This is a genomic window from Streptomyces sp. NPDC028305 (genome assembly GCF_055569495.1).
Genome location: NZ_JBVHTN010000005.1, coordinates 612,937 through 667,672, shown reverse-complemented (window position 1 = coordinate 667,672; position 54,736 = coordinate 612,937). Strand labels below are relative to the sequence as shown.

Annotated in this window: 52 protein-coding genes and 1 pseudogene (2 of these 53 running past the window's edge); 33 read left to right on the top strand and 20 right to left on the bottom strand. The window is 73.2% G+C overall.

Annotated elements, in window-relative coordinates:
* Positions 1-668, bottom strand: partial view of a bile acid:sodium symporter family protein gene (locus ACZ4WQ_RS23895; protein WP_311728383.1) — the 5' portion only. 397 nt of this gene lie to the left of the window's left edge; 668 of the gene's 1,065 nt are visible here — the first part of the coding sequence; its start codon is at positions 666-668; its stop codon lies off the left edge, out of view.
* 118 nt (positions 669-786) lie between these two features.
* Between ACZ4WQ_RS23895 and ACZ4WQ_RS23890 the strand changes: the two genes are divergently transcribed.
* From ACZ4WQ_RS23890 to ACZ4WQ_RS23870, 5 genes are all read left to right on the top strand, one after another.
* Positions 787-1,644, top strand: a complete 858-nt coding sequence (locus tag ACZ4WQ_RS23890; protein ID WP_311728382.1) for a LysR substrate-binding domain-containing protein — start codon at positions 787-789, stop codon at positions 1,642-1,644.
* A 133-nt stretch (positions 1,645-1,777) separates the two neighbouring features.
* On the top strand, positions 1,778-3,604 hold the full coding sequence (locus ACZ4WQ_RS23885; RefSeq protein ID WP_311728381.1) for an AMP-dependent synthetase/ligase: 1,827 nt from the start codon (positions 1,778-1,780) through the stop codon (positions 3,602-3,604).
* A gap of 20 nt (positions 3,605-3,624) precedes the next feature.
* Complete coding sequence (locus ACZ4WQ_RS23880; protein ID WP_311728380.1) at positions 3,625-4,338, top strand: hypothetical protein; 714 nt, start codon at positions 3,625-3,627, stop codon at positions 4,336-4,338.
* A gap of 309 nt (positions 4,339-4,647) precedes the next feature.
* Positions 4,648-5,481 (top strand): aldo/keto reductase, encoded by an 834-nt coding sequence (locus ACZ4WQ_RS23875; protein ID WP_311728379.1) that lies wholly within the window; start codon positions 4,648-4,650, stop codon positions 5,479-5,481.
* 301 nt (positions 5,482-5,782) lie between these two features.
* Positions 5,783-6,952 (top strand): S1 family peptidase, encoded by a 1,170-nt coding sequence (locus ACZ4WQ_RS23870; RefSeq protein ID WP_398373898.1) that lies wholly within the window; start codon positions 5,783-5,785, stop codon positions 6,950-6,952.
* A 76-nt stretch (positions 6,953-7,028) separates the two neighbouring features.
* Here the strand turns inward: ACZ4WQ_RS23870 and ACZ4WQ_RS23865 are convergent, their stop codons facing one another.
* Together ACZ4WQ_RS23865 and ACZ4WQ_RS23860 are read right to left on the bottom strand one after the other, a co-directional pair.
* Complete coding sequence (locus tag ACZ4WQ_RS23865) at positions 7,029-7,946, bottom strand: class I SAM-dependent methyltransferase (protein ID WP_398373897.1); 918 nt, start codon at positions 7,944-7,946, stop codon at positions 7,029-7,031.
* A gap of 76 nt (positions 7,947-8,022) precedes the next feature.
* Positions 8,023-8,328, bottom strand: coding sequence for a 4a-hydroxytetrahydrobiopterin dehydratase (locus ACZ4WQ_RS23860; protein ID WP_311728376.1), 306 nt, complete (start codon positions 8,326-8,328; stop codon positions 8,023-8,025).
* 94 nt (positions 8,329-8,422) lie between these two features.
* Between ACZ4WQ_RS23860 and ACZ4WQ_RS23855 the strand changes: the two genes are divergently transcribed.
* Entirely contained in the window at positions 8,423-9,226 is an 804-nt protein-coding gene (locus tag ACZ4WQ_RS23855) for a helix-turn-helix domain-containing protein (RefSeq protein WP_385348358.1), read from the top strand.
* On the opposite strand, the gene ACZ4WQ_RS23850 is transcribed toward ACZ4WQ_RS23855, so the two are convergent.
* Together ACZ4WQ_RS23850 and ACZ4WQ_RS23845 are read right to left on the bottom strand one after the other, a co-directional pair.
* Entirely contained in the window at positions 9,216-9,602 is a 387-nt protein-coding gene (locus ACZ4WQ_RS23850) for a nuclear transport factor 2 family protein (protein WP_385348355.1), read from the bottom strand. The genes ACZ4WQ_RS23855 and ACZ4WQ_RS23850 overlap by 11 nt on opposite strands.
* Before the next feature lie 143 nt (positions 9,603-9,745).
* Positions 9,746-10,525: a hypothetical protein gene (locus ACZ4WQ_RS23845; RefSeq protein ID WP_398373896.1), complete on the bottom strand. Its 780-nt coding sequence runs from the start codon at positions 10,523-10,525 to the stop codon at positions 9,746-9,748.
* Positions 10,526-10,641: 116 nt separating this feature from the next.
* Between ACZ4WQ_RS23845 and ACZ4WQ_RS23840 the strand changes: the two genes are divergently transcribed.
* The gene (locus ACZ4WQ_RS23840; RefSeq protein ID WP_398373895.1) at positions 10,642-11,226 is read left to right on the top strand and encodes a TetR/AcrR family transcriptional regulator; all 585 of its coding nucleotides are present in this window, start codon (positions 10,642-10,644) and stop codon (positions 11,224-11,226) included.
* Positions 11,223-12,545 (top strand): annotated as a pseudogene (locus ACZ4WQ_RS23835) (MFS transporter); the annotation flags it as partial. The gene ACZ4WQ_RS23840 and the pseudogene ACZ4WQ_RS23835, both read left to right, overlap by 4 nt.
* Here the strand turns inward: ACZ4WQ_RS23835 and ACZ4WQ_RS23830 are convergent.
* Together ACZ4WQ_RS23830 and ACZ4WQ_RS23825 are read right to left on the bottom strand one after the other, a co-directional pair.
* Entirely contained in the window at positions 12,546-13,946 is a 1,401-nt protein-coding gene (locus ACZ4WQ_RS23830; RefSeq protein ID WP_398373894.1) for an amino acid permease, read from the bottom strand.
* 36 nt (positions 13,947-13,982) lie between these two features.
* Entirely contained in the window at positions 13,983-16,103 is a 2,121-nt protein-coding gene (locus tag ACZ4WQ_RS23825; protein WP_468022374.1) for a phage holin family protein, read from the bottom strand.
* A 215-nt stretch (positions 16,104-16,318) separates the two neighbouring features.
* Here ACZ4WQ_RS23825 and ACZ4WQ_RS23820 point away from each other — a divergent pair, with 215 nt between their 5' ends.
* Genes ACZ4WQ_RS23820 through ACZ4WQ_RS23810 form a run of 3 tightly spaced genes read left to right on the top strand, consistent with a single transcriptional unit; the run spans position 16,319 to position 18,371 of the window.
* Positions 16,319-16,993, top strand: coding sequence for a polysaccharide lyase family protein (locus ACZ4WQ_RS23820; protein ID WP_311728368.1), 675 nt, complete (start codon positions 16,319-16,321; stop codon positions 16,991-16,993).
* A gap of 11 nt (positions 16,994-17,004) precedes the next feature.
* Complete coding sequence (locus ACZ4WQ_RS23815) at positions 17,005-17,613, top strand: hypothetical protein (protein ID WP_311728367.1); 609 nt, start codon at positions 17,005-17,007, stop codon at positions 17,611-17,613.
* Positions 17,610-18,371 (top strand): fibronectin type III domain-containing protein, encoded by a 762-nt coding sequence (locus tag ACZ4WQ_RS23810; protein WP_398373892.1) that lies wholly within the window; start codon positions 17,610-17,612, stop codon positions 18,369-18,371. Before ACZ4WQ_RS23815 ends, ACZ4WQ_RS23810 begins: the two co-directional genes overlap by 4 nt.
* Before the next feature lie 4 nt (positions 18,372-18,375).
* Here the strand turns inward: ACZ4WQ_RS23810 and ACZ4WQ_RS23805 are convergent, their stop codons facing one another.
* Positions 18,376-19,407, bottom strand: coding sequence for a dipeptidase (locus ACZ4WQ_RS23805; protein WP_398373891.1), 1,032 nt, complete (start codon positions 19,405-19,407; stop codon positions 18,376-18,378).
* Positions 19,408-19,606: 199 nt separating this feature from the next.
* Here ACZ4WQ_RS23805 and ACZ4WQ_RS23800 point away from each other — a divergent pair, with 199 nt between their 5' ends.
* Both ACZ4WQ_RS23800 and ACZ4WQ_RS23795 read left to right on the top strand, forming a co-directional pair.
* The gene (locus tag ACZ4WQ_RS23800) at positions 19,607-20,389 is read left to right on the top strand and encodes an MBL fold metallo-hydrolase (RefSeq protein WP_311728363.1); all 783 of its coding nucleotides are present in this window, start codon (positions 19,607-19,609) and stop codon (positions 20,387-20,389) included.
* Positions 20,386-21,048 (top strand): DedA family protein, encoded by a 663-nt coding sequence (locus ACZ4WQ_RS23795; protein ID WP_398373890.1) that lies wholly within the window; start codon positions 20,386-20,388, stop codon positions 21,046-21,048. Before ACZ4WQ_RS23800 ends, ACZ4WQ_RS23795 begins: the two co-directional genes overlap by 4 nt.
* A 181-nt stretch (positions 21,049-21,229) precedes the next feature.
* Here the strand turns inward: ACZ4WQ_RS23795 and ACZ4WQ_RS23790 are convergent, their stop codons facing one another.
* Positions 21,230-22,855 (bottom strand): FAD-dependent oxidoreductase, encoded by a 1,626-nt coding sequence (locus tag ACZ4WQ_RS23790; RefSeq protein ID WP_311728361.1) that lies wholly within the window; start codon positions 22,853-22,855, stop codon positions 21,230-21,232.
* A gap of 158 nt (positions 22,856-23,013) precedes the next feature.
* Between ACZ4WQ_RS23790 and ACZ4WQ_RS23785 the strand changes: the two genes are divergently transcribed.
* The 12 genes from ACZ4WQ_RS23785 to ACZ4WQ_RS23730 all read left to right on the top strand — a co-directional run bounded on the left by ACZ4WQ_RS23785 (position 23,014) and on the right by ACZ4WQ_RS23730 (position 33,836).
* Positions 23,014-24,210, top strand: a complete 1,197-nt coding sequence (locus ACZ4WQ_RS23785) for a SchA/CurD-like domain-containing protein (protein ID WP_361188991.1) — start codon at positions 23,014-23,016, stop codon at positions 24,208-24,210.
* A gap of 117 nt (positions 24,211-24,327) precedes the next feature.
* Complete coding sequence (locus ACZ4WQ_RS23780) at positions 24,328-24,735, top strand: cupin domain-containing protein (RefSeq protein ID WP_398373889.1); 408 nt, start codon at positions 24,328-24,330, stop codon at positions 24,733-24,735.
* Complete coding sequence (locus tag ACZ4WQ_RS23775; protein WP_385348330.1) at positions 24,732-26,006, top strand: beta-ketoacyl-[acyl-carrier-protein] synthase family protein; 1,275 nt, start codon at positions 24,732-24,734, stop codon at positions 26,004-26,006. Before ACZ4WQ_RS23780 ends, ACZ4WQ_RS23775 begins: the two co-directional genes overlap by 4 nt.
* A 136-nt stretch (positions 26,007-26,142) precedes the next feature.
* Positions 26,143-27,435 (top strand): beta-ketoacyl synthase N-terminal-like domain-containing protein, encoded by a 1,293-nt coding sequence (locus tag ACZ4WQ_RS23770; RefSeq protein WP_385348327.1) that lies wholly within the window; start codon positions 26,143-26,145, stop codon positions 27,433-27,435.
* Entirely contained in the window at positions 27,435-27,692 is a 258-nt protein-coding gene (locus tag ACZ4WQ_RS23765) for an acyl carrier protein (RefSeq protein WP_311728356.1), read from the top strand. The genes ACZ4WQ_RS23770 and ACZ4WQ_RS23765 overlap by 1 nt, the downstream gene beginning before the upstream one ends.
* 1 nt (position 27,693) lies before the next feature.
* Positions 27,694-28,158, top strand: a complete 465-nt coding sequence (locus ACZ4WQ_RS23760; protein WP_311728355.1) for an SRPBCC family protein — start codon at positions 27,694-27,696, stop codon at positions 28,156-28,158.
* 2 nt (positions 28,159-28,160) lie between these two features.
* Positions 28,161-28,490, top strand: a complete 330-nt coding sequence (locus ACZ4WQ_RS23755) for a TcmI family type II polyketide cyclase (RefSeq protein ID WP_385348323.1) — start codon at positions 28,161-28,163, stop codon at positions 28,488-28,490.
* Between the two features lie 35 nt (positions 28,491-28,525).
* Positions 28,526-30,301, top strand: coding sequence for an acetyl-CoA carboxylase, carboxyltransferase subunit beta (accD, locus tag ACZ4WQ_RS23750; protein ID WP_398373888.1), 1,776 nt, complete (start codon positions 28,526-28,528; stop codon positions 30,299-30,301).
* Entirely contained in the window at positions 30,298-30,915 is a 618-nt protein-coding gene (locus tag ACZ4WQ_RS23745) for an acetyl-CoA carboxylase biotin carboxyl carrier protein (protein ID WP_398373887.1), read from the top strand. The genes accD and ACZ4WQ_RS23745 overlap by 4 nt, the downstream gene beginning before the upstream one ends.
* A 5-nt stretch (positions 30,916-30,920) precedes the next feature.
* Positions 30,921-32,399: an acetyl-CoA carboxylase biotin carboxylase subunit gene (locus ACZ4WQ_RS23740; RefSeq protein ID WP_311728351.1), complete on the top strand. Its 1,479-nt coding sequence runs from the start codon at positions 30,921-30,923 to the stop codon at positions 32,397-32,399.
* A gap of 69 nt (positions 32,400-32,468) precedes the next feature.
* Positions 32,469-33,053 carry a hypothetical protein gene (locus tag ACZ4WQ_RS23735; protein ID WP_311728350.1) on the top strand — a complete coding sequence of 195 codons (585 nt, stop codon included), beginning with the start codon at positions 32,469-32,471 and terminating at the stop codon, positions 33,051-33,053.
* 105 nt (positions 33,054-33,158) lie between these two features.
* Entirely contained in the window at positions 33,159-33,836 is a 678-nt protein-coding gene (locus tag ACZ4WQ_RS23730; RefSeq protein ID WP_311728349.1) for a class F sortase, read from the top strand.
* 115 nt (positions 33,837-33,951) lie between these two features.
* Here the strand turns inward: ACZ4WQ_RS23730 and ACZ4WQ_RS23725 are convergent, their stop codons facing one another.
* From ACZ4WQ_RS23725 to ACZ4WQ_RS23710, 4 genes are all read right to left on the bottom strand, one after another.
* Positions 33,952-35,019: a methyltransferase gene (locus ACZ4WQ_RS23725; protein WP_358844385.1), complete on the bottom strand. Its 1,068-nt coding sequence runs from the start codon at positions 35,017-35,019 to the stop codon at positions 33,952-33,954.
* Complete coding sequence (locus ACZ4WQ_RS23720; RefSeq protein WP_311728347.1) at positions 35,016-36,089, bottom strand: right-handed parallel beta-helix repeat-containing protein; 1,074 nt, start codon at positions 36,087-36,089, stop codon at positions 35,016-35,018. Before ACZ4WQ_RS23720 ends, ACZ4WQ_RS23725 begins: the two co-directional genes overlap by 4 nt.
* A 115-nt stretch (positions 36,090-36,204) precedes the next feature.
* Positions 36,205-37,290 carry an MBL fold metallo-hydrolase gene (locus ACZ4WQ_RS23715; RefSeq protein WP_398373886.1) on the bottom strand — a complete coding sequence of 362 codons (1,086 nt, stop codon included), beginning with the start codon at positions 37,288-37,290 and terminating at the stop codon, positions 36,205-36,207.
* Positions 37,287-38,534, bottom strand: coding sequence for an aminotransferase class I/II-fold pyridoxal phosphate-dependent enzyme (locus ACZ4WQ_RS23710; RefSeq protein WP_398373885.1), 1,248 nt, complete (start codon positions 38,532-38,534; stop codon positions 37,287-37,289). Before ACZ4WQ_RS23710 ends, ACZ4WQ_RS23715 begins: the two co-directional genes overlap by 4 nt.
* A 175-nt stretch (positions 38,535-38,709) precedes the next feature.
* On the opposite strand from ACZ4WQ_RS23710, the gene ACZ4WQ_RS23705 reads away from it, so the two are divergent.
* Positions 38,710-39,267, top strand: coding sequence for a hemerythrin domain-containing protein (locus ACZ4WQ_RS23705; protein WP_311728344.1), 558 nt, complete (start codon positions 38,710-38,712; stop codon positions 39,265-39,267).
* On the opposite strand, the gene ACZ4WQ_RS23700 is transcribed toward ACZ4WQ_RS23705, so the two are convergent.
* Positions 39,203-39,952 carry an ANTAR domain-containing response regulator gene (locus ACZ4WQ_RS23700; protein ID WP_398373884.1) on the bottom strand — a complete coding sequence of 250 codons (750 nt, stop codon included), beginning with the start codon at positions 39,950-39,952 and terminating at the stop codon, positions 39,203-39,205. The two genes, ACZ4WQ_RS23705 and ACZ4WQ_RS23700, sit on opposite strands and share 65 nt — an antisense overlap.
* 123 nt (positions 39,953-40,075) lie before the next feature.
* On the opposite strand from ACZ4WQ_RS23700, the gene ACZ4WQ_RS23695 reads away from it, so the two are divergent.
* The 4 genes from ACZ4WQ_RS23695 to ACZ4WQ_RS23680 all read left to right on the top strand — a co-directional run bounded on the left by ACZ4WQ_RS23695 (position 40,076) and on the right by ACZ4WQ_RS23680 (position 46,257).
* Entirely contained in the window at positions 40,076-41,215 is a 1,140-nt protein-coding gene (locus tag ACZ4WQ_RS23695; protein WP_398373883.1) for a PAS domain-containing protein, read from the top strand.
* 142 nt (positions 41,216-41,357) lie between these two features.
* Positions 41,358-42,323, top strand: coding sequence for a TIGR03557 family F420-dependent LLM class oxidoreductase (locus tag ACZ4WQ_RS23690; RefSeq protein ID WP_385348300.1), 966 nt, complete (start codon positions 41,358-41,360; stop codon positions 42,321-42,323).
* Positions 42,324-42,346: 23 nt separating this feature from the next.
* Positions 42,347-44,164: a thiamine pyrophosphate-requiring protein gene (locus tag ACZ4WQ_RS23685; protein WP_385348298.1), complete on the top strand. Its 1,818-nt coding sequence runs from the start codon at positions 42,347-42,349 to the stop codon at positions 44,162-44,164.
* The gene (locus tag ACZ4WQ_RS23680; RefSeq protein WP_385348295.1) at positions 44,161-46,257 is read left to right on the top strand and encodes a catalase; all 2,097 of its coding nucleotides are present in this window, start codon (positions 44,161-44,163) and stop codon (positions 46,255-46,257) included. The genes ACZ4WQ_RS23685 and ACZ4WQ_RS23680 overlap by 4 nt, the downstream gene beginning before the upstream one ends.
* A gap of 78 nt (positions 46,258-46,335) precedes the next feature.
* Here ACZ4WQ_RS23680 and ACZ4WQ_RS23675 read toward each other — a convergent pair whose 3' ends face one another.
* Complete coding sequence (locus ACZ4WQ_RS23675; RefSeq protein ID WP_385351930.1) at positions 46,336-46,926, bottom strand: TIGR03086 family metal-binding protein; 591 nt, start codon at positions 46,924-46,926, stop codon at positions 46,336-46,338.
* 225 nt (positions 46,927-47,151) lie between these two features.
* Between ACZ4WQ_RS23675 and ACZ4WQ_RS23670 the strand changes: the two genes are divergently transcribed.
* The 3 genes from ACZ4WQ_RS23670 to ACZ4WQ_RS23660 all read left to right on the top strand — a co-directional run bounded on the left by ACZ4WQ_RS23670 (position 47,152) and on the right by ACZ4WQ_RS23660 (position 48,833).
* Positions 47,152-47,535, top strand: coding sequence for a DUF2795 domain-containing protein (locus tag ACZ4WQ_RS23670; protein WP_311728337.1), 384 nt, complete (start codon positions 47,152-47,154; stop codon positions 47,533-47,535).
* Between the two features lie 98 nt (positions 47,536-47,633).
* Complete coding sequence (locus tag ACZ4WQ_RS23665) at positions 47,634-48,449, top strand: class I SAM-dependent methyltransferase (RefSeq protein WP_311728336.1); 816 nt, start codon at positions 47,634-47,636, stop codon at positions 48,447-48,449.
* A 33-nt stretch (positions 48,450-48,482) separates the two neighbouring features.
* A complete protein-coding gene (locus ACZ4WQ_RS23660) occupies positions 48,483-48,833 on the top strand; it encodes a VOC family protein (RefSeq protein ID WP_311728334.1) in 351 nt (116 codons plus the stop codon).
* A gap of 195 nt (positions 48,834-49,028) precedes the next feature.
* On the opposite strand, the gene ACZ4WQ_RS23655 is transcribed toward ACZ4WQ_RS23660, so the two are convergent.
* From ACZ4WQ_RS23655 to ACZ4WQ_RS23635, 5 genes are all read right to left on the bottom strand, one after another.
* On the bottom strand, positions 49,029-51,053 hold the full coding sequence (locus ACZ4WQ_RS23655) for a DUF5107 domain-containing protein (RefSeq protein ID WP_361189018.1): 2,025 nt from the start codon (positions 51,051-51,053) through the stop codon (positions 49,029-49,031).
* A gap of 124 nt (positions 51,054-51,177) precedes the next feature.
* A complete protein-coding gene (locus ACZ4WQ_RS23650; RefSeq protein ID WP_398373882.1) occupies positions 51,178-51,723 on the bottom strand; it encodes a GNAT family N-acetyltransferase in 546 nt (181 codons plus the stop codon).
* A gap of 44 nt (positions 51,724-51,767) precedes the next feature.
* Positions 51,768-52,520, bottom strand: a complete 753-nt coding sequence (locus tag ACZ4WQ_RS23645; RefSeq protein ID WP_468022373.1) for a 4'-phosphopantetheinyl transferase family protein — start codon at positions 52,518-52,520, stop codon at positions 51,768-51,770.
* A 57-nt stretch (positions 52,521-52,577) separates the two neighbouring features.
* Positions 52,578-54,608, bottom strand: a complete 2,031-nt coding sequence (locus tag ACZ4WQ_RS23640; protein ID WP_468022423.1) for a prolyl oligopeptidase family serine peptidase — start codon at positions 54,606-54,608, stop codon at positions 52,578-52,580.
* Between the two features lie 127 nt (positions 54,609-54,735).
* A protein-coding gene (locus ACZ4WQ_RS23635; protein WP_398373880.1) for a M20/M25/M40 family metallo-hydrolase crosses the window boundary here: on the bottom strand, position 54,736 shows a 1-nt sliver of it. It continues 1,340 nt past the right edge of the window; only 1 of the gene's 1,341 nt is visible here; the start codon falls outside the window, past its right edge; only part of the stop codon is in view: it crosses the right edge, with 1 base visible at position 54,736.

The following is a 54,736-nucleotide window of genomic DNA, read 5'->3' as shown; positions in this document are numbered from 1 at the left end:
ATGCCCTCGCTGAAGGCGGCGTAGACGACCAGCAGGACCGAGGCGCGGTCGAAGTAGCCGAGGACCTTGCGGTGGCGGACGATGAAGCCGCCGACCCAGGGGCGGAGCAGCTGCCCGGCGAGGAAGGGCGCCAGCAGCTGGAGGGCGATCTTCACGATCGAGTCCGCCGAGATTCCGCCGCCCGCGCTGCCCAGCAGCAGCGCGGCCAGCAGCGGGGTGAGGACGATGCCGACCAGGCTGGAGAAGGAGCCGGCGCAGATGGCGGCCGGGACATTGCCGCGGGCGATCGAGGTGAAGGCGATCGAGGACTGGACGGTGGAGGGCACCAGGCACAGGAAGAGCAGCCCGGTGTAGAGCGGATGCGTCAGCACATACGGCACCAGTCCGCGGGCGGCGATACCGAGCACCGGGAAGATGACGAAGGTGCAGGCCAGCACGGTCAGATGGAGCCGCCAGTGGCGCATTCCGTCCAGCGCCTCGCGGGTGGAGAGCCGCGCGCCGTACAGGAAGAAGAGAAAGGCGATGGCGACGGTGGTCGCCCCGTCCGCGACGGTCGCGGCCCGCCCGCTCGCGGGCAGCAGCGCGGCGAGGCCGACGGTGCCGATCAGAGTGAGGATGAACCAGTCCAGAGGGAGCCAGGACGGAAGCGTGATCTTACGGCGGCGCATGTGCTCTCTTTCTGGACGGTGCCCTCCCCAGCATCCTCTTGATCACGACTATCGGGAATCCCACTGACCGCTCTGACTGTCATCGCCTTCCGTGATGACCGCCGCTTACACTTGCGGTGTGTACGACCCGTCCCTGCTGCGCACCTTCCTCACGGTGGCCCAGACGCTGAGCTTCACCCAGGCCGGCCACCGCCTCGGCCTGCGCCAGTCCACCGTGAGCCAGCATGTGCGCAAGCTCGAGGACGCGGTCGGCCGGCCGCTGTTCGCGCGGGACACCCATGGGGTGGAGCTGACCGAGGACGGCGAGGCGATGCTGGGCTTCGCCCGGACGATCCTGGAGGCGAACGAGCGGGCGGCGAACTGGTTCCGCGGCACCCGGCTGCGCGGGCGGCTGCGCTTCGGCGCGTCGGAGGACTTCGTCCTGACCCGGCTGCCCCAGATCCTGGAAGGCTTCCGCCGCGACCACCCCGAGGTGGACCTGGAGCTGACCGTCGAGCTGTCGGGCACCCTGCACCAGCGGCTGGCGGCGGGGAAGCTGGATCTGGTGCTGGCCAAGCGGTCCGAGGAGCGGCCGGGGGGCCGGCTGGTGTGGCGGGACAAGCTGGTGTGGATCGGCGCGGAGCGGCTGCGGCTCGACCCCGACCGCCCGCTGCCGCTGATCGTCTTCCCGCCGCCGGGCCTCACCCGCGCCCGTGCGCTGGAGGTGCTGGAGCGGCACGGCAGGCCCTGGCGGATCGTATGCACGAGCGGCAGTCTCAACGGGCTGGTCGCCGCGGCACGCGCGGGCCTGGGGGTCATGGCGCACACCCGCGGTCTGATCCCGCCGGGGCTGGCGCGGATCCCGGACCGGGCCGGGCTGCCCGATCTGGGGCCGGTGGAGTTCGTGCTGCTGGACGGGGAGCGGCAGCGGGACGCCGCGGCCCATGCCGCGGCCGACCGGCTGGCCGCCGCGATCCTGGCGGGGCCGGTGCCCTGACGGCCCTCCCATCTGTGCCCCGATGGGAGAGATTCGGTGGAGATAGCCGTCACACATGAGCCGCACAACGGGCTCATAGCCCCAGATCAGATACGGTCGCGGCGCTGTGCGGAGAGCTTCAAGGAGCCAGTCATTGCGCGAGTTCACCGTCCCCCCGTTGACGAGCCCTCCGCAGGCCGGAGGACTGGCGGATGCTGTCTTCGAGCATGCCGAGACGGATCCGGACCGGGTGGCTCTGGGGCGCAGAACCGCCGACGGCCAGTGGCTCGATGTATCCGCGGGCGAGTTCCGTGACCAGGTGCTGGGGCTCGCCAAGGGGCTGCTGGCCCAGGGCGTGCGCTTCGGCGACCGCGTCGCCATCATGTCCCGCACCCGCTACGAGTGGACGCTGTTCGACTTCGCGCTGTGGTCCCTGGGGGCGCAGAGCGTGCCGATGTACCCCACCTCCTCCGCCGAGCAGGTCTTCTGGATGCTGTACGACGCGGAGGTCTCCGCCTGTGTCGTGGAGCACGAGGACCACGCCATGACGGTCGGCTCGGTGATCGGGCGGCTGCCGATGCTGACCCGGCTGTGGCAGCTGGACGCGGGCGCGGTGGACCAGCTGACCGCGGCCGGGGCGTCGATGGACGACGAGGTGGTGCACCGCCACCGCAAGGCGCTCCAGCCCGAGAATCCGGCGACCATCGTCTACACCTCGGGCACCACGGGCCGTCCCAAGGGCTGTGTCATCACCCACGCCAATCTGATGGCCGAGTGCGACACCGTGGTCGCCCGCTACGAGGAGGTCTTCCACTCCAAGCGGGGCGACGAGGCCGCGACGCTGCTGTTTCTGCCGCTCGCGCATGTCTTCGGCCGGATGGTCGGGGTCGCCGCGATCCGCGGCCGGGTGAAACTGGCCCACCAGCCGAGCCTCACCGCGGCCGCGCTGCTGCCCGATCTCCAGTCGTTCCGGCCGACGTTCTTCCTGGCCGTGCCGTACATCTTCGAGAAGGTCTTCGCGGCGGCGCGCAGAAAGGCCGAGCTGGAGGGGAGGCTCGGCCCCTTCGACAAGGCCGTGGACGTCGCGGTGCGGTACGCGGAGGCGCAGGAGGCCCGGGCGTTCGGCATCGGTCCGGGGCCGAGCGCCTCGCTGCGCATGCAGCACCAGTTCTTCGACAAGGTGGTCTACAGCAAGGTGCGGGCGGCGATGGGCGGCCGGGTCCGGCACGCCTTCTCGGGCGGCTCGGCGATGGAGCGGCGGCTCGGGCTGTTCTTCGCGGGCGCGGGCGTCATGATCTTCGAGGGGTACGGGCTGACCGAGACCACCGCGGCGGCCGTGGCCAATCCGCCGGACCGGCCCCGCTTCGGCACGGTGGGCGTGCCGCTGCCGGGCACCACCGTGCATATCGCGGACGACGGCGAGGTGCTGCTCTCCGGCGACCAGGTCTTCGAGGGCTATCTCACCGACCGCAAGGCGACCGACGCCGTGCTGCGGGACGGCTGGCTCGCCACCGGCGACCTGGGCACCCTGGACGACGACGGCTATCTGACCATCACCGGGCGGAAAAAGGAGGTCCTGGTGACCTCCAGTGGCAAGACCGTCTCGCCGGTGGTGCTGGAGGAGCGGGTCAGGGCGCATCCGCTGGTCGCGCAGTGCATCGTCGTGGGCAATGACCGGCCGTATGTGGCGGCGCTGGTGACGCTGGACGCCGAGGCGGTGGCGCACTGGCTGGCGATGCGGGGCCGGCCGGAGCTGCCCGCGAAGGAGCTGGTCCGCGAGCCGGATCTGGAGTTGGAGATCCGGCGGGCCGTGATCACCGCCAACACGCTGGTTTCGCAGGCCGAGTCGATTCGTACGTTCCGGATACTTGCCGCTCAGTTCTCGGAGGAGCATGGTCTCCTGACGCCTTCACTGAAATTGAAGCGGAAGGCGATCGAGCAGGCGTATGCCGTAGAAATCGAGGCGCTCTACCATTCCTGAGCCGCAAAGGGGGCACGGAAATGATCGACATCATTCTCCCCGAACTTCCCGAGCGCGAGCTGGCACTGGTATCCGAGGAATTCTCCCGGCCTTCGGGCCATGTCCCGCCCCGGGCCGCCGCGGCCCCCGCCCTGACGGGGCGGGTCGCGCTGGGCGGGCCACTGTCCGTACCGGTGACGGCGGAACTCGTCGGCCGGGTGCCGGAGCTGAAAGCCTATGTGGAATCGGAGGCCAACAAGACCGACAAGGCAGACAGCGCGGCCTACCACTTAGTGCATTTTTCGGTCAGCTGCGCACAAGAAACAGCCAATCCTCAACTTCATACGGTCAATCTCGATCTGACACTCACGGCCGATCCGGCCGGAAACCGCCGGGCCGCCTTTCAGCCGGTGGCCTGGTCCATGACACCGCTCCAGCTCAGCGCGGCGGTCCGGGCCGGCGGACCGGCCCACCTCGGGCCGCGGCTGGGGTTCGTGCGACAGGACCGGACCGCGCCGGGCGCCCGGGTCTGGCTGGAGGCGCGGCGCGAGCTGCGGTCCGACCCGGGCTGGGAGATCCGCCGCACCCCCACGGCCGGAATCGGCGGCACCTACCGGCTGGCCATGGTGGTGCGGGCGCCGCGCGCCACGGTCAGCCGGGCGGCGGTCGAGGTGGGCGCGACCGTCCGCGAAGGGCATGTGCTGCGGCGGTTCCGGGCGGAGCTCCCGGAGCCGCTGCTGCTGAGCGCGATGTGACGGAGCCGGGCCCGATGTGACGCGCGAGCCGGATGGCCGACGGCCGGCTGCGGGTGCCGGCCGCGGCTTACGCGCCGTGCAGCGCGCCGCGCGCGGCGCGCTGCACGGTGGACCGGTGTCCGGCCTCGGCGGTGGCCTTCGCGGCCGAGCCTGAGCGGGAACACGGGAACACCGGAGGCGGCTGGGAGTGTGGCGCGGGGTCGCGCCGGGAAGCAACGGTCGTAGCGGCCGAGCGGGAATGCGACTCGGCCGTCGCTCGTTCACTCTGAAGACGTACCCACCCGTATTCGACGTAAGGATCGACCGCTCGTGAGCCAGGTCCCCTTCATCACCCTCAGCAACGGCGTCCGGATGCCCCAGCTCGGCTTCGGCGTCTGGCAGGTCCCGGACGACGAGGCGGCCGTTGCCGTCAGCACGGCCCTCGAGGCCGGGTATCGCAGCATCGACACCGCCGCGATCTACGGCAACGAGGAGGGCACGGGAAGGGCCATCGCGGAGTCGGGCATCGCGCGCGACGAGCTGTTCGTGACCACCAAGCTCTGGAACGCCGACCAGGGCTACGACTCCACCCTGCGCGCCTTCGACGCCTCGCTGTCCAAGCTCGGCCTCGACCATGTCGACCTGTATCTGATCCACTGGCCGCTGCCGGCGGTCGACAAGTACGTGGACAGCTGGAAGGCGATCGAGAAGATCCACGCCGAGGGCCGCGCCAGGGCCATCGGGCTCTCCAACTTCCACCCGTCCCACATCCAGCGGCTGCTCTCGGAGACCGAGGTCGCCCCGGTGATCGACCAGGTCGAGCTGCACCCGCAGCTCCAGCAGTCGGAGCTGCGGGCCTTCAACGCCCGGCACAACATCGCCACCGAGGCGTGGTCCCCGCTCGGCCAGGGCAAGGGCCTGCTGGAGGACGCCCGGCTCGCGGCCATCGCCGAGAAGCACGGCAAGTCCCCGGCGCAGGTGGTGCTCCGCTGGCATCTGGACCTGGGCAATGTGGTGATCCCCAAGTCGGTCACGCCGTCCCGCATACAGGAGAACATCGACGTGTTCGACTTCGAGCTGGACGCCCAGGACCTCGCCGCGATCAACGGGATGGACTCCGGCAACCGCCTCGGCCCCGACCCGGAGACCTTCAACCTGGTGTGACGCCCCGCCCCCGCGCCACCCCGAGCGCCCCCGCCCCCGTCCTCTCCGAGTGAGGACGGGGGCGTTCGCGCAACCTCCCGTTGGCGGCGGCTGTTCGGGTGGGATCCGCGCCCGCCGCCCGCCGCCGTGGCCTGCGGGGCCGGGCCCCGGGCCCCTCCGACGGCGGGCCCGGGAGCGGGCCCGGGGGTGGTCGTGCCGGGTGTTTCCGCGCGGCGCAACCGGGGAGACCGGACGGGCGCGCAGCCCGTGTCGTACCGGCTTACGTTGACGCAAGCCCCCCACGACACGAGGAGACACCCCGATGCTCCGCAGTCACAGACCTGCCCTGACCGCCGGTTGTGCCATCGCCATCGCCGCTCTCTCCCTGACCGCCATACCCGCCGCCGCGGCCCCCGGCCCCACGGCCGAGACCACCGCCGGAGTCCCCGCCGAAGTCCCCGCCGAAATGCTCGACTCGATGCGGCGCGACCTCGGCCTCACGGCCGACGAGGCGAGGGCCCGGATCACCAACGAGTACCGGGCCGGCACGGCCACCCCGGCCCTCCGCCAGAGCCTCGGGAGCGCGTTCGGCGGCGCGTGGGTGACCGGCAAGACCGCCGAGCTCACGGTCGCCACCACCGATCAGGGCCGGCACGGCGTCATCACCGCCGCCGGCGCCAAGGCCGTGACGGTCAGCCACAGCCTGGACGACCTGACCGCCGCGAAGGACGCCCTGGACCGCACGGCCGAGCGGCGCGCCTCGACGGCCGCCTCCGTCTGGTACGTCGATGTGAAGACCAACAGCGTCGTGGTCCAGTCGACCGACCCCGCCAGGGCCTCCGACTTCGTCGCCGCCAGCGGAGTGTCCCCCGGCGTCGTACGGATCGTGGAGTCCGACGAGCAGCCGCAGCCGCTGGACGATGTGCGCGGCGGCGAGGCGTACTACATCAACGGCACCGCGCGCTGCTCGATCGGGTTCTCGGTGACGAAGGGCTCCCAGGGCGGCTTTGTCACCGCGGGCCACTGCGGCGAGGCGGGCGCCACCACCACCGGCGTCAACCGCACCGCCCAGGGCACCTTCCAGGCCTCCCGCTTCCCCGGCAACGACTACGCCTGGGTGTCGGTCAACAGCGACTGGAAGCCCACCCCCGCGGTGCTCGGCCCCGCCGGCGCGATCGTCACGGTCGCCGGCTCCCAGCAGGCGCCGGTGGGCTCCTCCGTCTGCCGCTCCGGCTCGACGACCGGCTGGCACTGCGGCACGATCGAGCAGCTCGACACCAGCGTGCGCTACGCCGAGGGCCTGGTCAGCGGGTTGTCCCGGACCACGGTGTGCGCCGAGCCCGGCGACTCCGGCGGCTCGTACATCTCCGGCAGCCAGGCCCAGGGCGTCACCTCCGGCGGCTCCGGCGACTGCACGGCCGGCGGCACCACGTACTTCCAGCCGGTGAACCCGATCCTCACGACGTACGGCCTCGCCCTCACCACGGGCTGAGGCCCCGCCCCCGTCCGGCGGTCCGCCCGGGTCCGTGTCCGCTCGTATGCGGCCACGGACCCGGGCGGGGCCGCCGTCACCGGGGCTTGACGGCCGCGTGGACGGTGAACGCGCTCAGCCAGAACACATCCGGCCGGCGCAGCACGCCCGCCTCGTCGTCGGGGTCGATGAGCCGCCCGAGCGTGGCGCGGTCGGTCGCGTCGAGGCGGTCGGCCAGCCGCTCGTGCAGGCGGGCCAGCTCGATGTGCAGCATCTCGCGGGCCGGGGCGTCGAGCGGGGCGGGGTGGTCGACCAGGAAGGTGCGGCTGCGGGCCCCGGTCAGCCCGGCCGCCCCGAGCATGGCGGGCCAGTCCTCGACGATCTCCTTGGCGCCGGGCAGCTCCGCCCGCATCTCGGTGAACCCCTCGTCCTGCACGGCGTCGATCCGAGCCAGCAGGCCGGGGCGGCCGATGCCGATGTCGCGGGGCAGCGCGCGCAGCGGCAGCCCGCCCTCGGACACGGCCAGCACCCCGCCGGGGCGCAGCGCGGCGGCGAGCCCGTCGAGGGCTCCCTGCTGGTCCCCCAGGTGGTGCACCGCCTTGCTGGACCAGATCAGATCCGCCTCGCCCACGTCGGCCAGCCCGTCGGGCAGCTCGGCCAGGTGGGTCCGTACGCGGTCGGCGACCCCGAGCCGCTCGGCGCGGGCGTGGGCGCGCTCCAGCAGCTCCGGGGTGCCGTCGACGGCCACGACCTCGGCGTCGGGGAAGGCGCGGGCGAACAGGCAGGTGGCGCCACCGGGCCCGCTGCCCACGTCGAGCGCGCGGCGCACGGGCACGGCGAGGAGCCCGCGCAGCCATTCGGCGGTCTGCTCGAGGGCGGGGGTGCTGAGCTCCGCGTTCTTTTCGAGGAGCGTTCCGAAGACGGCCCAGTCGACGGCGTGCGAGGCGTCGCCGTGGGCGTGGCCGCCGTGCGGGTGATGGGTGTGGTCGTCGTGGGTGTGCGGGTGTCGGGTCATGCGAGGAGCCTGCCCCCGCCCCGCGCCACCGGCAAACTTCCTTGCCGTTCCGGCAACTCGACCTGTTGGGCAGCGGCTAGGCGACGCCCTGTGCGCGGGCGATGTCCTCGATGCGGTGGGCGAGCCGGAGGTCGAGTTCGGTCACCTTGCCGCCGACGCTGTGGGTGTTCACCGAGACGCCGACCTTGTTGTAGCCGAGGGTCAGATCGGAATGGTGTCCCAGCTCCTCCTGCGCCTCGGCGACCTCGGCCACCAGGCGGGCCGCGGCCGGGTGGCCCGGGAAGGAGTAGCCGCGCACCAGCAGATCGTCCCGCAGCGACCAGCCGGGGAGGTCCGCGAGGCCCCGCTCGATCTCCTCGTTCGACAGCGGCTCGACGGCCATGGCGCCTCCCTTTCGTCGCGACTGGTCCCACCCTCCCACGCACCCCTCCGACCACCCGCGAGGCGGGCGGCACGTGTTCGGTTACGGTCGGGGTATGACGACTGCCGTGACTGCCCCGGGGGTGGGCTCGCTGCTGCGCGAATGGCGGGACCGGCGGCGCATCAGCCAGCTCGAACTCGCGCTGCGCGCCGACTCCTCCGCCCGCCACATCAGCTTCATCGAGACCGGGCGGGCCAGGCCCAGCCAGGAGATGGTGCTGCGCCTCGCCGAACACCTGGACGTGCCCGTACGCGAGCGCAACGCCCTGCTGATCGCGGCGGGTTACGCACCGCACTACCCGGAGACCTCGTTGGACGACCCCTTGATGGGCCCGCTGCGCGAGGGGATGGAGCGGCTGCTGACGGCCTACGACCCGTACCCCGCGATCGTCGTGGACGGCACGTATCACGTGGTGGCGGCGAACCGGGCCATGGCCGCGGTGCTTGAGGGGGTCGCGGAGCACCTTCTCCGGCCGCCGATGAACGCGATGCGCATCACCCTGCACCCGGACGGGCTGGCCCCGCGGATCCGCAATCTGCGCGAGTGGCGCGGCCATCTGCTGGAGCAGATGGAGCGGCAGCTGGCCCTGCTGCGCTCCTCGCCGCTGCGGGAGCTGTACGAGGAGGTCAGCGCCTATCCGGTGGACGCGGGGGGCCGGGAGGAGGCGGCCGTGGGCGGGGACCACGCGCCGTTCGCGCTGCCGATGGTGATCGAGCACGCGGGAGAGGTGCTGTCGTTCGTGTCCACGATCACGACCTTCAACACCCCCATGGACGTCACCGTCTCCGAGCTGGCCATCGAGACCCTGCTCCCGGCCGACCCGGAGACGGCGCAGGCCCTGCGGCGGCTCATGCCGTAGGGGCCGCCGGGACCCGGTCCAGGAAGCCGAGGACGGAGCGGATCCGGCCGTCCTCGGCCAGGGTGATCACATCGGACCCGGCGACGGGCGCGGAGCCGTCGGCCGTGGAGACCAGCTCCCAGGTGAAGCGGGCGGTGTCGTGGTGTCCGTCGACGGTCCCGGTGTGCTGGAAGACAAAGCCGGGGAACTGCTCCTGGGCCCCGGCGATGACCGCCGCGAGCTGGTCGTGGCCGCTGACCGCCGCGAGGGGGTCGGTGTAGCCGCCGTTCTCGGTCCAGGCGGCGGCGACGGCCTTGGCGCGGGCCTCGGCGTCGGTCGCGTTCCACGCCTCGAAGTAGCGGGCGACGGCGGTCTCGTACTGCGACTGGGCGGTCATGGCAGGGCTCTCCTCATGGCATGAAATCCACTGGTGGGACCGGGTCCCGAGCCGGAGTGCGCCGGCCCGGAACCCGATGCCTCCACCCTGCCGCCGACGGCTCGCCCGGTCGATTACCCGCCAGGTAATGACGACGGCCCGGCTCAGGACAGCGCCGACCAGGCCTCCTCGACCAGGTCCGCGACCTTGTCGGGCCGGTTGGACACGCCGCTGCCGGCCGTACGGACCTGGACGGTCAGCCCGGCGCCGGTGCGCTGGCAGTAGGTGACGTGCACGGAGTCCGCGGTGGGTTCGGATCCCTCCATGGTGGGCTGGTTGTAGAGCACGCACGAGACATCGCCGATGGTCTTGAGCTCGTCCGGCGCCTTGGCCAGCGCGAGCCGCTTCGGGTCCACGTAGAGGACGTACGGCTCGGGGGCGCGGCTGCGGACCGCGATCAGCGTCGCGGTCGTCTGGAAGTCCTTGTCGACATACTGCTTCACCACGGCGGCGGCACCGCCGTACGCCTTGGACACCCGCTCGCCGCTCAGGCGCGCCTCCTCGGCGAGCTGTTCGGCCGTCTTCTCGCCCTTGGCGCCGTTGGACTCGCGCTGGGCGTCCACGAGCGGTCTGAGCCCGTCGAGCTTCGCGGGGGCGCTGAGCTCGCCTCCGCCGCCCCCGCCGCCGAAGCCCCCGCCGTCGTCGTCCGAGAGCAGCGCGGGTATGCCGGCCGCGGCCAGCCCGACCACGAGGCCGATGGCCGCGGTGACCAGCGGATTGCGCAGCGAGAACCGGCCCTGTCGCGGGGCCGGGGCCGCGGCGGGGGCGAGGGCCGGGAACTGTCCCGGCTGCGGCGGGATGCCCGCGGGCTGCGGGGGAAGCCCTTGCGGCTGCGGGGGAAGTCCCTGGGGCTGAGGGGGTGTCGGCGGCTGCTGCTCAGTCATGTCGGCCTCAAGGTTTCTCACGAGTCGTCACCTATGTGTCGGTCCATCATTCTGGCCCAACCGGCCGGATCCCGGCCCTGGTAGACACTGTCTACCCTTCCTGGTAGACAGTGTCTATGAGCGAACACGACACGGGGCTGCGATCCCGTCTGATCGAGGTCGGCGTCGATCTGGTGACCAGGGAGGGGATGGCGTCCCTGACGCTGCGGGAGATCGCCCGCAGGGCCGGGGTGTCCCACGGCGCCCCGCGCCGCTACTTCCCCACCCACCTGGCGCTGTTGTCCGCGATCGCCCGGCAGGGCTTCGGCGCGCTCGCCGCGCAGGTCGCCGAGGCGGTCGGGGACGGCAAGGCCGCGCCGCGCGCCCAACTCATGGCGCTGAGCCGGGTCTACCTCGACTTCGCGCTCACCAACCGCGGCATGTTCGAGCTGATGTTCCGCCATGACCTGCTGGAGAGCGACCACCTCGGCCTGCGCGACACCAGCCTGCCGCTCTTCGAGGTGCTGGTCGACCTGGTCGCCCGGGCGCGGCCGGCGGCCGACGCGGCGCCCCGGGTCGTCGCGGGCGCGCTGTGGGCCAATCTGCACGGCATCGTCCAGCTGTGGGGCTGGGGCAGCCTCCAGCTCGGCACGGGCGCCGACGACGTCGAGCCGCTGCTGCGCGCCGCGCTGGACGCGCACCTGGGGCCTGAGCGGTCGTGAGCGCCTCGCGGCACCGCCGCTTCACGCTCGTCGGCAGCGTCGCCGGGGCCGCGATCGTGGCCCTGGACGGCACCGTGCTGACCGTCGCGCAGCCCGCCATGCGGCGGGATCTGCACGCCTCGTTCACCGCGGTGCAGTGGACCAGCACCGGCTATCTCATCGCGGTGGCGGGCCTGCTCGTCTTCGCCGGGCGCCTCGGCGACCGCTACGGCCACCAGCGGCTGTTCGCGGTCGGCACGCTGGGCTTCGCCGCCACGTCGGCGGGCATCGGCCTGGCGCCCGGGGTCGGCTGGGTGATCGGCCTGCGGGTCGCCCAGGGGGTGTTCGGCGCGCTGCTGCAACCGGCCACGCTCGGGATGCTGCGGGCCGCGTATCCGCCGGACCGGATCGGCATGCCCATCGCTCTGCGCACCAGCGCCATCGGGGTGGCGGCCGCGGCCGGCCCGCTGGTCGGCGGGGCGCTGACGGATCAACTGGGCTGGCGCTCGGTCTTCTTCCTGACCGTGGCACCGGCGCTGCTGATCGGTGTCCTGGCGCTCGTCGTGCGGATCCCGGAGCCGAAGCGGGCCGCCGACCTCCCGCTCGATGTGCCCGGCGCCCTCCTCCTCGCGCTGGCCCTGGCATCCCTGGTGCATACGCTCGTCGCGCTGCCGGAGGCCGGCCGGACGGCGGCGACCGCGCTCGGGGCCCTCGCCACGGTGGCGGCCGGAGCCGCGTTCATCCGGCACGGGCGGCGCGCCGCGCACCCCCTGCTGCCGCCCGGCGTGCTGCGGGCGGCGGCCGTCGCCCCGGCGCTCGGGATCCTGGTGGCGGCGTCGGCCGCGGTGTTCGGGACCCTGTTCGTCGCCACGTACTTCCTCCAGGACGTGCTCGCGCTGGACCCGCTGGCCAGCGGAGTCAGGGCGCTGCCGCTGCCCGCCATGATGGTGCTTGGCGCGCCGGTCTGTGCCCTGCTGCTGCGCCGGTACGGGCCCCGCCCGACGGCCGTGGCGGGGATGGCGCTGCTCGCCCTCGGCGTGCTGCTGTTCTCCCGGCTCGGCCCGGAGCCCACGGCCCTGGAGATCGGCGGCTGCTTTCTCGCGATCGGCGCCGGATTCGCCGCGGCGATGGTCACCGCGACGGCCGTGGTCGTCCGCCAGGCTCCGGCAGATCACGCCGGGGTGGCGGGCGGGCTTCAGCAGACCGCGATGAACATCGGCCCGGCGCTGGGCGTCGCCGCGGCCACCATGCTCATGGCGCTCACGACGATGGGCGCCGCGCTGTCGGTCCTGGCCGCCGTCGCGGCGGCCGGGGCGCTCCTCGCGGCCCGGCTGCCCCGGTCAGGCGGCCGACCCGGCGGCGCTCCCGCCGGCCGGGGGCGCGCCGTCCGCGCGGGCGGTCTCCGCGGGGGCCGCGGGTCCGGTCCGGCCGGCGGCGCGGCGGGCGGCCATCAGCACGTGGACCAGCACACCGGCGAAAAGGAAGAGCGTGCCCTGGTAGACGGCGGCGTATCCGGCGCCCGCGACCAGCCAGAAGGAGAAGCCGAAGCCGAGCAGCGCGAGTAGCAGGTCCCGGGCGAAGCGGCCGGGGCGCACCTCGTCCCGGCGCCCGGTCAGCAGGAAGTGGACCTGGGCGCCGGCGGCCAGCAGATACGGGACGGTGGCCGAGAAGGTGGTGATCAGGACGAGGGTCTCGAAGACCCCGTCCGAGCCCGAGGTGTAGTTGACCACGGTGAGCAGCGAGGCGAGGGCGGTGCCGACGAGCACCCCGAAGGTCGGCACCCCGCGCCGCTTGGCAGCGAACGCGGCGGGGAAGAGCCCGTCGCGGGCGGCGGCGTACGGGGCCTGGGCGCTCATCAGGATCCAGCCGTTGAGCGCGCCGACGATGGACACCACGGCGGCCAGCGCGATCAGGGTGCCGCCCCAGGCGCCGCCGAACATGGCGTCGACGGCATCGGAGAAGGGGGCGGTCGAGTTCACCAGGTCCCGGTGGGCCACGGTGCCGAAGACCGACAGCGTGCCGACGAGGTAGACCACGGCGGCGCCCACGGTGCCCAGCACGCTGGCCCGCCCGACGTTGCGCTCAGGGTCGCGCACCTCGCCCGCGCTCATCGACGCCGACTCGACGCCCACATAGCTGTAGAGCAGGATCGCGGCCGCCGCCGAGAGCCCGCCGACCGCGCTGCCGCCGCCCGCGTTGAACGGGCCGAGGTTGTGCGGGTCGAAGAAGAACAGCCCGGCGACGGCGACGAAGAGCAGCGGCACGAACTTCAGCACCGTCGAGACGATCTGCACCGCGCCGACCCAGCGGGTGCCCGCCAGGTTCGCGAGCGCCGGGAGCCACAGCGCCAGCAGCGCCACGGCCAGGTCGACGCCCTTGGACTGGTGCCCGGGGGCCAGCACATGGACGTAGCCCACGGCCGCCACCGCGAGCGCCGCGTTGCTCACCCAGGTCATGGTCCAGTACGACCAGGCGGACAGAAACCCCGCGAAGTCGCCGAACGCCGCGCGCGCGTAGACATACGGCCCGCCGGTGCGCGGATCGCGCTCCGCCAGCCGGCCGAAGACGAGCGCGAGCGCGACCGCGCCGACGGTCAGGACGGCGAAGGCGAGCAGGCTGACGGTGCCGTACGGGGCGACGGAGGCGGGCAGCAGAAAGATGCCGCCACCGATGATGTTGCCCATGACGAGCGCGGTCGCCGTGGGCAGGCCGAAGCGGCGGGCGGGGTGCGGGTCATGCATCCCGCCATGGTCGGGGAATGCGCACGATGCGCAAAATCACCGGGTTTTGTCCGGCATGGGCGGCGGGGCCGCCGGAGATGCTGCGGTGACACCCCCGGACCGCCGCGATTCCTCGCCCGTCTGGCGCGGGATCTGCGGCCCGTCCGCCTCCCGCAGCCAGCGCCGCAGCACGGTGTGCACCCGCTCGGCGCCCACCAGCTCCTCCCCCGGCCGGGTGGGCGGGCTGAGCTCGATGGGCCACAGCAGAAAGGGGTGGCTCTGCGCCCCGCCGAGCCCGCCGTGCGAGCCGATCTGTCCCTCGAAGGCGTGCACCTCGCCGGTGGCCGGGTCGTACGCGGAGTTGACCATGATGTCGGGGGCGTTCGGGAAGCGCGCGGTGCGCCGCACGGCGGCCGCGGCGCCGTCCCCGAAGGCCGCGAGCGGGCTGCGCCCCACGACGCGGCCGGTGTCGAGATGGTGCTCGGCGCCGTCCGCGCCCAGCACCACCGCGCCGTGCCGCTCGGATCGTACGAGCAGAAAGCCCACCCCGGGGTGGTCGGCGAGGGTGCGCAGCAGCGCGGGGTGGCGGCGGTCGATCTCCTCGCGGCTCATCCGGCCCGGTACGTCGGGGAAGGACACCAGGCCCAGGTTGCCGGAGGCCAGCACCACCGGGTCGGAGGGGCCGTGGCCGTCGCCGTCCGGCTCGGGCCGGCGCAGCGCGGCGCGCGCCGCCTCGCGCGCCTCCGCACCGGTGGGTGTACGCCCGGCCTGCCGGGGCACGGTCAGCCCGCAGCCGGCCCGCACCAGGTCCTCCAGGGTGAGGCCGTAGGCGCCGGCGAAGGTCGCGCCGGGGCTCTGCCCGTGGTCGGAGAGCAGCACGATGCGGTAGTCGCGCGGCGCGTGCTCGACGACCTTGGCGATCAGCGCGACACAGCGGTCGAGGCGGCGCAGCACCTGGTGGGTGTCGCGGCTGCGTGGCCCGGAGTGGTGGGCCACCTCGTCATAGGCCACCAGGTCGGCGTAGATGGCGGTGCGCCCGGACAGGATGTCGCCCATCACCGCGGCGACCACCACATCCCGTTCCACGACGGTGGCGAAGGCGCGGATCAAGGGGTACAGCCCGCCGCGCCCCACGCGCGGCGCCGAGCGCCTCAGCCTGGCGCGCGCCGCCTGGCCGAGCTCGCGGAAGACCTCGGCGAGGAAGGAGCCGGCGGTGCGGGTCGCGTTCGCGGGGTCCCTGAAGTACGCGAAGTAGCCGCTCCGGGAGCGGTTGTGCCTGCCGCGCCGGGCCGCCACCGAGAGCACCAGCGCCAGCTCCTCGGCGCCGCCGGTGAACAGGTTGCCGCGGCTGGCCCCGTCGACGGTGAGCAGCCCCCCGTCGCCGGTGCGGGCCGCGGCCCGGCGCTGCAACTCGGCCGCGCTGGTCGGCCGGTTGCTGACCATCACCTGGCGGGTCTGCTTCTCGTACCAGCGGAAGGCGGGCACGTCCTCGTTGGAGCCGTGCAGGATGCCGAGCTGGCTGGCGCCGGTCTGGCTGGACCAGTCGGTGCGCCAGGGGGTGAGCGTATGGGTGGTGTCCACCCAGCTCGCGAGGGTCGGCATGAGCGGCGGCCGGTTTCCGCGGTCGCACACCGCGTCCCGCAGCACATCGTGTCCCACGCCGTCTATCTGGAGGAACACCGTCCCGGGCGGCTGCGGCCCCCCGCCCGGACCGCCCAGGCGGCGCCGTCGGCGGTCCGCGAGCCGCGCGAGCCGGCGGCGGTAGGCGCCGTCGTCCCGTACGGCCAGGAAGGTGCTGGTCGCCGAGGACGCGGCGGACATCACCGCCGCGACCACAACGGCGGTCTCGGGCTCGGCCGCGCCGCGCCCGTCCGGGATCAGGCTCAGCGCGATCAGCAGCAGTGAGCCGTTGAGCACGAACACCAGCAGGCCGAGCACGAAGGCGGGCACCAGCAGCAGGGCCCGCACAAGCAGCGGCCACACCAGCGCGCTGAGCAGGCCGAAGGCCCCCGCCCCGCTCGCGGCGGTGATCGCGACACGGGTCGCGCTGTCGCCGTCGGCGGACTGGAGCCGGAAGTCGGGCAGGATCGCCGCGAGCGCCAGCATGGTGAGCGTGGACACCGCCCATACCGCGATCACTCGCAGCAGGGCCGCGCCCACGGTTTTCCATCGGGGCATCTGCACGCCGCACCAACCTCGTGTTCCTGGCCCGCTCGACACGCGCGGGCCGTCCCCCACCCTGTCACAGCGGATTTCGGGCCCGGCCGGTGCCGTTTCCCCTCGTCGCCGTCTCTCTATAAGAATTTCGTTCATTGATATGGACACGCCATGCAGGCGGGCCTACCGTGACTCTTGGTCTAGACCATGATCCATTGACTGGAGGTGACGATCACATGCCCGCGTTACGCATCAGAACGCTCCTCGCCGTCGCCGCGCTCGCGGCGGCGCTGACGGGCGTGGCTCCGGGGACACCCGCGCCCGCCGTACAGTCGCCGACGGACGGCTGGCAGCAGAAGTCCTTCACCTACGCCATGCACAAGCCGTGGAACCTGGACCTGAGCGAGCGCTACACGTACGACTCCGGCTCCAAGACACACACCATGTGGGTGTACTCCACCGACGAGCCCCTGGAAGAGGGCAGCTCGACCGATCCGCGCACCGAGATGCGGTGGAACCAGGAGTACACCTCGGGCAAGCGCATGTGGGACGCCGACGTGTACATCCCGTCCGGCACCAACGGCGCGGACTTCATGCAGATCCTGCGGGTCAAGCACCCGTCCGGCACCCCCGCGACCGACATCATGCTGCGCGTGTCCAGTGAGAACGGCGGCACCGTCAAGCGCTACACGGACCAGGTCGTCAAGACCGGTGTCTACAACAAGTGGTGGAACCTGAAGGTCGCGCACGACGCCGACGCCGGGCGGATCCGGGTCTACGCCGACGACCAGCTGGTTCTGACCGTCGACGACCGCGGCCCGGCGACGCGCCACTTCAAGAACGGCGTGTACCACCACGGCAGTGGCCGGGCCGAGGCCCGGTTCCGCAACATCCACTATTGGGTTCAGTAGAGGAGCGCGAGATGTCGGGAAAGCATCGTGTGATCGCCGCCGCGTCGGCCGCCTGCGGACTGCTCCTGGCGGTACCGACCGCCGCCCACGCCGAGGTCGAGCCCGGCGGCTGGACCTCCGAGTCTCCCTCGTTCAAGGTGCAGGAGCGGGGCTGCGGCCAGGTCGACGGCCTGACCTTCACCCTCACCTGTTCCACGGCCGGCGGCGACCAGCGCGCCGAGCGGCGGTACGACACGTACACCGGCGGCACCCGCCAGTTCGAGGGGTACTTCAAGGTCACCAGCATGGGCGGCACGCGGATCAGCCTGAAGCAGACGTTCAACGACACGGACGGCGCCGCTGGCCCGTACTTCATGCTGGCCGTCGAGCGCGGCGGGCGGCTGTACGCCGTGCACGGCGGGGACACCCTCTCGAACGCCGGGACCGTCGGCGCCACGGTGCGGGTGAACACCGTGCACCAGGTGGGCAAGGAACACCGCACGTACATCAACGGATCGCTGAAGCACACCGTCGACAGCCCCGGCGGCAGCTTCTACGACAAGTTCGGCGCGTACCGCACCAGCAGTGGCAACGGCCCGGCCACGGTGGTGTGGAGCAACGTCAAGTTCTGGCGCAAGTGAGCGGCGCGCTCCGAGCCCTGGCGGCGGCGGTCCTCGTCGCCGCCGGCCTGGCCGGCTGCTCCTCGCCCCGGCCGTCCGCCACCCGCCCCGCCGAATCGGCCACCGGCACCAGGCTGACGGCCACCCTGACCTCGCCGGTGGACATCACCCTGAGATGGACGGGCACGGAGCCGGGAGCCGCCGGCCGGATCGTCGAGTTCGCGACCGAACCCGAGGGGCCGTACACGATCCTCGACTACCTCCCGCTCGGCCGGACCTCGTACCGGCACCCCGAACTGATGCCCGAGACGCCCTTCTACTACCGCGTGCGCCCCTACTACGGGCCCGCCTCGCGGCCGGTCGACGTACGGCTGCCGAAGGGGGAGTTCACGGAGAAGGACCAGAAGGACGACCACGAGTGGGCGCCGCCCCGGACGCAGCGCCAGACCGCCGTCCGTACCGGCTCCGTCACACCCGGAGCGGCCGGGGCGGCCGGGGCGGCGGCCCCCACGGGGCTGCGGGCGACCGTCATGCACGCCAACGGCATCAGGTTCACCTGGACCGACCACGCCTCCGACGAGCAGGGCTATCTGCTGGAGGACCGGCCGCGGGGCGGCGACCGCTTCCGGCCGGTCGCCGTCCTGGACCCGGACATCAACTCCTTCGGCCTGATCACCCTGGAGAACGAGAAGCGGGCGACGTACCGGGTGCGGGCCTTCCGCTACGGCGAGCGGTCCAACGTCGTGCACCTCAAGACGGGGGCCTCGCCCCAGCGGTAACGGCTCACGCGGGGCGGCCGAGCTCCTTGCGGAACAGCTCCAGGACGTTCCCGCCGAGGACCTTGAGGATGTCGCCCTCGGGCAGGCCCCTGCGGACCAGCGCCTCGGTGACCAGGGGCAGCCCCCGGGGGCCCTCAAGCCCGGGCACCACCAGCTCGGCGTACTCGAGGTCCTCGCAGCACGGCGGGCTGACGTCCGCGCTGACCTCCTTGATGAAGTCGGGCCCCAGGCCCACCCGGTCCACGCCCGCGACCTCGATGACATGCAGGATGTGGTCGGCCAGCCGGTCCACCGTGCGCTCGGCGGGGTCGGTGGCCAGGAACTCGCCGAGGAAGTTCACGCACACCATGCCGCCGGTCGCGGTGATGCCGCGGATCTGTTCGTCGGTGAGGTTGCGGTGGTGGTCCAGCAGGGCACGGGCGGAGGAGTGGGTGGCCAGCACGGGCCGGGTGGCCAACTCCAGCACATGGGCGACGCCCGAGGCGCCCAGATGGGAGACGTCGAAGAGCATCCCCAGTCGCTCCATCTCCGCCAGCGCCGCCACCCCCGCCTCGGTGAGCCGGCTGCCGGTGGCGTCCTCGCCACTGCCGTCGGCCAGGGCGGTACGTCCCCAGTGGGCGATGGAGGCCATGCGCACCCCGAGCCGGTACAGGGTCGGGATCAGCTCCACGTTCGCGTCCAGTCCTGGGGCGCTCTCCAGCGCCAGAACCAGCGCGATCCTGCCCTCGTCCAGGGCGCGGTCGATGTCGTCCCCGTCCAGGCACAGCCGTACCTCGTCCGCGTTGCCCTCGGCGAGGGTGTGCGCGCACTCGATCATCCGCAGCGTCTCGCGCAGCGCGCCCTCGGGGCGGAACCAGTCCTCGATGAAGACCGGCAGCACCTGGAGGTCCACCCCGCCCTCGCGCAGCTGGGGCAGCCACTGGTCGCGGAAGAAGGAGGCCCAGCGGCGCGGCGGGCGGGCGGTGACGGCGACCAGCAGGTCGTTGTGGGCGTCGGCGACCACCGCGCGGCGGTGGAGTTCCAGGTACGAGGACACGTACGGGCATTCCTTTGCGGTCAGGCGGTCGATCGGAGCGTCCGGGGGCAGGGTGCCCCACGGGCCGGGTTCCGCGCCATGGAATATCGAGGGGGCAGGGGCTGTCGGCCGCCGCCGGGCGCGGTGAGAGGATCGAGGGGCACATAACCGTCCGCGCCGCCGTCCACTGGTCCGGGCGGAGCCACGAGGGAGGGTCCGAGTGTCGGTGGAGATCACCTGGTGGGGGCATGCCACCACCACCGTGCGGGACTCCGGTGTGCGCGTGCTGACCGACCCGCTGTTCGTACAGCGGCTGGCGCATCTGCGGCGGCGCCGCGGGCCCGTGCCGCCGCCCGCCGCCGCGGTCGCCGATGTCGCGCTGGTCTCCCATCTGCACGCCGACCACCTCCACCTCGGCTCGCTGATGCGGCTGCGCCCCGGCACCCGGCTGGTGGTGCCGCGCGGCGCGGGGCGGGCCGTGCCGGGGCTGCGGCGGGTGGCGCGGGCGCGGGAGCTGCGGGTCACGGAGGTGCGGCCGGGCGAGGAGATCGCGGTGGGCGAGGTCCGGATCCGGGCCGTGCCGGCCGCGCACGACGGCAGACGGCTGCCGTACGGGCCGAGCGGGGTGCCCGCGCTCGGCTATGTCCTGCGGGGCGAGGCAACGACGTACTTCGCGGGCGACACCGGGCTGTTCGACGGCATGCCGCGGGCGGTGGGCGACTGCGATGTGGCGCTGCTGCCGGTCGGCGGCTGGGGCCCCTACCTCGGCCACGGCCACCTCGACGCCCACCGGGCCGCCGAGGCCCTGGCCCGGCTGGGCGCGCGCACCGCGATCCCCGTGCACTACGGCACGTTCTGGCCGATCGGCATGGACTGGGTCCGCCCGCACGAATTCCACGCGCCCGGCGACGACTTCGTCCGGCACGCCGGACAGCTGGCCCCCGACGCGGTGGTGCACCCGCTGCGGCACGGCGAGTGCGTACGCCTGGAGACCGCCAGATGACCGGCCGCATACTGGAAGGCATCGGCGATCTCGCGCGGAGCGTGCCGCCCGAGTCGACCCAGCAGGCAGTGGGCTATCCCTCGCTGTTCCTGCTGGTGGTGCTGGGCTCGCTGGTGCCGGTGGTGCCGACCGGGGCGGTGGTGAGCTCGGCGGCCGTGGTGGCGGTCCATCAGAGCGTGCCGCCCCTGTCGCTGCTGGTCGTCTTCGCCGTGGCGTCCTTCGCGGCCTTCCTCGGCGACATCGCCCTCTACTGGCTCGGCCGCCGCGGCCTCCGCTCGAAGAACGGCTCCCGCTGGCTCGCCCAAATCCAGGGCCGCGCCGCCCCCGAACGCCTGGCCCAGGCCCGGACCCGGCTCGACGAGCACGGGGTGGCGGTGCTGGTCCTGTCCCGGCTGCTCCCGGCCGGACGCATCCCGGTGATGCTGGCCTGCCTGCTCTCCCGCATGCCCATGCGGCGCTTCGCCCGCGGGGACGCCCCGGCGGCGCTGGCCTGGGCCGCGACCTACGCGCTCATCGGCATCCTCGGCGGCACGCTCTTCGCCAGGCCCTGGGAGGGCGTGGCCGCCGCGATCGCCCTCACCGTCCTCGTCGGCGCCGCCCCCGCCCTCCGCCGCCGCACCCGGGCCCGCCGCGAGGCACACAGCGAGGCGACGGGCTGACCGCCGGGCCGGCCGGCGAGCCGGCTGCGGCTCAGCCTCGGGCTGCGCAAGGAGCGGGGCCGTTGGGTCGTGGCGCGCGAGCATCATTCGTTCCCGGACACCTCCGGCCCCGACGCCGCGTAAGTGGCCGTGCGGGGCCCGGCCGACGAGGGGGCGGCCGGGCCCGGGCGGGGCGGCGGGGTCAGCGGCAGAGGACGGATCGGAGGGCTTCGGCCAGGGTGCGCTCCGGTTCGCGCGCGGCGTCCGGTGCGCGCCAGGCGATGAAGCCGTCGGGGCGGATGAGGACCGCGCCCCGGGGGGTGGTGCCGTGGAGTTCGGTCCAGTCGACGCCGGGGTCGGGGGTCAGGTCGTGGGTGGGGTCGGGGCCGATGCGGTAGGCGGCCAGCGGCATGTCGAGGCGGTCGGCGACGCGCAGGGCGGCGCCGTGCCAGGCGGCGCCTTCGGGGCCGGTGAGCAGGACACAGGTGCGCTCGTAGAGGTCGAGGGTGGACAGCCGGGTGCCGTCGCGGTCGATCCACAGGTGCGGGGCGCGGCCGCCGGGTTCGCCGACGGCGGTGAAGCGCTCGGGGACGACGGGGACGGCGGGGTCGGCGCCGAGGATCGCGTCGGAGGCGTAGCGGTAGCCCATGGCCACCGCGAGCACATCGCTCTGCCGGCCGGTGGACGGTGGCGCGGTGTAGCCGGGGTGGCTGTGTTCGGCGGAGCGCGCGGCGGCGCGGGCGCTGGTGGCCACGGCGACCGGCTGGCGTTCGGCGCCGTAGGTGTCCAGCAGGCCGGGTCCGGCCCAGCCGCCGAGGACGGCGGCGAGTTTCCAGGCAAGGTTGTGAGCGTCCTGGATGCCGGTGTTGGAGCCGAAGGCGCCGGTGGGGGACATCTCGTGGGCGGAGTCCCCGGCGAGGAAGATCCGGCCTTCGCGGTAGCGCTCGGCCACCCGTTCGGCCGCGTGCCAGGGGGCCTTGCCGGTGATCTCGACCTCCATGTCGCGGACGCCGGTGGCCCTGCGGATGTGTTCGGCGCACCGCTCGTCGGTGAAGTCCTCCAGGGTCTCCCCGGTCTCGGGGTGCCAGGGGGCGTGGAAGACCCACTGTTCGACGTTGTCCACCGGGAGCAGCGCCCCGTCGGCCTCCGGGTTGGTGAGGTAGCAGGCGATGAAGCGGCGGTCGCCCACCACATCGGCGAGGCGCTTGGCGCGGAAGGTGATGCTGACGTTGTGGAACAGCTCGCCGTGGCCGGTCTGGCCGATGCCCAGCCGGCGCCGTACGGAGCTGCGGGGGCCGTCGGCGGCGATGAGGTAGTCGGCGCGCACCACGGAGGTACGGCCCGACTCGCGGTGCTGGACGACCGCGGTCACCCCTTCGGCGTCCTGCTCGAAGGAGATCAGTTCGGTGGAGAACCGCAGCTCGCCGCCCAGCTCCTGGGCGGTCCGCAGCAGGACGGGTTCGAGGTCGTTCTGGCTGCACAGACACCAGCCTGAGGGGCTGAGCCCGCGCATGGTGCCACCCGGGTCGATCTCCCGGAACAGCCAGTTGTGGTCCATTCCGGTGAGGGATTCGGCCTGGAGGATGCCATGGTTGCCGTCCAGGACGGACGCGGCCTCGCGGATCGCCTGTTCCACCCCCGCGGTGCGGAACAGCTCCATGGTCCGGAGGTTGTTGCCGCGCCCTCGGGGGTGTGTGGAGGTGCTCGCGTGTTTCTCCACGAGCAGGTGTCCGACGCCCAGACGGCCCAGGAAGAGTGAGGCGGACAGTCCCACCAGGGAGCCGCCCACGACGAGTACTGGCACACGCTCATCGACATGGGGATTCATCTCGCTGCTATTCCCGGGGTTTCATGCCTGGTCAGGCGTCTGGTAGGCCCCTTCGCCCGGATGGCTCACATATCTCGCGGCATCCGTGGGAGCGCTCCACGATCGACTCACGGGCGCCGCGTCCGGCGAAGGACGCCCCCGGAGGAGGAGTAGAGCCTATGAGCACCCTGCCCAAGACTTCGCGGCCCGCGAAGTCCACGACGACGACCGAGCCCCCGCCCCGGCAGTCCATGCTCACCGACGCCCGGCTGCGCGTGGTGCTGCTGGTGTCGGTCCACGCGGGCGCCGAAGAGCGTTTTCTGCATGCCTACGAGCAGTTGTCCCAACAGGTGGCCGCGGTCCCGGGGCACATCAGCGACCAGCTGTGCCAGTCGATCGAGAACCCCTCGCAGTGGCTGATCACCAGCGAGTGGGAGAGCGCCCCGCCGTTTCTGAGCTGGGTGGAGAGCCCCGCGCACCGGGAGATGGTCAAGCCCCTCCACGGGTGTGTCGAGGACACCCGGTCGCTGCGGTTCAGCGTGTTGCGGGAGACCTTCTCGGGCAAGGGCGCCTCCGGCCGCCGCGCCGCGCCCCCCGTGCAGCTGGCCCCGAGGATCGGCGACGGCCTGGTGCGGCACGCGCTGACCTTCACCGTCAAGCCGGGCAGCGAGGGGAGCGTGGCCAAGATCCTGGCCGACTACGCCGCGCCCGAGGCCCGGGTGGACGAGCACACGCGGCTGTGCCGCACCTCGCTGTTCATGAGCGGCAACCGTGTCGTACGGGCGGTCGAGGTCAAGGGCGACCTGGTGGCGGCGTTGCGCCATGTGGCCAGACAGCCGGAGGTCCGGGCGGTCGAGGAGGCCATCAACCCGCATCTGGAGGAGGACCGCGACCTGGACGACCCGGAGGCCGCGCGGGCGTTCTTCATGCGGGCCGCGCTGCCCGTGGTGCACCATCTGACCGCTGACCCCAGCCGCCCGCCGAATCTGCACCGCCACATGCTGCTGTACCCGGTGAAGACCGGCTGCGGGCCGGCGGTGGCCAGCCTGCTGGCCCGTCAGGACGACCTCGCGGTGAGCAAGGCGAAGTCGGCGATGGCCTCGGGCAAGGGGCGGCACACGATCGTCAGCAGCACGGTCTTCCAGCGCGACGACATCGTCGTACGGATGGTGGACATGGGCGTGCCGCTCGACAGCGAGCCCGCGGTGGCGGCCGGGGTCAGCGGGCCGCGCGCGGCCGCCGTGCTGACCCGGCTCCTCGACGCGGGCGGCGCTGGGAAGAAGAAGATCGACCTGGTCGGCGAGGCCGGGCTGCGGCGCTTCCTCGACGACTGCGACATGGCTCAGGTCACCGACCGCCGCGCGGCGGACTACTGACGCTCCCGCTCCCTCTCCCCCCCGGGTCCCCTGCCCGTAGCCCCGCTACCCCCCGGCCCTTCCCGTACCCACCGACACGTCGTGCGCGGCGGCCGCGCCGTCTTCTTGGAGGCCAGAATGACCACGCAGTCCCACCTCATCGTCGACCATTCCGCGGTCGCCCCCAACCGCCGCCGCGGCGGCGATGTGCGCGCCATGCTCACCCCCACCACGGTGGGCGCCACGAGCGGCTTCATGGGCATGGCCGTCGTACAGCCCGGCGAGCGCGTCACCGAGCACTACCACCCGTACTCCGAGGAGTTCGTGTACGTGGTGTCCGGTGAGCTGGAAGTGGACCTGGACGATATGGCGCATCCGCTCCGTGCCGACCAGGGGCTGCTGATCCCCATCAACATGCGCCACCGGTTCCGCAACGTGGGCGACACCGAGGCCCGGATGGTGTTCCACCTCGGCCCGCTGGCCCCGCGGCCGGAGCTGGGCCATGTGGACACCGAGACCGCCGAGCCCGCCGAGGCCGCGTCGTGACCCGACGGGTGGTGGTCACCGGGCTCGGTGTCGTCGCCCCCGGGGGCGTGGGTGTCCCGGCCTTCTGGGACATGCTCACCGCGGGCCGCACGGCGACCCGCGGCATCACCCTGTTCGACGCCGCCCGGTTCCGTTCGCGGATCGCCGCCGAGTGCGACTTCGACCCCGTGGCCTGCGGGCTGTCGGAGGAGCAGATCGAACGCTCGGACCGGTATGTGCAGTTCGGGCTGGTGGCCGCCACCGAGGCGATGAGCGACGCCGGGCTCGCGCCCGGGGGGCCCGGTGTCAAGGACCCATGGCGGATAGGCGTGTCGATGGGCTCGGCGGTGGCCGCCTCCACCCGGCTGGAGCAGGACTACGTCAAGGTCAGCGAGTCCGGCGCGCGCTGGGATGTGGACCACCGGCGGGCCGGTGCTTATCTGCACCACGCGTTCTCGCCGAGCGCGCTCGCCTCCGGTGTGGCGGAGCTGGCGGGAGCGCACGGGCCGGTGCAGACCGTGTCGACGGGCTGTACGTCGGGTCTCGACGCGATCGGGTACGCCTTCCAGACGATCGAGGAGGACCGGGCCGATGTGTGCGTGGCGGGGGCGGCGGACACCCCGGTCACCCCGCTCACGGTGGCCTGCTTCGACTCCATCAAGGCGACCTCGACGAACAACGACGACCCGGCCCACGCGTCCCGGCCGTTCGACGCCCACCGCGACGGCTTCGTCCTCGGCGAGGGCGCGGCCGTGCTGGTCCTGGAGGAGCTGGAGCACGCGCGGGCCCGGGGGGCCGACGCGTACTGCGAGTTCAAGGGGTTCGCCACCTACGGCAACGCCTACCACATGACCGGTCTGACCCAGGAGGGCCTGGAGATGTCCGAGGCGATCAACCATGCGCTCGGCCACGCCCGCATCGACAGCACCGAGATCGACTACGTCAACGCGCACGGCTCCGGCACCAAGCAGAACGACCGGCATGAGACCGCGGCGGTGAAGCGGTCGCTGGGCGACCACGCGTACAAGACGCCGATGAGCTCGATCAAGTCGATGGTGGGGCATTCGCTCGGGGCGATCGGGGCGATCGAGCTCGCCGCCTGCGCCCTGGCGCTGGCCCACGGCGTGGTCCCGCCCACCGCGAACTACGAGACCCCGGACCCCGAGTGCGACCTGGACTATGTCCCGCGCACCGCGCGCGCCCTGCCGCTGCGCAATGTGCTGTCGGTCGGCAGCGGGTTCGGCGGCTTCCAGTCCGCGGTGGTGCTGGGCCGGGCGGGAGGTTCGGCATGAGCGTGTCTTGGCGCGCTGCGCGGGCTGGACTGAGGAGCCGCGCAGCGACGGAGGAGCGAGCAGCGACGGAGGAGCGAGCAGCGACGAGGGAAGCCCGCGCGTTGGAGCGCGCCAAGACCGAGCGGGAGGGTGCCGCATGAGAACCCGGACCCCCGAAACCCCGGCCCAGGGAACCCGGCCCCGCGAGCGGGCCTTCACCCGCGCCCGCGGGGCGGTGGTGACCGGGCTCGGTGTCATCGCGCCGAACGGCGTGGGCACCGACGCCTTCTGGAAGGCGACCCGGGAGGGGATCAGCTTCCTGGACCGGCTGACCCGCCCCGGCAGCGAACACTTCCCGGTGCGGGTCGCCGGCCAGATCCGCGGCTTCGACCCGGCCACGATGATCGAGGAGCGGCTGCTGGTCCAGACCGACCGCTTCACCCATGTCGCGCTGGCCGCCGCCGACCTCGCGCTCGAGGACTCGCGGCTGCCGGTGGACGACCTCTCGCCGTTCGCCATCGGCGTGGTGACCGCGGCCGGTTCCGGGGGCGGCGAGTTCGGCCAGCGCGAGCTCCAGCAGCTGTACAGCCAGGGGCCGCGCCATGTGGGCCCGTTCCAGTCCATCGCCTGGTTCTACGCGGCCAGCACCGGCCAGGTCTCCATCCGCGGCGGCTTCAAGGGCCCCTGCGGGGTGCTGGCCAACGACGAGGCCGGCGGTCTGGACGCGCTGGCGCACGCACGGCGGTCGATCCGGCACGGGGCGGACGCGGTCGTCGTGGGCGCCACCGAGGCGGGGCTCGCCCCGTACTCGATGGTGTGCCAGCTGGGGTGGCGGGAGCTCAGCCGGGCCCGTGAGGCGGGCCGGGCCTATCTGCCGTTCACCGCCGACGCGTGCGGCTTCGCGCCCGGCGAGGGCGGGGCGATGTTCGTCGTGGAGGAGGAGGGGGCGGCCCGCCGCCGCGGGGTGCCGATCCGCGGGTTCATCAGCGGCCACGGGGCGACCTTCACCGGGGCGTCCCGATGGGAGCGGTCCCGGGAGGGGCTCGCCCGCGCGATCCGGGTGGCGCTGGAGGACGCGGACTGCGCGCCCGAGGAGATCGACGTGGTGTTCGCGGACGCGCTCGGTGTGCCGGAGGCGGACCGGGCCGAGGCGCTGGCCATCGCGGACGCCCTCGGCGAGCACGGCTCCCGGGTCCCGGTCACCGCGCCGAAGACCGGCTTCGGCCGGGCGCACTGCGCGGCTCCCGTGCTGGATGTGGCGGCCGCGGTGCTCGCGATGGAACACCGCATGGTGCCGCCCACACCGTATGTCACCGATGTCTGCCATGACCTCGACCTGGTCACCCGCAGTCCCCGCCCCGCCGAGCTGCGGACGGCGCTGGTGCTCAGCCGGGGGCTCATGGGTTACAACGCGGCGCTCGTGCTCCGCGGCCCGGAAGGAGATATCTGATGTCCCGTCAATTCAGCCACCCCGAGTTGGCCGCGCTCATGAAGAAGTGCGCCGGCCTGACCGTCGACCCGGCCGCTCTCGCCGGGTCGCCCGAGATGACCTTCACCGAGTTCGGCCTCGACTCGCTCGGCCTGCTCGCCATCGTCGGCGAGCTGGAGAACCACTACGGCATGCCCATCGAGCCGGGCGCCGAGAGCTGCAAGACCCCCAATGACTTCATCGACGTCATCAACGTCTCGATCACCGCAGGAGCATGAGATGCCCGGGCACACCGACAACGAGATCACAATCGCGGCACCGATGGACCTCGTCTGGGACATGACCAACGACATCGAGCGCTGGCCCGACCTGTTCAGCGAGTACGCCTCGGTCGAGGTGCTGCGGCGGGAGGGGGACACCACCACCTTCCGGCTGACCATGCACCCCGACGAGAACGGCAAGGTCTGGAGCTGGGTGTCCGAGCGGGAGACCGCCCGCGATGTGCACACCGTGTGGGCGCGCCGGGTCGAGACCGGCCCGTTCGCCTTCATGAACATCCGGTGGGAGTACGAAGAGACGCCCAAGGGCACCCGGATGCGCTGGACCCAGGACTTCGAGATGAGGCCCGACGCGCCGGTCGACGACGCCGGGATGACGGACCTCATCAACCGCAACTCCAAGGTCCAGATGGAGCTCATCCGGGACAAGATCGAGCAGCGCGCCCGCGCGACGGTGGAGGCCTGACGATGTATCGCACCATGATCGTCGCCAAGATGAACCGGGACGCGGGGCCCGGCATCGCCAAGGTCTTCGCCCACTCCGACCAGGGCGAACTGCCGAAGCTGATCGGGGTCACCGGCCGCAGTCTGTTCCAGTTCGGCGATGTGTATCTGCATCTGATCGAGGCCGACCGGCCGCCGGCGGAGCAGGTCGCCCGGTACGTCAAGCACCCGGAGTTCCGTGACGTCAGCGAGCGGCTCCAGCCGTTCGTCCAGGCGTACGACCCGGAGACCTGGCGGGAGCCGAAGGACGCCATGGCCCACGAGTTCTACCGCTGGGAGCGCGACCGCGCCTGACCAGGGCCGGAAAGGAGCCGGAAGGGAGCACCACTGTGGTCGCGGAATGGGTGCGCTGCGAGCGCTGCGCCGACCTGATCTACGGCAAGAGGTTCGCGCGCACCCTGCGCGTATGCCCGGACTGCGGCTGGCACAGCCCGCTGACCGCGCGGCAGCGGCTGGACCAACTGCTCGACGCCGGCTCCGCGGCGCCGGTCGGTGAGGTCCAGCCGCTGCACGATCCGCTGGAGTTCGCCGACACCCGGCCGTACGCGGAGCGGCTGGCGGACGCGCGGGCGAAGACGGGGCTGCGGGAGGCGGTGATCTGTGCCCTGGGCCGGATCGAGGAACAGCCGGTGGTCGTGGCGGCGATGGACTTCCGGTTTCTCGGCGGCAGCCTGGGCTGCGGGGTGGGCGCGCTGATCTGCGAGGCGGCACGGACCGCCCTCGCGCGGCGCGTCCCGCTGCTGCTGGTCACCGCCTCCGGCGGGGCCCGGATGCAGGAGGGCGCGCTGGCCCTGATGCAGATGGCCAAGACCGCGCAGGCGATGGCCGAGCTGGACGAGGCCGGGATTCTGACGGTCACGCTGATCACCGATCCGACGTACGGGGGCGTGGCGGCCTCCTACGCCACCCTCGCCGATGTGCTCGTCGCCGAGCCGGGCGCGCGGCTGGGCTTCGCCGGGCCCAGGGTCATCGAGCAGACGACCGGGGAGCGGCTGCCGGAGGGCTTCCAGACGGCGGAGTTCCTGATGGAGCACGGCATGATCGACAACATCGTGCCGCGCTCCGCCCTCCGGCCCACCCTGGCCCGTCTGCTGGCGCTGGGCCGCCCGGCCCCGTCCGAGGCCGGGGCAGGGGCAGGGGCCGGGGCCGAGCCGGCCGAGGCGCCGCACACCGCCCCCGGGGAGCAGCGCCCGGCCGCCGCCGAGGGCCGGGCGGCGCGGGGCACGGTCGTACGGCGGCTCGAGGAGGTGGCGGAGCGGGACGCCTGGGAGGCGGTGCGGACGGCCCGGCAGTCCGAACGCCCCACCGTGATGGACTACTTCGGCCAGATCCTCGACGACTTCCACGAGCTGCACGGCGACCGGCTCCTGGAGGACTGCCCCGCCGTGGTCGGCGGCCCGGGAAGGCTGGGCGGGCGGCCGGTGATGGTGATCGGGCAGCACAAGGGCGGGGCGAGCCTGGCGGAGCGGCAGGCGCACCGGTTCGGGATGCCCGCGCCCAGCGGCTACCGCAAGTCCGCGCGGCTGATGCGGATGGCGGCCAAGCTGGGGCTGCCCGTGATCACCCTGATCGACACGCCGGGCGCCCACCCGGGCCCGGACGCGGAGCGCGGCGGCCAGGCGCTGGCCATCGCGGACAATCTGCGGCTGATGTCGCGGCTGCCGGTGCCCGTGGTGGCGGCGGTGGTCGGCGAGGGGGGCAGCGGTGGCGCGCTCGCGCTGGCCGTCGCCGACCGGGTGCTGATCAGCGCGGGCGGCATCTACTCGGTCATCAGCCCCGAGGGCTGCGCCGCCATCTTGTGGAAGAACCCCGAGGCGGCCAGGGCCGCCGCGGCGGCCCTGCATCTCGACCCCAGGGAGCTGCTGCGGCTCGGGGTGGTCGACGGGGTCGTACCGGAGCCGCCGGACGGCGCCCACCGCGACCCCGCCAAGGCCGCCGCCCTGCTCGGCGACGCGCTCGCCGAGACCCTCGGCGAGCTGGTGCCGTGGGACCCGGGCCGGCTGCTGCGGGCGCGGGCAGAGCGCTTCGGCCACTTCGGGCTGGACACGGGGGTGACCGCCGGGTACGCCGGCGGCCGGCTACACACCGATAGAGGTGCATCGTGACAGCGGACAGCCACACCACGGACCATCGCGAGAACGGACACCGGCCGGGCGCGGTCGTGCTGCCCCCGCACACCACGCTGGATTCGCTGTGCCGCAGCGTGACGGAGCTGGCGAAGGCCGCGGCGAAACAGCCGCGGCGCATCACCCTGCGGCACGGACAGACGACGGTGGAAATGGAGTGGCCCGATCCGGCCGGTTCTGACCACGCGTCCTCCGGTGTCCCCATGCCCCCGGCCCCCGCCGCTCCGCCGGCCCCCGCCCCGCCACCGCATCCGGAGACACACACGGCCGGACCGGACCCCGCGGTGACCGACGGGGCGCGGCCGGAGCCCGGGACCCGGCAGACGGGGGCCGGGCTCCGGTTCGTGTGCGCGTCGACGGTCGGCACGTTCTACCACGCGCCCGAGCCGGGGTCCCCGCCGCTCATCTCGGTCGGGGACACGGTCAAGCCGGGGCAGCCGATCGGTGTGCTCGAGGTCATGAAGATGATGAGCACCATCGAGTCGGACGTGGCCGGGCGGGTGGTGGAGATCCTGGTGCCCAACGGGCAGCCCGTGGAGTACCAGCAGCCCCTCATCGCGGTGGAGCCCGGGCCCGCCGCCGGGCCGGTGTGATCCGCGTGTTCTCCACCGTACTCGTGGCGAACCGCGGCGAGATCGCGGTGCGTGTGCTGCGCGCCTGCCGGGAGCTCGGCATGCGCACCGTCGCGGTGTACTCCACCGCCGACCGCGACTCGGCCCAGGTCAGGCTCGCGGACGAGGCCGTGCACATCGGCCCGCCGCAGTCGAAGGCCAGCTATCTCAGCGTCCCGGCGATCATCGAGGCGGCGCGCCGCACCGGGGCGCAGGCCATCCACCCCGGATACGGATTCCTGTCCGAGGACCCGGACTTCGCGGAGGTGTGCGAGGACTCCGGGATCACCTTCATCGGCCCCCCGGCCGAGGTGATGCAGCGCCTCGGCGACAAGGCGGCGGCCCGCGCGCTGATGGCGGAGGCGGGCCTGCCGGTGCTGCCGGGCAGTACGGGAGCGGTGGCCACGCCCGCGGAGGCCAGGGACATCGCCGGGCGGATCGGCTATCCGCTGATCCTCAAGGCGGTGGCGGGCGGCGGCGGGCGCGGCATGGCGGTGGTCCGCGAACCGGACGCGCTGGTGCCCGCGTTCAACGAGACGCGAGCCCACGCCCGCGCGGTGTTCGGCGACGAGCGCCTCTACATGGAGCGGTTCGTGGAGGACGCGCGCCATGTGGAGGTGCAGGTGCTCGCGGACCGGCACGGCAAGGTGGTCCACCTCGGCGAGCGCGACTGCTCCGTACAGCGGCGCCACCAGAAGATGGTGGAGGAGGCGCCCGCGCCGAATCTGCCCCAGGAGCGGCGCACCGCGATGTGCGCGGCGGCGGTGCGCGGCGCGGCGGCGGTGGGGTATGTCGGGGCGGGCACCTTCGAGTTCGTGCTCACGCCCGACCACGAGTTCTATCTGATGGAGATCAACTGCCGGCTTCAGGTCGAGCACCCGGTCACCGAGATGGTGACCGGGATCGACATCGTCCGGGAGCAGATTCTCGTCGCCGCCGGGCAGCCCCTGACGTTCGGTCAGGGCGATGTGGTGCGGCGCGGAACGGCGATCGAATGCCGGGTCAACGCCGAGGACCCGGACCGCGGCTTCGCGCCCACACCCGGCACCCTGACGGAGTTCACACCGCCCGGGGGGCCTTTCGTGCGGGTGGACACCCATGCCTTCCCGGGGTGGCGGGTGGGTCCGGACTACGACTCGCTGCTGGCGAAGGCCGTGGTCTGGGCGCCCGACCGCGAGCAGGCGCTCGCCCGCATGGACCGGGCCCTGGGCGAGTTCCGGGTCGGCGGCGGGGGCGTACGGACCACGCTGGGCTTTCTGCGGCGGGTTCTGGCGCGCCCGGAGTTCCGGTCGGCGACGCACACCACGGGGCTGATCGGAACGATGGGCCGAAAAGATGACTCGGCATCAGCCCATTCGCGCGGCGAACGAGTGAAGTCGACGGATATCTCCACCCGGAGGGCTTACAACCGGCCCGAAGGCAGGCCGCGTCAAGTGGCAGCGGGGCCCCCCGTCGCTGACGGTTGATAAGACACCTACACGATCCCTTTATCTGGCAAATGTCAGTAATCGCGCAGGTGCCGGAAGGAATGACTCATGCGATCTACTCGCGCACTCATCGCCGGGGCGGCGCTCGCCGCATCCCTGTCCCTGGGCGCACCCGCCGCCGCGTTCGCCGCTGACGTCTCCGACCCGGGCGGCCAGGGGGGCTACTCCAGCGGTCAGGAGTCCGACGAATACGGCTCCGGCAGCTCCTGGAAGGAGAAGGAGAACAAGGAGGGCAAGGAGGAGGGGGACTGGAGCGGCAAGGGCAAGGAAGAGGACTTCGGCAAGGAAGAGTTCGGCAAGGGCAAGGAAGAGTTCGGCAAGGAGAAGGAAGAGGACTTCCGCAAGGAAGAGTTCGGCAAGGAAGAGTTCGGCAAGGAGAAGGAAGACAGCTGGGGCGGCAAGGGCAAGGAAGAGGAGAAGAAGGAGGAGGGGGGCTGGGGCGGCAGCAGCTCCTGGAAGGAGAAGGAGAAGGAGGGCGAGCACGGCAAGCCCCACGGTGGCGTCCACACCGGTGGCGGTGGCATGGCCACGACCGGTGGCGGCATGGCCGCCGGCTCACTCCTGCTCCTCGGCGGCCTCGGCGCCGGAGCCTACGCCCTGCGTCGCCGCAAGCCCACCGGCACCGCGATCTGAGGGTGAACGAACTCTTTTCATAGCCCCGCTGCCGTGGCCGACACCGCTTGTCGCGGTCGGCCACGGCAGCGCCGCTCTCCGCCGGCGAAGAAAGGCAGTTTCCCCATGGGCAAGCAGGGCGGGGCCGACGGCAACACCCGCGCTCTCCGCTGGGCCGCCGCGTCGGCCCTCATCGGCGTCTTCCTGATCTACAACTCGGTCGACGCGGCCTCCACCCAGCCATCGCCATCGCCGAAGAAACCGGCGGCCAGCGGGCCGGTGCTCACCCCCCGCCCGGAGACGGCCGCCCCCCAGGAGGTCCGGCTCGGGCCGGCGCTGCCGCGCTCGCCCGCCAGACATCTGGACATCCCCTCCATCGGGGTGAGCGCGCCGTTCACCGAGCTGACGCTCGACCGGTCGGGGGTGCTGATCCCGCCGCCCTCCGACAACAACAACCTGGCCGGCTGGTTCAACGGCGGCCCGTCCCCCGGCGAGCGGGGCAACGCCATCGTGGCGGGGCATGTGGACACCAAGACGGGCCCGGCGGTGTTCTATCCGCTCAGCACGCTGAAGAGCGGCGCCCGGGTGACCATCACCCGCGCCGATGGAATCGTCGCGACCTTCGTCGTCGACTCGGTGGAGACGTTCAGCAAGGCGAACTTCCCCGACGACCGGGTGTACGGGCAGACCCCCGACGCGCAGCTGCGCCTGATCACCTGCGGGGGTTCATACGACCGCACCGTCCGCGACTACACCGCCAATGTCGTGGTGTTCGCCCATCTCGAGTCCTTCCGGTGGGCCTGAGCCACCACCTGAGCCACCACCTGAGTCACCGTCCGGAACGCCGTGACAGCCGGGTGCCCGCGTGAACACCGCCACGCGGGCACCCGGCTGTCGTATGTCCTGCCGCCGGCCGCGGTTACCCGGGCACCCGGCTGTCGAACGCGTGCAGATAGGGGTTGACGGGGGCGATGCCGGTGACGCTCAGCCCGGCCTCGGTCATGCGCGTCACCAGGCTGTCCGAGGAGTGTTTCCGGCCCCCCACGTTGAGGAGCAGGAACAGGTCCATGGCGGTGGTGAACCTCATCGAGGGGCTGTTGTCGAGCAGGTTCTCGATCACCAGGACCCGGGCGCCCGGAGGGGCCGCCGCCACCACGTTGGCCAGGGTCCGGCGGGTGGACTCGTCGTCCCACTCCAGTATGTTCTTGATGATGTACAGGTCGGCCCGCACCGGGATCTCCTGCCGGCAGTCGCCGGGCACCAGCCGGGCGCGCGAGGCCAGCGGCCCGCCGTCGCGCAGCCGCGGATCCGCGTTCGCCACCACCTGCGGGAGGTCGAGCAGGGAGCCGCGCAGCGCCGGGTGCTTCTCCAGCAGGGACGCCAGGACGTGCCCCTGGCCGCCGCCGATGTCCGCCACCTCCGCGGCCCCGCCGAGGTCGAGGAAGGCGGCGAGCTCCGCGGCGGACTGCCTGCTGGAGGTGGTCATCGCCTTGTCGAACACACGGGCCGAGTCCGGCGCGTCCTCGTGCAGATAGGTGAAGAAGCCCTTGCCGTGGATCTCGTCGAACACGCAGGTGTCCGAGCGCACGGCCTCGTCGAGCCGCGGCCAGGTGTGCCAGGTCCACGGCTCGGTGCACCACAGGCAGATGTACTTCAGGCTGTCCGGGGCGTCCTCGCGCAGCAGCCGGGACATCTCGGTGTGCGCGATCCGGCCGTCCTCGGTCTCCGCGAAGACTCCACAGCAGGCCAGGGAGCGCAGCAGCCGGCCCAGCCGCTCGGGCTCGGCGCCCACGGCGGTGGCCAGCTCCGCGACGGTGGCGGGCCGCTCCCCCAGGGCGTCGGCGACGCCCAGGGAGGCGGCCGCGCGAACGGCGGCCGCCCGCGCCGCGCCGAAGACGAGTTCCCGCAGCTGCGGGGCGGCCTTGGACGGAACGCCGTCGGCGGGGGCGGTCGCTGTCTTGGGCGGGGTGGTGCGTATGGACGTCATGACGCCTCCTTGGCGCAGTGTCCGACGGGCTCGGAGACGGTGCAGGTGTTGCCCTCGAAGGTGTTGCCGGGCCCGGCGTCCCGGTCGGCGATGTCCGCGGGCTGGTTGTTCGCCATCACGTTGTCCTTGATGGCGTTGCCGCTGTTCTTGGCGCCCACGGCGCTGGGGAACAGCACGATCCCGCCGGACATCGGTGAGGTGCCCGCGTTGTCCCGCACCGTGTTGCCGGTGATCCGGACCTCCTCCACGCCGGTGAGCAGGATTCCGGTGCCCTGGATGAAGTCGAGGCGGGGGTTGGGCGGGCAGTACTTGTTGTTCTCGTAGACCTGGTTGCCGACGATGGACAGGTCCCCGGCGCGGGGCGTCCCCTCGTCGCCCACGACGAACACGCCGCCGCAGTTGCCGGTGAGGGTGTTGGACTCGACGGTGAGCACCCTGACGCGCCGGATGCCGACCCCGACCCGGTTGCCGGTCAGCCGGTTGCCCCGGATGACCGCGCCCCTGGTGTCGATGGCCGCGCCCTCCTCGTCGACGGTGTTGGCGATGAAGATGCCCGACTGGCCGTTGTCCTTGGAGGTGTTGCTGCGGAAGACACCGCGGGTGGACTTCTCCTGGCCGATGCCCTGCTGGCCGTTCTGCACGGCGGTCACCGTGCGTACGTCCATCTGGTCGGTGTGCTTTCCCCAGATGCCGTTCTTGGCGAAGCCGGTGACCTTCAGCGAGCGGATCCGCACACCGGTGACGAGCTGTTCGGCCGTACCGGTGACGCAGATGCCGGTCTGGGCCATGGCGCAGGCGTTGGTGCCCGCCTGCTCCGGGGGCTGGATGACGGTCGTCTCGCCCGCCCCGCGCAGGGTCAGGCCGGAGGTGGTGATCTGCACGTTCTCCCGGTAGGTGCCGGCCTCGACGAGGATGGTGTCACCGGGCTTGGCGGCGTCCACCGCGGCCTGGATGGACTCGCCCGGGTGGACGATGTGCTGGGTGTTGGCGTGGGCGGTCGGCAGCGGACCGAGTTCGATGACGAGGGCGGCCGTGAGGACCGCGAGGTAGCGAAACTGACGAGTGCGCATGAACAGAAAGCTAGGTAGGGTGCGCGCCACCTGCCACTTATGCCCCCTTATGCACTAACCGCCGCGGCTCGCCAGGCCCAAGGAGTGTCTGCCGCATCGCCTGCGGCCCCGCGCGTTACGCGTCGCGGGCGAGCACGCGGGAGGAGCCGACCGGGAGGTCCCACAGCGCCTCGCGCGGCAGCCGCGCCGCCTCCCACGCCGCACGGACCCGCAGCAGCGGCTGCAACGGGGGCTCGGCGGAGAGCAGAAAGGTGGACCAGTGCATGGGCATCATCACCCGCGCCCCCACATCCCCGAACGCCCGTACGGCCTCCTCCGGGTCGGTGTGCACCGTACGCAGCATCCAGCGCGGCTCGTACGCGCCGATGGGCAGCAGCGCCAGGTCGATCCCCGGGTAGCGGCGGCCGATCTCCCGGAACCAGTGCCCATAGCCGGTGTCGCCCGCGAAGTAGCTCCGCCGCCCGCCCGGGGCGGTGATGACCCAGCCGCCCCACAGGGAGCGGCAGGTGTCGGTCAGGGTGCGCTTGCTCCAGTGGTGGGCGGGCACGAAGTCGAACCGCACCGGCCCGTCCGCGCCCGGCAGTTCGGCCGCCTCCCACCAGTCCAGCTCGGTGACGTCGGTGAAGCGGCGCGCCCGGCACCAGGCGGCGAGCCCGGCGGGGACGAACAGCGGGGTGGCGCGCGGCAGCCGCTTGAGGGTGGGCGCGTCGAGGTGGTCGTAGTGGTTGTGGCTGATGACCACCGCGTCGACGGGCGGCAGGTCCTCCCAGCGCACCCCGACCGGGGTGACCCGGGGCGGGGTGCCGAGGATCCGGCGGGACCAGACGGGGTCGGTGAGCACGGTCAGCCCGCCGGTCCGCAGCACACAGCTGGCGTGCCCCGCCCAGGTGACCGCGGTGTCGCCGGGCCCGGCGACCGGCAGCGGGCCCGGCTCGAAGGGGAGTTCGGGGATCTGCCGGAGGGACTCGACGGGCGGGCGCAGCCGGCCCTCGCGGGCCAGCCGGGCGATCGCCCGGACACCGGGCAGCGGGGAGGTGAGGCGGTGGGTGAACGACCGCGGCCAGGTGCGGAGCTCACCGCGGGGGCGCGGGGCGGCGAGCGGCGGGGCCGCCGCCTGGCCGGGGCGCGTCCGCGCGGCGGGGCGTCGCCCGGCCGGCTGCGCCTGATCTGCCGGCTGGGCCTGATCTGCCTGATCGGTCATGGCAGTGGGCTCCCTTCTGTGCCGGTCGGCCTCGGTCCGGCCTGGGCCAGCTCGCGGAAGGCCGTCTCGAAGGCGGACAGCGCCGCGGCCACATGCGGCACCCGCAGCGGGTCCGCGGCGGCGAGCGCGGCCAGCCGCGCCTGGTCCCCGGTGCCGAGCAGCGGCAGGGTCGAAAGCCGCACCCGCAGGGCGTGCGGGGCGTCGCCGAAGCGGTGCCCGCCCGGTACGGGCCGGCCCAGCCGCCGGGTCAGCTCGCGCTCCAGCTCCACCGAGTCGGTGATGCCGCGGGCGGCCAGGTCGCCGCGCAGCTCGTCGAGGTCGGCGTACAGCTGACGGCCGGCCTGCGGGGGGCGGCACAGCGCGCCGACGGCGGTGAGCGCGCGGTAGGCCGCCGCGGCCACCGCCCCATGGGCGCGGGCCGCGGCCGCCGTACGCTCGCGGACCGGCTCGGGCTCGTCGAGGGCATGGGCGGCGGCCGCGGCCACGGGCGGCAGCGGCACGCCCCGCACCGCGTCCAGGGTGGACAGCACCCGGACGCGCAGCTCCACACCGCGCTCGGTGGCGGGGAACCGGGCGACCGCGGCGGGCCAGCCGGGCGGGGTGAAGGCGCCGGCCAGGTCGGTGACCACCACCACGTCCTCGGGGCACATCTCGGCGGGGCTCAGCAGCACCGTGCCATGGGGGTGGTGCACGGTGTCCCGCCAGGTCTCGTCGCTCACGATCAGCAGCCCCTCGGCCACGGCCGCCTCGCACACCTCGTGCAGCAACTCGGGCGGCGCGGTGGTGCCGGTCGGGTCGTCGGCGACGGACAGCAGCAGCACCCGCGGCTCGCCCTCCTCGGCGCGGACCCGGCGGACGGTCTCCAGCAGCGCGAACGCGTCGGGGACGCCGCCGCACTCGGCGGGCACCGGCGCGTGGTACGCGGGGCGGCCGACCAGCCGGGCCAGCGGTGCGTACCAGGCGGCGCTGGGCCGGGTCAGCAGTACGTCGCCGCCGACCGCGGCGAGCAGCGCGAGCAGCAGCGGCTGCCCGCCGGGGGCGGCCGCGACATGCCCGGGGTCCGTCCACAGGCCGCGCCGCTCCCAGTAGCCGCAGGCGGCGGCGCGCAGCGCCGGGCCGCCGCCGACCGGCTCGGGCGCGGTGCGGCCGGCCGCACCGGCGAAGCGCGCGGCCAGCTCCGGAAGGACCGGCAGGCCGCCGTCCTCGGGGTCCGCCGGAGCCGGGGCGGTCAGCTCCCGCTGCATTCGAAACACACCTCCGGATCGACGGAATCGACTGACTCGACTGTCTCCGCTGTGTCCGTTGTTTCTGTCCCGCCCCGTCCACCTTCGCAGATCAAAGGATCCGGCGGCGGAGCCGACACGTGGGCCGGTGCCGTTTGCCCGGGGCGGCGGCGGGCACCCGGCCCGTATGACAGGGATGCCTCAGCAACGCGACGTGGTGGACCTGCTCACCGCGGACCACCGCGAGGTCCAGGTTCTCTTCGAGGGATACCGGGCGAACGCCGACCCGGGGCAGCGGCGGCTGCTGGTGGAGCGGATCACCGTCGAGATCGTCCGGCACTCGGTCGCCGAGGAGCAGTATCTGTATCCGACGGTCCGCAGGGCGCTGCCCGACGGCGACGAGGTCGCGGAGCGGGAGATCGAGGAGCTGTCCGAGGCCGAGCGGATCCTGGGCGACCTGGAGGACCTGGACCCCGCCGACCGGCGGTTCGACTCGCTGGTCCGCGAGCTGTACGACGTGGTGTCCATGCACATCCGCGGCGAGGAGGACGTGATCTTCCCCGAGCTGCGCGAGCGGCTCACCGAGGAGGAGCGGATGGCGCTCGGGCTGCGGGTCGGCGAGGCCAAGGCCGCCACCCCGGACCCGCCGGGCGGGCAGATCGGCGGCGGGCAGGCCGGCGGCGGGTCGGTCAGCACGGGGCGTCCGCTCGCCGAGCGGGTGCGGGAGTGGCTCTCCGGCCCGGGCCGGGCCTGACGAGCCTGATCAGATCCCGCTCGATGTCGCGGCCACGGGTGCGTACGACGGTCCCGGCGAGCTGGGCCAGCTTGCGGTTGGTCCGCTGGGAGGCGCGCCGCAGCAGGTCGAAGGCGGCGTCCGCGTCGCAGCCCAGCGCGTGCATCACGATGCCGCACGCCTGGTCGACCACCGGGCGTGAGCGCAGCGCCGCGTCCAGCCGGCCCAGCTCGGTCAGCGCGGCGCGGTAGCGCACATCGCGCGCCAGGCTCTCGGTGGCGAGGTCGCCGAGCAGCTGGATGGCACCCCGGGCCGCCTCCGCCAGGGGGCCGGGGCGCAGCCCGTAGACGGAGATCGCGATGGTCAGGCCCTCGCGGACGAAGGGCAGGGTGGCGCTGGAGCGCACGCCGGCGTCCAGCGCCGTGGCCCGGTAGTCCGGCCACCTCCGGTCGTGCAGCAGGTCGTCCGCGGCGGCCGGGCGGCCGGTGGCCCGGGCGGCCGGGATCGGGCCCTCGCCCGAGGCGAGCTGCACCGCGACCAGCGCGGACAGATCGGGATGGGTGGCCGCGCTCGGCTGCTCCCCCGGACCGGGGCCGGGGTCGAGGAGGGCGGTGGCGGTGGCCCCGCAGCCGGTAGGGGTGCACGACGCGGCCTGTTCCGCCAGCACGGCGAGGCCGCGGTCCAGCGAGGGGAGACGCTCCGGCATGGTCGGGTCCAGTCCTTCGAGTCCTTTCACGGCGCTCTGTCCGCCTCTTCGGCTGCCCACCGCCCGGCCGGGGAAACGGGCGATGCGCCGCTGCCCCTCCCTTGGGCGGGCTACGGTGAACGCATGTCCGGGGCACAGGAGTACGGCGCCGAGTTGGCGGATTTCCGCGCCCGCGTCGCCGAACTGCGGACCGCGCGGGCACTGCCCTCGCACGAGCGGGACTCCGTACTGGACGCCGCCCTCATCGAACTCCAGCATGTGGTGGAGGTGCTGTGGCCGTGGTATGAGCGGCTGGCCGCCGCCGAGCCGGGCCCCGGCCGCACCGATCCGCAGGAACAGCGGCTGCTGCGCGCCCTGTTCCAGCGGCTGCCGACCGCCGTCGCCCTGCTGGACCGCGACTGCGTGGTGCGGCGGATGAACGCCTCGGCCGCGCAGCTCTTCCGGACCCGCGCCGGCTACGCCGCCGGGCGCCCGCTGACCGACTCCCTGCGGCCCGACGGGCGGGCGGTGCTGCGCTCCCAGGCCGCCGCCGTCGCGCGCGGCGAGGGCGGGCGCAGCCTGGTGGTGCGGCTGCCGGGGCCCGACCGCGGGGCGCTGCGGGCGACTCTCACCGCCCTGCACCCACCGGACGAGCCGCACCCCGCTGTGCTGGCGGTGTTCCAGCCCACCGGCCCGGACGAGACCGACGTCCAGCCACGGACACCCCGGCCCGGCCTTGACGAGGTGACACGCCACACCGAGCTGCTCGACCTGGTCGACGACATGGCCACCGCGCTGCTCGCCCCGGCGGCGCCCGACGGCGACGGCCCCGAGGCCGTCCTCGGCCGGGCGGCCGCCGTGCTGCACGGCCGCTTCGCGGACTGGGTGATCGCCGATGTGTGCCCGGGCCCGGCGCGGCCGGCGGCCGTGCGCCGGGTGGTGACGCTGGGCCCGCCGGAGGCCGCGGGCGCCCGCGCGGACTCGGTGGCCGGGCAGGACCCGGCCGACTGTCCGCTGGTGGCCGAGGCGATACGCGACGGGGCCGCCGCGCTGCGGGTGCGGCCCCAGGACGCGGGCGCCTTCGGCCACGACGCCTCGGGCGCGCCCGTCCTGGTCCGCGAGGAGGTCACCTCGCTGCTGTGCGTCCCGCTGCGCGCCGCGCCCGCGGCACCGGTGCTGGGCGCGCTCACGCTCTTCCGTACGGGCGGGCGCGGGGCGTTCGCGATGGCGGAGGCGGGCGTGGTGGACCGGGTGTCCCGCCATATCGCCCTGGCGCTGGGCTGAGTCCCGCCCCCGTAGCTGCGCGGTGTTTCCTTCCCCGCGCCCCGGTTACCCGTCGCCTCGTGGCACCAGCGCCGTGAGTGGCGGCAGCGCCGTGAGTGGCGGCACGCCATGACGGGCACGAGCGTTCGAGGAGGGCCCCGCCATGACCGAGTACGGCTATTTCCTGGCCGCGGAGGAACACGGGCCCGCCGACCTCGTCGAGCAGGCGCGGATGGCGGAGCAGGCGGGCTTCTCCCGCCTGTGGATCTCCGACCACTACCACCCCTGGAACCGGGAACTGGGCCAGGCCTCGTTCGTCTGGTCGGTGATCGGCGCGCTCGCCCAGGCGACCTCGCTGCCCGTGCAGACCGCGGTGACCTGCCCCATCATCCGCGTCCATCCGGCGATCGTCGCCCAGGCCGCCGCCACCAGCGCGGTGCTGCTGGAGGGCCGCTTCCGGCTGGGGGTGGGCTCCGGGGAGGCGCTGAACGAGCATGTGCTGGGCGACCGCTGGCCCCAGGCGGCCATCCGGCTGGAGATGCTCGAGGAGGCCGTGGCGGTGATGCGCCAGCTCTTCGAGGGGCGCCAGGTCAGCCACCACGGCAAGCACTACACGGTGGAGAACGCGCGCCTGTACACGGTGCCCGAGGAGCCGGTGCCCATCGACATCGCGGCCTTCGGCTCGGCCGCCGCCGCGCTGGCCGGGCGGGTCGGCGACGGCTTCATCACGATGGTCCCCGACGCCGAGCTGGTCGCGCGCTTCCGGCGCGGCAGCGGCGCGGGCGGCAACACCAAGCCGGCCAGCGGGGGCCTCCAGGTGTGCTTCGGCCCGGACGCCGACGACGCGCTGCGCACCGCCCACCGGCTGTGGCCGGCCGTGGCGCTGCCGGGCGCGCTGCTGACCCAGCTGGCCACCCCCGCCCAGTTCGAGCAGGCCGGCGAGCTGGTCACCCCCGAACGGCTGGCCCAGCAGGTGACCTGCGGCGACGACCCGGACGCGCATGTGGCCGCGCTCAGGGCGTACGCCGACGCCGGATTCGACACCGTCTACGTCAACCAGATCGGCCCCGAACAGCGCGGCTTCTTCGACTTCTACCGCACCAAGGTGCTGCCGCGGCTGACCGGCTGAGCCGGTCGACAGGAGTGACCACCATGACCGAGAAAGTCGCCGACCACCTCCTGGCCCGGCTGCGCGAGTGGGGTGTCCGGCATGTCTTCGGCTGCCCAGGCGACGGCATCGGCGGGCTGCTCGCCGCGTGGGCGCGGGCCGGGGACGAGCCACGGTTCGTACGGTCCCGGCACGAGGAGATGTCCGCGTTCGAGGCCGTCGGATACGCCAAGTTCAGCGGGCGGCTCGGGGTCTGTGCGGCGGGCTCGGGCCCCGGCGCGATCCATCTGCTCAACGGCCTGTACGACGCGAAGCTCGACCACGCCCCCGTGGTGGCGCTGGTCGGCCAGACGCACCGCAGCGCGATGGGCGGCTCCTACGAGCAGGAGGTGGACCTGCACAGCCTGTTCAAGGACGTGGCGTCCGACTACCTGGAGACGGTGACGGTCCCCGAGCAACTGCCGAACGTGCTCGACCGGGCGATCCGCACCGCGTACGCCCGCCGCTCCCCCACCGCCGTGATCATCCCGGCGGACGTCCAGGAGCTGCACTACTCCCCGCCCATTCAGGCGTTCACCATGGTGCCCTCCAGCCTGGACCGCAGCGGCTGGTCCGCGGTGCCCGCCGCGAGCGCGCTGGAGCGGGCCGCGGATGTGCTGAACGCGGGCGACAGGGTGGCGATCCTGGTCGGCCAGGGCGCCGCGGGGGCGCGCGCGGAGGTCGAGGCGATCGCCGAGCTGCTGGGCGCGGGGGTGGCCAAGGCGCTGCTGGGTCTCGATGTGCTCGGCGATGAACTGCCGTATGTCACCGGGTCCATCGGGGCGCTGGGCACCCGGCCCTCGTACGAGCTGATGCGGGACTGCGACACGCTGCTGACCATCGGCTCCAACTTCCCGTACGCCGAGTTCCTGCCGGAGTTCGGCACCGTCCGGGCGGTGCAGATCGACCTCGATCCGCACATGATCGGCATGCGCTACCCGTACGAGGTCAATCTCGTCGGCGACGCCCGCGAGACCCTGCTGCGGCTGACACCGCTGCTGCGGCCCAGGGAGGACCGCGACTGGCAGGAGCGGATCGTCGCGGAGGTACGTCGGTGGCGCGAGGTGATGCGGCACCGCGCCGAGCTGACCGCCGACCCGATCAACCCCGAGTACGTCGCCCACTGCCTGGACTCGCTGCTGCCCGGCGACGCCGTCCTCACCTGCGACTCGGGCTCCGTGGCCCACTGGTACGCCCGTCAGTTGCGGATGCGCGGCCAGATGCGCGGCTCGCTGTCGGGGACGCTGGCCGCCATGGGCTGCGGGGTGCCGTACGCGATCGGCGCCAAGTTCGCCCGGCCCGACCGGCCGGTGGTGGCGCTGGTCGGGGACGGCGCGATGCAGCGGAACGGCATGTCCGAGCTGATCACGGCGGCCGGGTACCGGCACGCGTGGGACGATCCGCGGCTGGTGATCGGGGTGTGGAACAGCCACGACCCGAACCAGGTGACCTGGGAGACGCCGACACTGGGCGGCGCCGCGCAGCTCCCGCCCGCGCGGCAGCTCCCCGATGTGCAGTACGCGCGGTTCGCCGAGTCGCTGGGGCTGACCGGCATCCGTGTGGAGAAGCCCGAGTACGTCGAGCAGGGGTGGCGCGACGCGCTCAACGCGGATGGCCCGGCGGTCGTCGAGTTCCTCACCGACCCGGACGTGGCGCCCGTCCCGCCGCACGCCACCTGGGAGCAGCTCGAGGCCGCCGGCGACGCGCTCGCCAAGGGCGACGGGCACCGGACGGGCCCGGCGCGCCATGGCCTGAGGGCGCGGGTGCATGAGTTCCTGCCGCACCGCGGCAGCAAGAGCGAGAAGAAGGGAGCGTCCCGATGACCGATCGCAAGGAACGGCAGCGCGAGGGATACCGCGCCGCCGACCCCGCCGAGGGCCCGCTGACCACGGACCAGGGGGTGGCGGTCGACCACACCGACGACTCGCTCACCGTCGGGGAGCGCGGCCCGACGCTGCTGGAGGACTTCCACTTCCGCGAGAAGCTGATGCACTTCGACCATGAGCGGATCCCGGAGCGGGTGGTCCACGCGCGCGGCGCGGGCGCGTACGGCTACTTCGAACCGTACGAGTCCTGCGCGGAGTTCACCCGGGCCGCCTTCCTCCAGGACCCGTCCGTGCGCACCCCGGTGTTCGTGCGGTTCTCCACGGTGGCGGGGCCGCGCGGCTCGGCGGACACCGTGCGCGATGTGCGCGGCTTCGCCACGAAGTTCTACACCTCCGAGGGCAACTACGACCTGGTCGGCAACAACATGCCGGTGTTCTTCATCCAGGACGGGATCAAGTTCCCGGACTTCGTGCACGCGGTCAAGCCCGAGCCGCAGAACGAGATCCCCACCGGCTCGTCCGCACACGACACGCTGTGGGACTTCGTGTCCCTCCAGCCCGAGACCCTGCACATGATGATGTGGCTGATGTCCGACCGGGCCATTCCGCGCAGCTACCGCATGATGCAGGGGTTCGGCGTGCACACCTTCCGTTTCGTGGACGCGCGCGGCCACGGGACCCTGGTGAAGTTCCACTGGAAGCCCAAGCTCGGGGTGCACTCGCTGGTGTGGGACGAGGCACAGGAGTGCCAGGGCCGGGACCCCGACTTCAACCGGCGCGACCTGTGGCAGTCGATCGAGGCGGGTGAGTTCCCCGAGTACGAGCTGGGGGCGCAGCTGATCCCCGAGGAGGACGAGTTCGGCTTCGACTTCGATCTGCTCGACGCCACGAAGATCGTGCCGGAGGAGCAGGTACCGGTCCGCCCCCTCGGCCGGATGGTGCTCGACCGCAACCCGGACAATTTCTTCGCGGAGACCGAGCAGGTGGCCTTCCACACGGCCAATGTGGTGCCCGGCATCGACTTCACCGACGACCCGCTGCTCCAGGCCCGCAACTTCTCGTATCTCGACACCCAGCTGATCCGGCTGGGCGGCCCCAACTTCGCGCAGCTCCCCGTGAACCAGCCGGTGGCCCCGGTCCGCACCAACCAGCGCGACGGCTACCACCAGACGGCGATCCACACCGGCACCAGCTACTCCCCCAACTCGCTGGGCGGCGGCTGCCCGGCCATCGCCGGCGCGGACGGGTACGCGTTCTCCCACTACCCCGAGCGGCTCGACGGCGCCAAGCTCCGCAAGCGCGGCGAGAGCTTCAAGGACTTCTACAGCCAGGCCGCGCTGTTCTGGAACAGCATGAGCGACTGGGAGCGGCAGCACATCGTCGACGCGTTCCGCTTCGAGCTGGGCAAGGTCGGGGCGGTGCAGGTGCGCGAGCGTACGGTCGAGCAGCTGACGCACATCGACCAGGGCCTGGCCACGGCGGTGGCCGAGGGCATCGGCGTGGCGACACCCGCCGTCGCGAACACCGAACACAAGCCGCTCGCCTCCCCCGCGCTGAGCCTCACCAACCTCCACGGCGACGGCTCCATCCGCACCCGCCGGATCGCGGTGCTGGTCACCGACGGCGTGGACACCGGCCAGCTCGCCCAGGCCCAGGAGGCGCTGAGCGCACAGGGCGCGGTCGTCGAGGCGCTGGCGTCACACGACGGGAAGGTGCGCGGCGCCGACGGAAACGGCTACGCGGTGGACCGCGCGCTGCCCACGGTCGCCTCGGTCCTCTACGACGCGGTACTCCTGCCCGGCGGCCCCACCGGCACCCCGGAGCTGAGGTCGGACGAGACGGCGATGCGGTTCGTGCGGGACGCGTACCGGCACGGCAAGGCGATCGGGGCGCTGGGGTCGGGCGTGGGCATCGTGTCCGCGCTGGAGCCGGAGGGGCTGCACATCGCGTCCGGCCACGGGCATGTGTGCGCGGACCGGGGCGTGGTGACGGATGCGACGACGGGGACGGCCAGTGAGGAGTTCACGCGGGCCTTCACGGACGCGGTAGCCGCGCACCGCCACTGGTCCCGCCCCCACCTCCACTTCTGAACCCCGCCGCACCATGGGCTCCGCCCTGGACCCCGAGGGGGCCCGGGGCGGAGCCCATGGTGCGGCGGGGTTACGGGGTTACGCCTCGCGGCCGAGGAGGGCCAGGAGCTTCGTCTGGGCATCCGCACCCGGCGGAGCCTCAACCGCCGCGGCGAACATCCCGCTCTTCTCCAGCTCCGCCGCGTACGGCGCAACCTCCCGCACCGAGAAGTCCACCAGCGGCTTCGGAAGCCGCTCATCCGCCCCGATGGCCCGGGACAGATCCCACGCGTGGACCGTCGCGTCGGCCGTCATCTGCGTGCAGTAGTCCGCGGCGGGCGTCTCGCCGAACGAGAGGTCGACGCTGCGCTCCAGCGCGCCGGGCGCGGCAAACGCCGCGCGGGCCGCCGCGGCGGCCTCGTCCCAGGTGGCGACGGGGTCATCGCCCAGCAGATCGCCCTCGAACACGTCGCCCTGCTCGGCCGCCGTGCTCCCGTCCCGCACCAGCGGCGGCACCCACATCTGCTCGGCCGCGAGGTGGTTGACCAGGTCGCGCACGGTCCATTCGGTGCATGGTGTCGGGTCGTCCCACTGGTCCGGCCGGATGGCGTGCACCCGCTCGGTGAAGAGGTTCAGCGCCTCGGCGTGCCTGGCGAGCAGCGGATTGCCCAGATTGCTCTTATCGGTCATATGCGACAGGTACCCCAGCCCCGGATGGCCTAACACAGGGACAGCGACACACGGACACGGCACCGGGCGCGGGCCCCTGAACTCCCACACCCGGTGCCGTTCCTCACTCCCAATGGCCGCTCGGCCGACACCCGGGTCCCCTCCCCTCACGCCGTCAAACCATCGTGTCGATGGCCGCGCGGCGGGTACGCGGGGAGGACCAGAAGCGAAGGTGAGGACGATGCCATGCAACGAGGCAGCAATCGGCTGAGTGTCCACAAGGACGACGAGATGAAGCATGAGCTCCAGGAGCTGATGCGTTCGGGCCGCCCCACCCGGGCCGAGGAGTGGTACGACCCGGAGCCCGGCGCCGACGACGACCCCGAGGTCACCACCGGACCGGTGGCACCGCTCGGCGCGGTCGGCGAGGCCGAGGCGCTGCGGTTCGAGCTGGCCCGGCATCTGGGGCGCACCCCGTTCCCGGCCAGGCGCGGGGCGCTGCTGCACGCCCTGCACCAGGCACACGCCCCGGACCGGCTGATCGAGGTGGCGGCGGAGCTGCCCGAGGACCGGGTGTTCCGCACGGTGCAGGAGGTCGTCGCCGGGCTCGGGCTGCGCCCCAGCACCTAGACCCGCTAACCACATACTGAGACGCCACTCTCGCGATGCGAGATGGCGGCGTACGGTGGCGACGAGCCCATCCGGTCGTCTCGAAGGGGAGCCGAGCCATGCCCGAGAACTCCGCCACCGCCGTCTACACGCACGGACACCACGAGTCCGTGCTGCGCTCGCACACCTGGCGCACCGCGGCCAACTCCGCCGCGTATCTGACCGGCCGACTCAAGCCGCACATGCGGATCCTGGACATCGGCTGCGGCCCCGGCACCATCACCGCCGACCTGGCCGAGCTGGTCCCCCAGGGCGAGGTCATCGGCGTGGACGCGGACGCCGGGGTCCTGGAGCAGGCCCGGTCGACGGCCGCGGAGCGCGGCGTGTCCAATGTCCACTTCGCGGTCGGCGACGTCTACCAGCTGGACTACCCCGACGACTCGTTCTGCGTCGTCCACGCCCACCAGGTGCTCCAGCACCTGGGCGACCCGGTGGCCGCGCTGCGCGAGATGCGCCGGGTGTGCAAGCCGGGCGGCATGGTGGCGGTGCGCGACTCCGACTACTCCGCCATGACCTGGTACCCGGCCGTCCCCGGCCTGGACGACTGGGCCGGGCTGTACCAGCGGGTGGCGCGGGCCAACGGCGGCGAGCCGGACGCCGGCCGCAGGCTGCTGTCCTGGGCCCGCCGGGCGGGCTTCACCGACATCACCGCGACCGCCGGGACCTGGTGTTACGCCACGGCCGACGAGCGGGCGTGGTGGAGCGGCCTGTGGGCGGACCGCACCACCGCCTCGTCATACGCCCAGCGGGCGGTGGAGGGCGGCCACGCCACGGAGGACGAGCTGCGGCGGATCGCGGACGCGTGGCGGGAGTGGGGCGAGCAGCAGGACGGCTGGTTCACCGTGCTGCACGGCGAGCTCGTCTGCCGCGTATGACGCCCGCGCGGGCGGTCAACTAGGCTCGCCCGCATGGACATTCTCGGGACCTCGCTACGGGTGTGCGTCAATGATCTGGACGCGGCGATCGCCGTGTACGAACGACTGACGGGCGCAGAGGCGCTCCGCTTCCAGCGCGGGGCCGTCTCGGTCGCGGCCGTCGGCTGCTTCTTCCTGATGAGCGGTCCCGAGGCGGAGCTGTCCATCCTCAGCAAGGTCACGGCGACGCTCGCGGTGAAGGACGTGGACGAGGCGGTGGCCGATCTGAAGGCGGTGGGCGCGGAGATCATCGCCGGTCCGCTGCCCACCCCGATCGGCCGCAACCTGGTGGCCCGTCACCCCGACGGCTCGGTCTTCGAGTACGTCGACCGGAACCCGGGCTAGAGGTGTCCGGCGGGCCCTCCCCACCCCGCCCCTTCCCGCAGTCTCGATGTGCGGCTCCGCCGCGTGGCAGGAGCTTCGCCCCTGGACCCCGGGGTCTGGGGCGGAGCCCCAGTCTCGGGAAGGGGCTGGGTGGGGGAGGGCCCGCCGCAGGCGTCAAGATCCGCCGGACAGGGCCCAGCCGCCCGACGGCGGCGGTTACGCGGGCCGCATCCGGAACTCGTACCGCTCCGGGAGCGGGTGCTCGGCGCGCGCCCGCTCCCGTACGTCGTCGGTCACCGGCGCGCCGTCGCCCGCGACCAGCCGCTCGGCGATCGCGTACCACGTGTCGCTCAGCGTCTCGTCGCCCTCGCGCAGATCCGCCACCTCGAAGCCCTCGTCGAAGACCGCGCGGGCGGCCCCGGCGTCGCCCCGGGCCAGCAGCACCTGCGCCATCAGCAGCCGGAACCGGCCCAGCTCGCGCAGGGCCGGGCGCAGAGCCCAGAGCAGCGTGTGCGCCTCCTCGGCGCGCCCCGCCGCGAGCAGCGCGACCACCGTCTCGCGCCCGAGCGCGACCTCGACCGCCGCCTCGACCCCGTCCGCACCCAGGGCCAGATCCATCGCCCGCAGCAGCCGGTCCGCCGCGCGCGCCGGGTGACCGGCGTCCGTGTCCGCCACGGCCAGGCAGCGCAGCGCCCACGGCGTCTCCATACACCGCAGCGACCGCTCCCAGCTGCGGGTGGCCTGCGCCCGGTCGCCCGCGTGCCACTGGGCCACGCCCAGGTGGTACTCGGCGGCGGCCGTGGAGGGCGCCGCCTCCAGGAGGTCGCGCCAGGCCGGGGAGACCAGGGAACAACCGGGGTCGGCCGGTGACTTGCCCGCCTCCCAGGCCGGGAACGCGCCCGTGCGCAGCAGCCCGCGCCAGGGCTCCTGGGGCTCGCCCAGCGTGTCCGGGTCGAAGGGGGTGCCGGGCAGCCGGTAGCCGCCGCGCTCCGCCTCCAGCGCGCCCCAGCCGGAGCCGGCGGCCAGCCGCTCCCCGGGTTCGGCGTCGGCGTACGGGCGCCACGCGGCGAAGGCCGCCACCACGGCGGCGCGCGGCGCGGCCGACTCCAGCCGGGTCTCGACCTCCCGCCGGGCCGCCGCCCAGTCCTCGCCGTGGACCGCCGCCGGGTCGGCGGCCAGCGGTCCGTACGCCTCAAGCCAGGCGAACTCCTCGCCCGCCTCCAGCGGCACATGCTCCAGCTGGGTGCGGGCGAGCCCGGCCTGGATCTCGGCGTAGCCCGCGGTGCCGGGCTCGGTCAGCCACCGCTGCCAGCGCCGCCCGCCGGGCCCCGCGCCCCACAGGAAGAGCTTGCGGCCGCGCAGCCCGTCGGTGGAGGTCTGGACGAGGCCGTGGCCCGTCCCGTCGAGCGAGGCGATCCAGGGGCGCGCGTCCTCGGGCAGGTCGTAGAAGTAGTCGGCGGGGTAGGCGCCGTGCAGCGGGTACGTACGGTCGGTGCCGTCCCACTCGGGGACCGGGACATGGCGCAGGGTGCGGCTGTAGCCGAAGTGCCAGGCGGCGTCGGCGGGCGCGAGCACGCGGGTGTCCTCGCCCTCCGGGACGGCGATGTTGGACCACCAGTAGACGGGCGCGGTCCGGTGGTGCGGATTGCGGATCCGCACGCCCACGTACAGGAAGTCGGAGTCGTTCGGCAGCCACAGATCGACCTGGAAGGGCAGGTCGCGCAGCCGCTCCCACTCCCACAGCCGCACCATCTCGCCCCCGTCGGGCGCCGGGACGCGGGCGGCGTGCAGCGGGGCGCAGGCCAGGGTGGTGTGGCCGGTGGCGCCGATGTTCCACTCGATGCCGCCGGAGAACCACGCGCCGTTGAGCGCGAAGTCGGCGGGCTGCATCACGGGGTTGCGGTAGAGGAGTTCACGGCCGGTCGGCTTGTGGTGGAGGGAGTACACCCGGCCGCCGAGGCCGGGCAGCACGGTGGCCCGCAGCCGGTCGTTCTCGATGACGAGGGCGTCCAGCCCGGCAGGCGCCCGCCCGCGCCCGTACCCGTCGCGCAGCCGCACCGGCAGCACCGAGCGCAGCGGCTCGTACGCGGTCTGGCGGGCCATCTCCGCGGGCAGCGTGGCGCGCGTGTGCTCGTCGATGCGGTGCACCTCGCGCGGGAGCCGCAGCGCGGGCAGGGGGTTCTCGGGCCCGAGCGGGGCGGTGGGAAGGGTCAGGGTGGTACGTCGCACGGTCGTGGCCACGGGCTGCCTCACTCCGACTGCCTAGGGTCGCCCCGGCTGCGGCGACCGTCCGATGACCATGGAACAACGGCGCGGCCCCACTGACCAGAGCGTCAGCCCAACAGGGCCTCAGCCACCCACGACATCAGCCCTGGGCCTCAAACATGTCGCTGGTGATGGCGTAGCGCTCGTGGTCGCGCCACGCGCCCTCGATGTAGAGGTAGTCGGGCGAGAACCCCTCCAGCCGGAAGCCGTACCGCTTCACCAGCGCCAGCGACGCCTCGTTGCCGGGCTGGATGTTGACCTCGATGCGGTGCAGCCCCAGCGGCCCGAAGGCGTAGGCCAGCACGAGCCCGAGCCCTTCGGAGACATAGCCGTGTCCGGAGTGGGGCGCGAACGCCCCGTAGCCGATGGTGCCGCCCTGGTAGGCGCCGCGGACGATGCTGTTGACGTTGATGAACCCGGCGATCGCCCCGGTCTCGGGCAGGCAGACCAGGAACCCCTCGTGGTCGTCCCGCTCCAGCTTCGTCATGAAGATGTCGAAGGCCTCGTCGGTGGAGGGCGCAGTCAGCCACGGGTGGTGGAGGGCGGCGCTGGTGCGGGAGAGCCGGGTGAACTCCGCGCGGTCGTTCCGCTCGGTGTGGCGGATGGCCACGCGGGGTCCCATGGCTACGTAGGGCGAGTCGGGCATCCGCCCATCGTAAGCCGGTCGTACCGCCGCCCGTCCGGCAAACCCTAGGGGGCCTTCTCCAGCAGCGCGTACGCCGCGGCGTACCCGGGGCCCCCGTCGGAGTCGGCCGCGGCCGCCGCGAGCTGGTCGGCGGGCAGGTCGGCCAGCGTCCAGGGGCCGACCGGCACCGGCCGCTCGCCCGTGCCGACGTAAGCGATCGCGGGGTCCTGGGACAGCCCCGTGCCGATGCCCTTGAGATACGCCTCCTTGCGCGTCCAGCAGCGCGCGAAGGCGGCGGGGCGGTCGAGGGTGGGGAGCTCGGCCAGCTCGGCGCGCTCGGTCGGGTGCAGGCTCTGGGCGACCTGGTCCACGACCGACACCGGCTGCGTCTTCTCCACGTCGGCGCCGATCGGCGAGCCCGCGAAGGCGAACAGCACCAGGTCACCGGCGTGCGACAGGTTGAAGTGCAGCGGCGTGCCGACGACCGCGGGGCGGCCGTGGGGCCCGCCGCAGCCGGGGCAGTCCTCCCGGGTGAACGGCACGGCCGCGGGCTCGATGTCCAGATAGGCGCCCAGCAGCTCCCGCAGGCCCAGGTGCGCCGCGGTGTACCGGTGCTGGTCCTCGGTCCGCACGAACTTCGCGGCGCGCTCACGCTCCTCGGCGTCGAGGATCTTGCCGGGCGCGCCCTGGTCCATCGCGGCCATGTACCGGGAGACGCTGAGCAGCCAGGTCTCGGGCCCGCCGGGCGGCCACGCACCGGCCACGGCGGCGGGCAGCGGATCACGGCCGACGACGTGCGATGCCCTCGGGGGTGTCAACTCGCTCCTCCAGGTGGGTCGGTGAGTCGGGCTCGGATCACGACTACGCGGATCACCCTACGAGGTTCGGTCAGTCAGCTCCAGGGTCGGAATGCCGGGCGGGTTCAGACCGAACGCGCGTGCGTACAGGCCGAGTTCGGCCTCAACGGCGCGGATCATGGTGTCCGCCCGGCGGAAGCCATGGCCCTCGCCCTCGAAGGCGAGATACGCGTGCGGGACGCCGCGCCCGGCGACCGCCGCCAGGAAGCGCTCGCACTGCGCGGGCGGGCAGACCGGGTCGTCCAGGCCCTGGAGCAGCAGGAAGGGGACGCTGACGCGGTCGGCGCGGCCGGTCAGCGAGCGGTCGCGGTAGCGGTCGGGGACCTCGGCGAGCGGCCCGATCAGGGACTCCAGGTAGCGGGACTCGAAGTCGTGCGTCCCTTCGCCGGCCCAGTCCATGGGGTCGAGGACCGGGTATTTGACCGTGCCGCACGCGTACAGCCCGGCGGTGGTCTTGGAGGTCAGCGAGGCGGCCGCGGTCCAGCCGCCCGCGCTGCCGCCCCGGATCGCGAGCCGGGCCCGGTCGGCGCTGCCCTCCTCGGCCAGCGCCTCGGCGACGGCCGCGCAGTCCTCGACGTCCACCACGCCCCACTGCTCGCACAGCCGGTCCCGGTAGGCGCGGCCGTAGCCCGTCGAGCCGCCGTAGTTGACCTCGGCGACGCCGATCCCGCGCGAGGTGAAGTACGCGATCTCCAGGTCGAGCACGAGCGGGGCGCGGTCGGTCGGCCCGCCGTGGGCCCAGACCACATACGGCGGCGCCTCGCCCTCGGGCGCGGTGTGGCCGGGGTTGTGCGGCGGATAGATGTGGGCGTGGATGTCCCGGCCGTCCGGCCCGGTGAAGGTGCGGGCCTCCGGGCGCGGGTAGTACGCCGGGTCGACGGGGTCGGTGTGCGCCGCGCCGATGACCCGGGCGTAGCCGGTGCGGGTGTCCAGCTCGACCACCTCGTGCGAGCTGTGCGGGCTCGCGGCGACGCCGACGACCCGGCTGCCGTCCACGGCGAGCGTCGCGTCCCACTCGGTCCACGGGCCCGGCGCGTCGGCCAGCTCGCCGGTGCGCGGGTCGAGGATGCCGAGCCGGGCGGCGCCCCGGCCGTGCACGACGGCGATCAGCCCGCCGGGCAGCGGCGCGAACCAGCGCAGGCCGAGCTTCCACAGCGGTCCGCCGAACTCCTCCTGGCGGGGGCACAGCCCGGTGCTCGCGATGACGCCATTGCCCGTCGCGTCGGGGTCGATGCGCTCCAGCTGCCACCAGCCGCTGAGGTCGGAGACGAACAGCAGCGTGCCGTCGGCGTCCCACTCGACCTGCACCACCGACTCGTCGGTCTCCCCCACCACCGGGCGCGTGCCGTGGAAGCGGCCGTCCTCCGTCACGTCCGCCACCATCACGACGGTGCCGTCCCACGGCATCTGCGGGTGGTCCCAGGCGATCCAGGCCACCCGACGCCCGTCCGGGGAGAGCTGGGGCCCGGTGACGAAGCGGTGGCGGTCGTCGGACAGCTCGCGCACCGCCGTACGGTCGTCGGCGGCCGAGCCGTCAAGCGGCACCGCCGCGATCACGCGGCGTACGTCGGTCGGCCCCTCGCCGGTGAACTCCTCCAGCACGCCCCACACTTCGCCCAGTCCGCCGCGGTCGGCGTGCAGCCGCAGATCCGCCCAGCGCAGCCCGCCGCCGAGGTCCGAGGCCGGGGTCAGCGGGCGCGGCGGGGCGCCGGTGGGGTCGTCCGGCTCGTACGCGTACAGCCGCTGGTCGGCGTGGTGCGCGAAGACGACGAGCGGGCCGCCCGCCGGGCGGGGCACAGCGGCCCACGGCAGGCCGCCGTACTCCATGACCCTGCTGCGCACGTTCCACGGCGCGGGCAGCGCGCTGACCTCGGCGGCGCCGGGCCGGCGCCGCATCAGCGTGCGACGGCCGCCCTCGGCAGGGCGCGGCGCGGTCCACCACACCTCGTCGCCGACCGTGCCCACGTACTCCGGGTGGCCGTCGTGCGAGGCGGCGAGCGCGGCGTCGATCGGGGACCGCCAGGCGCCGTACGGAGTCGTGGCCACCATGCTGTCACCCATCGCGTCATCCATTCCGTCGCCCAACCCCAATCCCATTGATTTTGTGGTGAGTTTGAGACAGCGACACGCCGTCGCTTCGGCGTGTCGCCGTCTCATACTCACCACAAGTCCCCCCT

Excerpts from the sequence above, each read along its gene's own strand:
- ACZ4WQ_RS23670 (WP_311728337.1), top strand. The coding sequence starts at position 47,152 with ATGCAACGAGGCAGCAATCGGCTGAGTGTCCACAAGGACGACGAGATG.
- ACZ4WQ_RS23855 (WP_385348358.1), top strand. The coding sequence starts at position 8,423 with ATGACGACTGCCGTGACTGCCCCGGGGGTGGGCTCGCTGCTGCGCGAA.
- ACZ4WQ_RS23730 (WP_311728349.1), top strand. The coding sequence starts at position 33,159 with ATGGGCAAGCAGGGCGGGGCCGACGGCAACACCCGCGCTCTCCGCTGG.
- ACZ4WQ_RS23725 (WP_358844385.1), bottom strand. The coding sequence starts at position 35,019 with ATGACGTCCATACGCACCACCCCGCCCAAGACAGCGACCGCCCCCGCC.
- ACZ4WQ_RS23770 (WP_385348327.1), top strand. The coding sequence starts at position 26,143 with ATGAGAACCCGGACCCCCGAAACCCCGGCCCAGGGAACCCGGCCCCGC.
- ACZ4WQ_RS23820 (WP_311728368.1), top strand. The coding sequence starts at position 16,319 with ATGCCCGCGTTACGCATCAGAACGCTCCTCGCCGTCGCCGCGCTCGCG.
- ACZ4WQ_RS23660 (WP_311728334.1), top strand. The coding sequence starts at position 48,483 with ATGGACATTCTCGGGACCTCGCTACGGGTGTGCGTCAATGATCTGGAC.
- ACZ4WQ_RS23735 (WP_311728350.1), top strand. The coding sequence starts at position 32,469 with ATGCGATCTACTCGCGCACTCATCGCCGGGGCGGCGCTCGCCGCATCC.
- ACZ4WQ_RS23685 (WP_385348298.1), top strand. The coding sequence starts at position 42,347 with ATGACCGAGAAAGTCGCCGACCACCTCCTGGCCCGGCTGCGCGAGTGG.
- ACZ4WQ_RS23650 (WP_398373882.1), bottom strand. The coding sequence starts at position 51,723 with ATGCCCGACTCGCCCTACGTAGCCATGGGACCCCGCGTGGCCATCCGC.
- ACZ4WQ_RS23705 (WP_311728344.1), top strand. The coding sequence starts at position 38,710 with ATGCCTCAGCAACGCGACGTGGTGGACCTGCTCACCGCGGACCACCGC.
- ACZ4WQ_RS23825 (WP_468022374.1), bottom strand. The coding sequence starts at position 16,103 with ATGCCCCGATGGAAAACCGTGGGCGCGGCCCTGCTGCGAGTGATCGCG.
- ACZ4WQ_RS23755 (WP_385348323.1), top strand. The coding sequence starts at position 28,161 with ATGTATCGCACCATGATCGTCGCCAAGATGAACCGGGACGCGGGGCCC.
- ACZ4WQ_RS23790 (WP_311728361.1), bottom strand. The coding sequence starts at position 22,855 with ATGAATCCCCATGTCGATGAGCGTGTGCCAGTACTCGTCGTGGGCGGC.
- ACZ4WQ_RS23870 (WP_398373898.1), top strand. The coding sequence starts at position 5,783 with ATGCTCCGCAGTCACAGACCTGCCCTGACCGCCGGTTGTGCCATCGCC.
- ACZ4WQ_RS23765 (WP_311728356.1), top strand. The coding sequence starts at position 27,435 with ATGTCCCGTCAATTCAGCCACCCCGAGTTGGCCGCGCTCATGAAGAAG.
- ACZ4WQ_RS23640 (WP_468022423.1), bottom strand. The coding sequence starts at position 54,608 with ATGGTGGCCACGACTCCGTACGGCGCCTGGCGGTCCCCGATCGACGCC.
- ACZ4WQ_RS23675 (WP_385351930.1), bottom strand. The coding sequence starts at position 46,926 with ATGACCGATAAGAGCAATCTGGGCAATCCGCTGCTCGCCAGGCACGCC.
- ACZ4WQ_RS23880 (WP_311728380.1), top strand. The coding sequence starts at position 3,625 with ATGATCGACATCATTCTCCCCGAACTTCCCGAGCGCGAGCTGGCACTG.
- ACZ4WQ_RS23680 (WP_385348295.1), top strand. The coding sequence starts at position 44,161 with ATGACCGATCGCAAGGAACGGCAGCGCGAGGGATACCGCGCCGCCGAC.
- ACZ4WQ_RS23780 (WP_398373889.1), top strand. The coding sequence starts at position 24,328 with ATGACCACGCAGTCCCACCTCATCGTCGACCATTCCGCGGTCGCCCCC.
- ACZ4WQ_RS23710 (WP_398373885.1), bottom strand. The coding sequence starts at position 38,534 with ATGCAGCGGGAGCTGACCGCCCCGGCTCCGGCGGACCCCGAGGACGGC.
- ACZ4WQ_RS23845 (WP_398373896.1), bottom strand. The coding sequence starts at position 10,525 with ATGACTGAGCAGCAGCCGCCGACACCCCCTCAGCCCCAGGGACTTCCC.
- ACZ4WQ_RS23830 (WP_398373894.1), bottom strand. The coding sequence starts at position 13,946 with ATGCATGACCCGCACCCCGCCCGCCGCTTCGGCCTGCCCACGGCGACC.
- ACZ4WQ_RS23840 (WP_398373895.1), top strand. The coding sequence starts at position 10,642 with ATGAGCGAACACGACACGGGGCTGCGATCCCGTCTGATCGAGGTCGGC.
- ACZ4WQ_RS23815 (WP_311728367.1), top strand. The coding sequence starts at position 17,005 with ATGTCGGGAAAGCATCGTGTGATCGCCGCCGCGTCGGCCGCCTGCGGA.
- ACZ4WQ_RS23700 (WP_398373884.1), bottom strand. The coding sequence starts at position 39,952 with ATGCCGGAGCGTCTCCCCTCGCTGGACCGCGGCCTCGCCGTGCTGGCG.
- ACZ4WQ_RS23860 (WP_311728376.1), bottom strand. The coding sequence starts at position 8,328 with ATGGCCGTCGAGCCGCTGTCGAACGAGGAGATCGAGCGGGGCCTCGCG.
- ACZ4WQ_RS23785 (WP_361188991.1), top strand. The coding sequence starts at position 23,014 with ATGAGCACCCTGCCCAAGACTTCGCGGCCCGCGAAGTCCACGACGACG.
- ACZ4WQ_RS23865 (WP_398373897.1), bottom strand. The coding sequence starts at position 7,946 with ATGACCCGACACCCGCACACCCACGACGACCACACCCATCACCCGCAC.
- ACZ4WQ_RS23690 (WP_385348300.1), top strand. The coding sequence starts at position 41,358 with ATGACCGAGTACGGCTATTTCCTGGCCGCGGAGGAACACGGGCCCGCC.
- ACZ4WQ_RS23695 (WP_398373883.1), top strand. The coding sequence starts at position 40,076 with ATGTCCGGGGCACAGGAGTACGGCGCCGAGTTGGCGGATTTCCGCGCC.
- ACZ4WQ_RS23665 (WP_311728336.1), top strand. The coding sequence starts at position 47,634 with ATGCCCGAGAACTCCGCCACCGCCGTCTACACGCACGGACACCACGAG.
- ACZ4WQ_RS23850 (WP_385348355.1), bottom strand. The coding sequence starts at position 9,602 with ATGACCGCCCAGTCGCAGTACGAGACCGCCGTCGCCCGCTACTTCGAG.
- ACZ4WQ_RS23760 (WP_311728355.1), top strand. The coding sequence starts at position 27,694 with ATGCCCGGGCACACCGACAACGAGATCACAATCGCGGCACCGATGGAC.
- ACZ4WQ_RS23720 (WP_311728347.1), bottom strand. The coding sequence starts at position 36,089 with ATGCGCACTCGTCAGTTTCGCTACCTCGCGGTCCTCACGGCCGCCCTC.
- ACZ4WQ_RS23795 (WP_398373890.1), top strand. The coding sequence starts at position 20,386 with ATGACCGGCCGCATACTGGAAGGCATCGGCGATCTCGCGCGGAGCGTG.
- ACZ4WQ_RS23715 (WP_398373886.1), bottom strand. The coding sequence starts at position 37,290 with ATGACCGATCAGGCAGATCAGGCCCAGCCGGCAGATCAGGCGCAGCCG.